The organism is Leucobacter salsicius M1-8 (assembly GCF_000350525.1).
Taxonomy (GTDB): Bacteria; Actinomycetota; Actinomycetes; order Actinomycetales; family Microbacteriaceae; genus Leucobacter; species Leucobacter salsicius.
In genome coordinates, this window is record NZ_AOCN01000011.1 from 1 (window position 1) to 57,671 (window position 57,671).

The 57,671-nt window shown below is 62.4% G+C and carries 40 protein-coding genes, 3 rRNA genes and 1 riboswitch (1 of these 44 running past the window's edge); of the genes, 13 read left to right on the top strand and 30 right to left on the bottom strand.

Features of this window, described 5'->3' with window-relative positions; genetic code table 11:
• Positions 1 to 29: 29 nt before the first annotated feature.
• The 7 genes from C795_RS0103770 to C795_RS0103800 all read right to left on the bottom strand — a co-directional run bounded on the left by C795_RS0103770 (position 30) and on the right by C795_RS0103800 (position 11,889).
• The gene (locus C795_RS0103770) at positions 30 to 1,220 is read right to left on the bottom strand and encodes an acetyl-CoA C-acyltransferase (protein ID WP_017792427.1); all 1,191 of its coding nucleotides are present in this window, start codon (positions 1,218 to 1,220) and stop codon (positions 30 to 32) included.
• Between the two features lie 214 nt (positions 1,221 to 1,434).
• Positions 1,435 to 2,502 (bottom strand): FUSC family protein, encoded by a 1,068-nt coding sequence (locus C795_RS0103775; RefSeq protein WP_017792428.1) that lies wholly within the window; start codon positions 2,500 to 2,502, stop codon positions 1,435 to 1,437.
• A gap of 131 nt (positions 2,503 to 2,633) precedes the next feature.
• Positions 2,634 to 3,464, bottom strand: a complete 831-nt coding sequence (locus C795_RS15100; protein WP_017792429.1) for a class C sortase — start codon at positions 3,462 to 3,464, stop codon at positions 2,634 to 2,636.
• A gap of 191 nt (positions 3,465 to 3,655) precedes the next feature.
• Positions 3,656 to 5,221, bottom strand: a complete 1,566-nt coding sequence (locus tag C795_RS0103785) for a SpaH/EbpB family LPXTG-anchored major pilin (RefSeq protein ID WP_017792430.1) — start codon at positions 5,219 to 5,221, stop codon at positions 3,656 to 3,658.
• A complete protein-coding gene (locus C795_RS15105) occupies positions 5,218 to 6,222 on the bottom strand; it encodes a class C sortase (RefSeq protein ID WP_017792431.1) in 1,005 nt (334 codons plus the stop codon). Before C795_RS15105 ends, C795_RS0103785 begins: the two co-directional genes overlap by 4 nt.
• Positions 6,223 to 6,312: 90 nt before the next feature.
• Positions 6,313 to 7,980 carry a SpaH/EbpB family LPXTG-anchored major pilin gene (locus tag C795_RS0103795; protein ID WP_017792432.1) on the bottom strand — a complete coding sequence of 556 codons (1,668 nt, stop codon included), beginning with the start codon at positions 7,978 to 7,980 and terminating at the stop codon, positions 6,313 to 6,315.
• Positions 7,981 to 8,037: 57 nt separating this feature from the next.
• Positions 8,038 to 11,889 (bottom strand): prealbumin-like fold domain-containing protein, encoded by a 3,852-nt coding sequence (locus C795_RS0103800; RefSeq protein WP_017792433.1) that lies wholly within the window; start codon positions 11,887 to 11,889, stop codon positions 8,038 to 8,040.
• Between the two features lie 575 nt (positions 11,890 to 12,464).
• Between C795_RS0103800 and C795_RS16490 the strand changes: the two genes are divergently transcribed.
• Both C795_RS16490 and C795_RS0103810 read left to right on the top strand, forming a co-directional pair.
• Positions 12,465 to 14,804, top strand: coding sequence for a helix-turn-helix transcriptional regulator (locus C795_RS16490; protein WP_017792434.1), 2,340 nt, complete (start codon positions 12,465 to 12,467; stop codon positions 14,802 to 14,804).
• A 337-nt stretch (positions 14,805 to 15,141) separates the two neighbouring features.
• Entirely contained in the window at positions 15,142 to 16,452 is a 1,311-nt protein-coding gene (locus C795_RS0103810; protein WP_017792435.1) for a D-alanyl-D-alanine carboxypeptidase family protein, read from the top strand.
• Positions 16,453 to 16,659: 207 nt separating this feature from the next.
• Here C795_RS0103810 and C795_RS0103815 read toward each other — a convergent pair whose 3' ends face one another.
• From C795_RS0103815 to C795_RS0103845, 6 genes are all read right to left on the bottom strand, one after another.
• The gene (locus C795_RS0103815) at positions 16,660 to 17,292 is read right to left on the bottom strand and encodes a mycothiol-dependent nitroreductase Rv2466c family protein (RefSeq protein WP_017792436.1); all 633 of its coding nucleotides are present in this window, start codon (positions 17,290 to 17,292) and stop codon (positions 16,660 to 16,662) included.
• 44 nt (positions 17,293 to 17,336) lie between these two features.
• The gene (gene mtr / locus C795_RS0103820) at positions 17,337 to 18,833 is read right to left on the bottom strand and encodes a mycothione reductase (RefSeq protein ID WP_083879124.1); all 1,497 of its coding nucleotides are present in this window, start codon (positions 18,831 to 18,833) and stop codon (positions 17,337 to 17,339) included.
• A gap of 237 nt (positions 18,834 to 19,070) precedes the next feature.
• A complete protein-coding gene (locus tag C795_RS0103830; RefSeq protein ID WP_017792438.1) occupies positions 19,071 to 20,330 on the bottom strand; it encodes a M20 family metallo-hydrolase in 1,260 nt (419 codons plus the stop codon).
• A 113-nt stretch (positions 20,331 to 20,443) separates the two neighbouring features.
• Positions 20,444 to 22,120 (bottom strand): amidohydrolase, encoded by a 1,677-nt coding sequence (locus C795_RS0103835; RefSeq protein ID WP_017792439.1) that lies wholly within the window; start codon positions 22,118 to 22,120, stop codon positions 20,444 to 20,446.
• Between the two features lie 3 nt (positions 22,121 to 22,123).
• On the bottom strand, positions 22,124 to 23,800 hold the full coding sequence (locus tag C795_RS0103840; RefSeq protein ID WP_017792440.1) for a thiamine pyrophosphate-dependent enzyme: 1,677 nt from the start codon (positions 23,798 to 23,800) through the stop codon (positions 22,124 to 22,126).
• Between the two features lie 83 nt (positions 23,801 to 23,883).
• A complete protein-coding gene (locus tag C795_RS0103845; RefSeq protein WP_017792441.1) occupies positions 23,884 to 25,215 on the bottom strand; it encodes an MFS transporter in 1,332 nt (443 codons plus the stop codon).
• Positions 25,216 to 25,380: 165 nt separating this feature from the next.
• On the opposite strand from C795_RS0103845, the gene C795_RS0103850 reads away from it, so the two are divergent.
• The 3 genes from C795_RS0103850 (at position 25,381) to C795_RS0103860 (ending at position 28,814) form a co-directional block, all read left to right on the top strand.
• On the top strand, positions 25,381 to 26,553 hold the full coding sequence (locus C795_RS0103850; RefSeq protein ID WP_051053751.1) for a helix-turn-helix domain-containing protein: 1,173 nt from the start codon (positions 25,381 to 25,383) through the stop codon (positions 26,551 to 26,553).
• A gap of 135 nt (positions 26,554 to 26,688) precedes the next feature.
• Entirely contained in the window at positions 26,689 to 28,371 is a 1,683-nt protein-coding gene (locus C795_RS0103855) for an amidase (RefSeq protein ID WP_017792443.1), read from the top strand.
• 65 nt (positions 28,372 to 28,436) lie between these two features.
• The gene (locus C795_RS0103860; protein ID WP_026139432.1) at positions 28,437 to 28,814 is read left to right on the top strand and encodes a TFIIB-type zinc ribbon-containing protein; all 378 of its coding nucleotides are present in this window, start codon (positions 28,437 to 28,439) and stop codon (positions 28,812 to 28,814) included.
• Positions 28,815 to 28,910: 96 nt separating this feature from the next.
• Here C795_RS0103860 and C795_RS0103865 read toward each other — a convergent pair whose 3' ends face one another.
• On the bottom strand, positions 28,911 to 30,272 hold the full coding sequence (locus C795_RS0103865; RefSeq protein WP_017792445.1) for a M20/M25/M40 family metallo-hydrolase: 1,362 nt from the start codon (positions 30,270 to 30,272) through the stop codon (positions 28,911 to 28,913).
• Between the two features lie 94 nt (positions 30,273 to 30,366).
• On the bottom strand, positions 30,367 to 31,044 hold the full coding sequence (locus tag C795_RS0103870) for a TetR/AcrR family transcriptional regulator (protein ID WP_017792446.1): 678 nt from the start codon (positions 31,042 to 31,044) through the stop codon (positions 30,367 to 30,369).
• Positions 31,045 to 31,240: 196 nt separating this feature from the next.
• Between C795_RS0103870 and C795_RS0103875 the strand changes: the two genes are divergently transcribed.
• The gene (locus C795_RS0103875) at positions 31,241 to 32,014 is read left to right on the top strand and encodes a Pr6Pr family membrane protein (protein ID WP_017792447.1); all 774 of its coding nucleotides are present in this window, start codon (positions 31,241 to 31,243) and stop codon (positions 32,012 to 32,014) included.
• An 82-nt stretch (positions 32,015 to 32,096) separates the two neighbouring features.
• Here C795_RS0103875 and C795_RS0103880 read toward each other — a convergent pair whose 3' ends face one another.
• On the bottom strand, positions 32,097 to 35,132 hold the full coding sequence (locus tag C795_RS0103880) for an aminotransferase class III-fold pyridoxal phosphate-dependent enzyme (RefSeq protein WP_017792448.1): 3,036 nt from the start codon (positions 35,130 to 35,132) through the stop codon (positions 32,097 to 32,099).
• 79 nt (positions 35,133 to 35,211) lie between these two features.
• On the opposite strand from C795_RS0103880, the gene C795_RS0103885 reads away from it, so the two are divergent.
• On the top strand, positions 35,212 to 35,688 hold the full coding sequence (locus C795_RS0103885) for an Lrp/AsnC family transcriptional regulator (RefSeq protein WP_017792449.1): 477 nt from the start codon (positions 35,212 to 35,214) through the stop codon (positions 35,686 to 35,688).
• A gap of 31 nt (positions 35,689 to 35,719) precedes the next feature.
• Here the strand turns inward: C795_RS0103885 and C795_RS15115 are convergent, their stop codons facing one another.
• From C795_RS15115 to C795_RS0103920, 7 genes are all read right to left on the bottom strand, one after another.
• On the bottom strand, positions 35,720 to 36,412 hold the full coding sequence (locus tag C795_RS15115) for an SOS response-associated peptidase (RefSeq protein WP_083879125.1): 693 nt from the start codon (positions 36,410 to 36,412) through the stop codon (positions 35,720 to 35,722).
• A gap of 60 nt (positions 36,413 to 36,472) precedes the next feature.
• Entirely contained in the window at positions 36,473 to 36,928 is a 456-nt protein-coding gene (locus C795_RS0103895; RefSeq protein ID WP_017792451.1) for a DUF3817 domain-containing protein, read from the bottom strand.
• A 164-nt stretch (positions 36,929 to 37,092) separates the two neighbouring features.
• Positions 37,093 to 37,209: ribosomal RNA gene (rrf, locus tag C795_RS0103900) — 5S ribosomal RNA — on the bottom strand.
• A 142-nt stretch (positions 37,210 to 37,351) separates the two neighbouring features.
• Positions 37,352 to 40,455, bottom strand: a 23S ribosomal RNA gene (locus C795_RS0103905).
• A gap of 417 nt (positions 40,456 to 40,872) precedes the next feature.
• Positions 40,873 to 42,398, bottom strand: a 16S ribosomal RNA gene (locus C795_RS15120).
• The 16S, 23S and 5S rRNA genes sit together here, the layout of an rRNA operon.
• Positions 42,399 to 42,922: 524 nt before the next feature.
• Positions 42,923 to 43,603: a response regulator gene (locus C795_RS0103915; RefSeq protein ID WP_017792452.1), complete on the bottom strand. Its 681-nt coding sequence runs from the start codon at positions 43,601 to 43,603 to the stop codon at positions 42,923 to 42,925.
• The gene (locus C795_RS0103920; RefSeq protein ID WP_017792453.1) at positions 43,600 to 44,982 is read right to left on the bottom strand and encodes a sensor histidine kinase; all 1,383 of its coding nucleotides are present in this window, start codon (positions 44,980 to 44,982) and stop codon (positions 43,600 to 43,602) included. The genes C795_RS0103915 and C795_RS0103920 overlap by 4 nt, the downstream gene beginning before the upstream one ends.
• A gap of 108 nt (positions 44,983 to 45,090) precedes the next feature.
• On the opposite strand from C795_RS0103920, the gene C795_RS15125 reads away from it, so the two are divergent.
• Entirely contained in the window at positions 45,091 to 45,648 is a 558-nt protein-coding gene (locus C795_RS15125; RefSeq protein ID WP_198008426.1) for a hypothetical protein, read from the top strand.
• Entirely contained in the window at positions 45,635 to 46,138 is a 504-nt protein-coding gene (locus C795_RS0103930) for a carboxymuconolactone decarboxylase family protein (RefSeq protein ID WP_232225427.1), read from the top strand. The genes C795_RS15125 and C795_RS0103930 overlap by 14 nt, the downstream gene beginning before the upstream one ends.
• Positions 46,139 to 46,198: 60 nt before the next feature.
• Here C795_RS0103930 and C795_RS0103935 read toward each other — a convergent pair whose 3' ends face one another.
• On the bottom strand, positions 46,199 to 47,611 hold the full coding sequence (locus C795_RS0103935) for a DUF2130 domain-containing protein (RefSeq protein ID WP_017792456.1): 1,413 nt from the start codon (positions 47,609 to 47,611) through the stop codon (positions 46,199 to 46,201).
• Positions 47,612 to 47,936: 325 nt separating this feature from the next.
• Between C795_RS0103935 and C795_RS16495 the strand changes: the two genes are divergently transcribed.
• A complete protein-coding gene (locus tag C795_RS16495) occupies positions 47,937 to 50,135 on the top strand; it encodes a putative Ig domain-containing protein (protein WP_083879126.1) in 2,199 nt (732 codons plus the stop codon).
• 63 nt (positions 50,136 to 50,198) lie between these two features.
• On the opposite strand, the gene C795_RS16820 is transcribed toward C795_RS16495, so the two are convergent.
• The 6 genes from C795_RS16820 to C795_RS17525 all read right to left on the bottom strand — a co-directional run bounded on the left by C795_RS16820 (position 50,199) and on the right by C795_RS17525 (position 54,164).
• Positions 50,199 to 50,732: a DUF1801 domain-containing protein gene (locus C795_RS16820; protein WP_017792458.1), complete on the bottom strand. Its 534-nt coding sequence runs from the start codon at positions 50,730 to 50,732 to the stop codon at positions 50,199 to 50,201.
• 51 nt (positions 50,733 to 50,783) lie between these two features.
• Positions 50,784 to 50,901, top strand: a riboswitch (SAM riboswitch).
• Positions 50,902 to 50,992: 91 nt separating this feature from the next.
• Entirely contained in the window at positions 50,993 to 51,361 is a 369-nt protein-coding gene (locus C795_RS0103950) for a rhodanese-like domain-containing protein (protein ID WP_026139434.1), read from the bottom strand.
• Positions 51,362 to 51,418: 57 nt separating this feature from the next.
• Entirely contained in the window at positions 51,419 to 51,946 is a 528-nt protein-coding gene (locus tag C795_RS0103955; protein ID WP_051053753.1) for a DUF4395 domain-containing protein, read from the bottom strand.
• A 7-nt stretch (positions 51,947 to 51,953) separates the two neighbouring features.
• The gene (locus tag C795_RS0103960) at positions 51,954 to 53,372 is read right to left on the bottom strand and encodes an MBL fold metallo-hydrolase (protein ID WP_017792461.1); all 1,419 of its coding nucleotides are present in this window, start codon (positions 53,370 to 53,372) and stop codon (positions 51,954 to 51,956) included.
• A gap of 195 nt (positions 53,373 to 53,567) precedes the next feature.
• Positions 53,568 to 53,942, bottom strand: a complete 375-nt coding sequence (gene trxA / locus C795_RS0103965) for a thioredoxin (RefSeq protein WP_017792462.1) — start codon at positions 53,940 to 53,942, stop codon at positions 53,568 to 53,570.
• A gap of 33 nt (positions 53,943 to 53,975) precedes the next feature.
• Positions 53,976 to 54,164, bottom strand: coding sequence for a hypothetical protein (locus C795_RS17525; RefSeq protein WP_017792463.1), 189 nt, complete (start codon positions 54,162 to 54,164; stop codon positions 53,976 to 53,978).
• Between the two features lie 318 nt (positions 54,165 to 54,482).
• Between C795_RS17525 and C795_RS0103975 the strand changes: the two genes are divergently transcribed.
• The 3 genes from C795_RS0103975 to C795_RS15140 form a co-directional block, all read left to right on the top strand.
• Positions 54,483 to 55,424: a class I SAM-dependent methyltransferase gene (locus C795_RS0103975; protein WP_157486950.1), complete on the top strand. Its 942-nt coding sequence runs from the start codon at positions 54,483 to 54,485 to the stop codon at positions 55,422 to 55,424.
• A gap of 90 nt (positions 55,425 to 55,514) precedes the next feature.
• Entirely contained in the window at positions 55,515 to 56,873 is a 1,359-nt protein-coding gene (locus C795_RS0103980) for a DUF262 domain-containing protein (RefSeq protein ID WP_017792465.1), read from the top strand.
• Positions 56,870 to 57,671, top strand: the 5' portion of a protein-coding gene (locus C795_RS15140; protein ID WP_017792466.1) for a DUF262 domain-containing protein. It continues 1,133 nt past the right edge of the window; 802 of the gene's 1,935 nt are visible here — the first part of the coding sequence; the start codon lies at positions 56,870 to 56,872; its stop codon lies off the right edge, out of view. The genes C795_RS0103980 and C795_RS15140 overlap by 4 nt, the downstream gene beginning before the upstream one ends.

The window sequence follows — 57,671 nt, forward strand, 5'->3', positions numbered from 1 at the left end:
GGGTGGGGGTGGGCACGACGCAGAAACGGCTAGACCGCGCGCAGGACGACCGCGGTGCCCTGACCGCCGCCGCCGCAGATGCCAATGGCACCGAGAGATCCGGCGCCCTTTTCGGCCAGCTGACGGGCCAGCGTGCCCACGATGCGTGCGCCCGAGGCTCCGATCGGGTGGCCGAGGGCGATCGCGCCGCCGTGCGGGTTGACGATCGCGGGGTCGATGCCGAGCTCGCGGGTCGACTGCACACCGACCGCGGCGAATGCCTCGTTGATCTCGACGACCGCAAGGTCGGCGGCCGAGGCACCGGGCAGCTTCGCGAGCGCCGCAGCGATCGCGCGCGCCGGCTGCGAGTGCAGGTGGGTGTCGGGGCCGGCGACCAGCGCGGTCGCCTCGACCGACGCGATCGGGGTGAGCCCGAGCCGCTCGGCGGCGGCGGGGCTCGCGAGCACAAGTGCCGCGGCCCCATCAGTAATCTGCGAGGCATTACCGGCGGTGATCGTGCCGTCCTTCGCAAACGCCGGGCGCAGGCCCGAAAGCGACTCGGCGGTCGTCGCTTCGCGCACACCATCATCGACCGAAACGACGGTGTCGCCGCGGCGCGAGGTCACCGTGAACGGCGCGATCTCGCCCGCGAAGAACCCCGACGACGTAGCGGCCGCCGCACGCTGGTGCGAGGCGGCGGCGAACTCATCTTGCTCAGCGCGCGTGAGCCCCAGCGGCGTGTTGCCCGTCTCGGTGAGCGCCCCCATCGCGACCTGATCGAACGCGTCAGAAAGCCCATCGCGGTCGACCGTGTCGACGAGCTGAGCGGTGCCGTACTTCGTGCCGACGCGCAGCTGCGTAACGTGCGGTGCGAGCGACATCGACTCCTGCCCCACGGCGACGACAATGTCAGCCTCGCCAGCACGAATCAGGCGGGCGGCCTGCGCGACGGCCTCGGTGCCCGACAGGCACACGGCGTTCAGCGTGATAGCCGGCACGTTCATACCGATGCCCGCTCCCACGGCGGTTTGACGGGCCGGGTTCTGGCCGGCACCCGCCTGCAGCACCTGGCCGGCGACGAGCATATCGACGTCATCGGGCGATACTCCGGCACGCTCAAGTGCAGCCTTCACGGCGTGCGCGCCCAGCACCGTCGCTGGCTGCGCGGCGAGCTGGCCGGTGAATTTGGTGAACGGGGTGCGGGCGTATCCCACGATGAGGGCCTGAGTGTGCGCGGTCATGAGCGACCTCCTTGTGCTTTAGAGCGTGCGGTGTAAATCAGTGCTGTGAGGGAATGCGAGCGCGGTCGGGCCGCGGCGCATGCCCCCAACGGCTATTCTGCCTGATCCGGATCGCGAATGCCCCGCCCATCTCACACAGTGAGGCGCACCGCCAGTGTGCGAGGTCGGCGACAGGCCAGATCCCGGCGGCGGCCAGAGCGGCCAGTCGCGACAGTTACTCAGGCAGTGATCTACGCGGTCGGTGAATCAGCACCGTCAGAATCGCGATTAGCGAGCCGACGACGGTGTCGATCACCCGCTCCCCCGCGCTCGCAAAATGATCGCCACCACCCATCGCGGCGCCCACGAGCAGCAACACCAGTGGCGTGATGAACACGAGCGCTAGCGCGTAGTTGCGCACCACCACGACCTCGATGATGAACTGCAGCACCGTAAACACGAGCACCAAAAGTATCGGGTGCTCTGAGAGAGGTGCGATCACCAAATAGACGACCGCGCCCAGCAGCGTGCCGGTCATGCGGTGCAGCCCGCGTGTGAGCGAATAGCTTCGCGCCGTACTTAAACCGACAACCGCCACCGAGGCCGCCACTGTCCAGTACGCACGGTGCGGGTCAAGCAGCAGCGCGGTCACCAGCGCACCCACTATAGAAGCGACCGCAATGCGGGCGATCAGCTCGATCTCCCCAGGCCCCACCCACGGGCCCGGCAGGAGTTCGCGCAGCGGCCGCACATCGCGGGCGCGTTCAGTGCGCCGCAGCAGCGGTGTGAGCGCCACAAGATAGGCGAAAAGCATGCCGGCCATGATCGCCACAAGAAAGGCCGTTGGCGAGTTCAGCCGTACGCCATCGACCTCGGTCGTGATGTTGCCCGCGAGCCCGTACACCAGCACGAAGAACACGGCGCCGGGCGGGCCGATTCGAAACGCGAACGCTAGCCCACTCGTCAGAATGGCGACCACAACGAGCCCCGTCACCAGTAGTGCGGGCCACGGCGCGAGCAGCACGCCCAGCCCCGCACAGAGCAGCAAAATCCCACCGACCACGGGGAGCACCTTGGCCCGCTCAGCGGCGCCCGCACTTGCCGCAAACAGCGCCACAAACGAGCCGGCCGCTGTCTGCAGCCCCAACGATTCATAGCCCAGCAGCGTGAGCAGCCCGAGCGGAGCACCCATCGATAGCGCCGCTCGGGTCGCGATCCAGTAGCGGGGATCCGGCCCCGGCGGTAGTTCGAAGAGGCTCCGCATCGCGCGCCGTAGTGCCGCGGCGATCCGTTCGAATTGCATGCCTCGCGGCCCCTCCCTGCAGCGCACCACTGATCGACCTGTGCCCAAGGGTCAGAGCGATCGACAAGCTCCTACCTATTAAAGGTATCAAGACCTTGACGCCACGCATCGGCAAGGGCGCAGGAGCGCTTTTACGTTGACTTGTCGATTGTGTGGCTCTTGCGTGGGCGCGTGCGTGGTTTTGAGAAGAGCAACCAGCCAACAGCGGCTGATCCACCGATGAACCATACCGCCCACCACGGGAATCCGAGTTCTACCCCATCACCCGCGATGACCTCGCGCCCGTCACTCTCGGGCCCTGAGATGCGCTCTGCGTGCACGAGCAGCCGATGGCTGTTGACTCCCGTCGGCGTGCAGGTGAAGAGTGTCACCCAATCCTCACCCTCGGTAATTTCGAATGAGTCAGTTTCATTTGGCAGCACGGTCTCGATTTCACGCACTTCGTAGTGGTGGTCTTCGCCGAGCACGGAGATCCAGAAGTTGTCACCAACCTTGGCGTCATGCAGCGGGGTGAAGAGCTTCGCCTGCGGCAGACCAGAATGCGCGGTGAGCACCGAACGTGTTGACGGACCGCCGACGGGCAGTGACGTCCCGTACATGTGGCCGACGCCTTTCGAAATCACAGCATTTTCGGTGCCGTGGTAGACGGGTAGCGCGACTTCAATTTCTGGGTAACTGAGGGTACCAATGGCGTCGCTGCCACTGACTCGCAGCATCTCTTCATATGCTGCATAGAGTTCACTGCGCATCACAGCGTCCTCATTCATCGAAATATAGGGGTCAGTGAGCGGGCCGGGCTCTAGGTAGTCGTTATAGGCGTAGGCAGCGTCGAGGATTCGCTGCCGCTCGGGCCCAGCGGTGCTCTCAACCCCGCGTATGTACCCCGATATTTCGGAGTTATGACCAATGGAATTAACCCAGTCGGCGCCCGCTGGGTACACGAGTAAGCCGATGCCAAGCATCGCAAAGCACTGGAGCGTGAGGTTTAATGCAAGTCGTCGCTTCTGTTTGCGGCTGCGCTTGGGTTTGCGCCCGTGCTGAGGAGCACGTTTGTGAAGAAGTGGCCCGGTGGCGGTACTTGGGGGGGGATCGCCACCAGGCCAACGCTCTGGCCGGGGGGAACCGGTAGTCAGAGCGCCACCCTCGAGTGTGTTCACTGGAGGGAGTCTAGGGAATCGTGGCCACTACGACGGCGTCGCAGGAAGAGGAGGGCACCAAGCCCGATGAGCGCAGCGGCGAGGACACCAATACCCGCGATTTGAGCGCCGGTGACTGGAAGTCCCTGTGGGTTCTCGGGCGTTGGCCGCGGATCAACACCAACGCTGGGCTCTACAGGCTTCGTCACTTGGAAAATCAGTGTCTGATACTCCACTTCGGAGTTCACCGAGCCAGAGAGCGGCCTATCGTCGATCCAGGTCCAGCCCGGTGGAATATGGGTGGGGGCCGCCCAGTAATACCGGTAGAGCGGATCGCCAGTCTCGCGGTCCAGCCCATTCACGAAGTCTGAAAATCGCAGACCATTGACGATCAGTCGTCCCTGCGCGTCGGTGGTCCACTCCTGAACCCCCTCGATGACGATGGGGTTGCGCTGTGCGAGTGCGTCTTCTGGTGTGAGGTAGACCTTAAAGCGGGCGCCAGGAATGAGATTCGACGGGTTGCCGTGCTCGTGGACGATGACCGAGAGCGGGCCCCATTTAGTGGTGGCGGTATCGTTCACACCCAGGCGCGCTTCGATCGCGGCTTGGCTCGGGTAAAGGATTGCCTCATTGACGTGAATGCCCTCAGCGAGCACAGTCGTGTCGTAGTCGACCTGCACCGTCGCGCCCGGGTAGTGCTGGGCTACCTGTTCGAGTTTGCGCAGGCCTGGTTCAAGGAAGTTGACTATGATGGTGCGCGTCGCATCGTTGTAGGTCACCGTGTAATCGGTGCCCGGCGCCAGTGCCGGGCAGTTGTCGCAGTTGATACGAACGGGCACATACTTAGCAAGGGTGGCGGGTGGTCCGATGAGCCGAAGCTTCGGAGTGATGACTTCTTCGATCATGTAGCCGTCGAGGGTGGGCTGCAGTGGAATCGTCGAGTGCGAGGTCCAGTGCACGGTGTCGCCGAGCTTCACCGCATCTTGATCGATGACATCGAGGGTGATGCCGGCCTTCGCGTTCTTCGGGTAAACATGCACGGTGTTCAACCATCCGTCACGTTCGACGGGGTTGGTGAGCGGCAGTGCAACAAGGAAGGGCGCCGCACCCACGTAGCCAGCGGGGATTGTTGTCTCTTGCACGTAGTAGAGACCAACACCGAGGGGCGCGAGTGTAGCGTTACCCGCCGTGTCAGTGACGTCGGTCGCGGCGACCGGCTGTCCTGCCACGCGAGCGGCAGCCTTCTCAGCGGTAAGTTTGGTCGCGGCCTTCTGGCCGGCGTTAGTGGTGAGGTCAAGACCCGGCACCAGTTTTGCGGTGAAGGTGACGCCCGCAACTGGAGTAAGCCCGGTTGTGTTCTTCGGTAGTCCGTCGGCTACCGCGCCAAGGCTGTCGGGCTGTTCAAACTTATGAATCTCGATCGCGGTGACCGCGTCGGGGTCAACGGTTGTCGCGGTCGCCGCCTGAGCGGGGAGCAGGGCGAAGAACATCGCGAAGAGCACTCCGAGCACCACCATGGTGCTGCGGCCCCGAAGGTGCGCTGCACCGCGGGCTCGGGCATGCGTGCGTGTCTGCATGCTCATGAGCGTGCCTCCCCTGTGGTGCCGGTCACCGGATGGCCCGATGCTTGGTGCGTGGTGTGGTCGTGCGAAGAATTTGGTGTTGCTGCCAACCGTCGTGGCGGCGCAAAGATCAAGTAGGCGGAGCCCGCCGATCCGGCAAGAAAAATGAGTGCCCACCACGGGAGGCCAGCCCTACGCGCGTCGCCCGCGACCGCATAGCCGCTTTCACCAGACGGTGTGGGGATGCGTTCGGCCTGCACCAGCAGGCGATGACTGTTCACACCAATTGGTGTGCAGGTGATGAGTGTCACCCAGTCTTCGCCATCGGTGATCCGCAGCGACTCGGTCTGTTCAGGTAGAACAGTTTCGAGACCGCGCACCTCGTAGTGGTGCTTTTCACCGAGAACTGTGACCGTGAACGTGTCACCGATCTCGGCTTTGGGCAATTCGGTAAACAGCGAGGCGTTGATGAGGCCCGAGTGACTCGTCATTACGGAGTGTGTGGACGGGCCACCAATGGGAAGCGAACTGCCGTAGAGGTGGCCGACGCCCCTGGAAAGCACTTCGTCACTGGTGCCGTGGTACACCGGCAGCGAAATACCCAGTTGTGGGTAGCTCACCTCTCCGATCACACCGTTGTCGCTGACGCGCAGCACATCAAGGTAGGCCTGGTACGCCGAATCGTCAGCGAGATCGGCATCGATTCCGGTGCTGGAGTAAGGGTCTCGCAGCACACCCATCGGCATGTGCTTGTTGTACTCTTGGGCGACACGGAGGCTGTCGAGGCGTGTCTCTTCAGGCAGCTGCGCTACCTCGTTCACATACCCTGAAACTTCTGAGTTGTGACCGAGCGCCGAGAACCAGTCTGCGGCACTCGAATACAGCAGCGCACCAATGCCGATCATTGCGAGCGTCTGCAGCAGGATCGGTGTGTATATACCGGTGCGCTTGAGGGAAGTATCGCCACCCCCACCAAAGGAGGCACCGGACTGCGCAGTCGGCTCAATAGTCATCTGGTTCATTTCGGTACCTCCCTTCGGTGTTGGTGCTGATCCACTCAGAAAGAGCGGGGGTGGGTGCGGGTTTGTTGGCCCGCGCACCCCCCGCGGTTGTTACTCCGCAATTACCTCGTTGCGGCGACGACGCGCTACTACAACCACAGCGGCGAGGATGCCCGCACCGAGGATGGTGAGGATCGCGGTGCCCATGCCACCCGTGAGCGGCAGCTCGAAGCCGGCGTTGTGCGGAGCATTCTCGATCTGCGTCACCGTTACGTCTGCGCCTGCAGCGTCGACAACAACCTCGACTGGCTCAGCAAGGAGCTCGAATCCGTTGGGTGAAGTGACCTCTACCAGCCAGTAAGTGCGGTAGCCATCATCAGACGGATCCAGTTCGACACCATCGGCCCAGCCTGAATAGCGCAGGCCCGAGATGCGCACCTCGCCCTGATCGTTCGTCGTGAAGGTCGTCGTACCGCCCGACCCGAAAGCTATCGGGTTATCGCCTAGTTCGGCTTCCTCTTTGCTCGTGAACACGCTGAACACAGCCCCCTCGAGGGGGTTGGAAATGTTGGAGGCATCTACCTTGCGAATGAGTACATCGCCCCACTTCGAGACAGGAACATCACTCGGGATACCTTCGACCGTGCTGTCATTCGGGAAGAGGAACGCCTGGTTTTGAACGACGCCTTCCTCTTCGCCATCAACTGCGGGGGCGCTCAACAGTGCGGCGACGTTGGTACCGACAAGCACCTGCACCTGAGCACCCGCGGTCGATCCCACAAGCCCAAGCTTCGCGCGGCCAGCCAGGGTGAAGTCGACGACTACGCTCTGCCCACGGTTGTCACCAATACCCGGGATTGGGTTGGGCGTTACTGTGTAGTCGCCCGCGACGAGCGCCGGAGCGCCGAGGGGATCGCCAGCTGAGTCAACCAGGGAGACCTCTACTGACGTAAGGGCGAGCCGGCCGTCAAGCTGATCCGTGATCGTGTAGCGGCTGGGGGCCAGAAACTCGAGATTCTCGAGGCTCGCTACTTCCTGTGCGTCAAACTCGGGGTTCGCGGTACGGGGGATGTCGCCACGGATCGTCCAGTTCACGGCGTCACCGATCTTGATGCCATCGGCATCCTGAACGGTCTTTGTGATGGCTGTGGTCGAGTTCTTCGGGTAGACATTGATGTCGTACAGCCAACTGTCAAGCTCGATTGGGTGCGTGAGCGGCACCGACATTACCCAGGGCGCCGACGGCGTCACGTTTGCTGGGTGGCCTGTCTCAGCAAAGTGGTAGAGGCCCACGGGAATGTCATCGAATACTGCCGCAGCATAGCTGCCAGCGGCGCCAGTGTTTCGCACGATGTCGGTACCGAAGACGGGAGTCGCTGCAGCACCCTCAAATGCCCAGGTGTCTGCCGCGGCGTTGTAGCTGAGCTTAGCTGCATTTTGCCAGCCGGTGTTCGTCGTGAGATTAAGCGAGTATGTCTCACCTGCTGCGTCGAAGCTCATCACCTGCTTCGCGGTGAACTCCACCTCCGCAATGGTCGGGGAGGTCACGTCCTGCTGCAGGCCGTTTGCTGCTGATCCGGCCGCGTCACCCTGCTCGTGCTTGTGCACGGTCACTGTGCCGGTGATTGGCTCGCCCGCCTCACCGGGGAGGATCAGGGGGCTGTCTGCCTGCCCGTCGACTGCTGCAGCTATGCTGGCACCGCTGAGCGCGAGTGCAAGCGCAGCACCTGCTGCGACCAGCCCGGCGAGCGCCTTGCGCCCTCGTTTTTTCATGGTCATGGTTTTCCTTTCAGAGTGGATCTGTGAACCGTAAAAACTAGAGAAAGAATGGTCGGGCTAGACCGCACGACTGCTTCGTGTCTGGTTGCGTCGTCGCATCACCCAAGCGGCACCGAGCGTGCCAGTGAGCAGCACGATTGCTCCGATCGAGAGGCCGGCTGCGAGGTTCATGCCTCCGGCTAGCGGGAGCGCAGCCATGCGCGGGTCCTGGATCACCATGAGCCAGCCCGTGGGGTTCACGCAGGCAGTGGCGTTGGGATTGGTCGAGGAGCATGCGCTGAGCGCGTTTCCTGAGGAGTCGTATGCCGTCAGTTTGCCTTCGCCTGCCGCATCGGCGACCGAAAACTTCACCGGCTCCGCGAGAAGCTGGTGGCCCACCGCCGCCTGTGTTTCGACGAGCCAGTAGGTACCCGTGGGCAAGTTCTGTGAGCGCCAGCGCCCCTCCTGTGACCCTGATTCAATGGGATAAAGGTAGGCACATTCTGCGGGAGCTCCCTGATATGACGCAGGATCAACGTTCCACGGCACCGCAGGGATCGTGCCGGTGTAACCTGACGAGCCCCAATCCTGTGCCGTGCACATTTGCGCCGATACACCGCTATTCATTTGACCTGCGTTGTCATCGCGCACTTCGAAGCGGTGGCCGGTGAGATTGGTCTCAACACCGCTCGCACTGACACCGTCTTTGCGGATCGTGAAGAAACCTGATTCGATGCGTTGAGTCACCTGGCACTCGTCGGCGTTGAAGGTCTCGTCGACACCAGTTATGCACTGCTGCGGATCCTGTGTCGTGCTGTCTGCCGTCGCTGAGTTTGTCAGGGAGGTGCCCCATTGAATCGGCCCTGGTGCCCAGGCCCCCGGGACCTCGGGTGCCTGGCCCGCGGTAACTGTGTACCAAACTTCGGCCCGCACAATGTTCGCTGGCATATTAAACTCACGCGTGGTGAGTGTCCATGTGCTGTCGAAGTAGGGAGCAGTTCCGCTACCGGCAGTTATGGTTGGTGCGGGCACACAGTCGACTCCGCCATCAGCTTCGCCCTGACAGAGCACCGTCGGCGCGCCCCCGGTTGCCGTTTCAAAGAGGTAGATACCAATCGAGCGTGCGCCCGAAGGCACGGTCACGCCCGGTGTCCAACCCGCCGACTTCATGACGTCAGTGAGGTCGTCGGTCACCGCGACCCCTTCGAGGTTCCAGTCACCGGCCCCACCGTTGAGCTTCGATACGGTGACGCGGTAGTTCACGTTTCCACCCGTGTGGATGAGCGCACCATCGGCGGGGAACGAACCCTTTGACACTGTCCACGCGGGGATCGGATGCTCCGCACAGGTCGCGAGCTCACCCTCAGCGGGCGCCTCGCAGCTGGCCGGCGGAGTCACCCCCCTCGGTGTTAGGTAGTTGCGCAGCCAATATCCTGCGAGCGGAGCGGCCACATTCTCGCGGCTCGCAGAGTTCTCTGTGTTCGCCTTTACCTTCACACGAAACGTGACGGTGCGCGTCTCAGTCGCAGGCACGTTGCCTGCGATATCGATTTGCTGGTTTGTGGAGTTCCAGTTAGCGCTCAGCCCGGGCGTTCCAGGTGTGGTGATCACCGGTGTGGTGACGACATTGCCGGCAGCGTCCACGAAGTCTGCATCGTCGAGCACGTCGCCAAGATGATCGATGTGGTCGACCGTGGCCGCAGCTGTTCCGGCAGTGTTCGCAAACGTGAGCGTGTAATCGACGATGGTGCCTGCTGTGACTGTCTCACCCGAGGCCGGATCAGAGGTTTTCTCGATCGTCAGGCTTGGTCTCAAGGTTTCATTGGTGAAGACGCATCGAATGTTTGAGCCTGGCACCAGTGTGCTGTGCGTCGTGCTACTGAGGGCAAATTCGAGGCTTCTCCCTGTTCCATCGAGGAACGGTGTTGTCGAGGAGCCGACGTAGCATGCCCAAGTCGTCGCGTAATTCGATCCGTTCGTCGCTACGGTCTCGCTGGCTCTGAATGTTCCGTCGAACACCATCGCGTAGGGCCCGATCTGCTGCGACTGGATACCCGACGAGGCCCCTGTCGTGGTCACCGAATCAAAAGTTGAGGTCGTGCCACCGGCAGTGCGCGATGCGTTCAGTTGGAACTGGTCTCCCGGGGCGAACCGGTCGCCAACGAGGTTCTTTTGCACGCTGATCGTCGTGGGTTCGGCGCAGCTCGCAAGGTCGACGAGGGTACCGACCCCGGTGAGCGACGTGCGGTTGCCGAAGATCTGCATCGTCGTCGGGTTCGCAAATGAGTTGATATTGCCTTGCTGAATGAGTGCGCGGCCACCCTGCGTGTAGGCCACGCCGTTTATTGCTTCTCGCTGCCCAGCCGGCAGTCGTCCACCGATTCCATTTCCAATGATCGTCGGCACCGTTTGGAGCACGTGTGAACCGGGTAGCGAGTGCAGTTCGTTACCCGAAACCGAGCCCGAGACCGTGTACCCACCCGCGGTATCAGACATGATGAACTGCAGGTTGTTCGCGCCGTCAAACGCGAAGTCACCGTTCATTGCGTTGGCGTTCGTTGTAAAGTTCACGGGGCGTTCGACATCGACGTGCGAGACTTCACCGGTGCGCTCCCCGTTGCCCGCCGAATACCTGTAAACGTGCATGCGAAGCGCCGACCGGCCGCTGATGTTGTTGGGGGAGCTCGAGAAGTAGGCGTAGTAGAACTCCTCGGCGCCGTCGTAGACCGTGGCATCACCGGCCACAAGGTAACCTGCGACAGGCGACAGCAGATCCATCGTCCACACCGGGTACGGTGCAGTGTCGACTTGAGGGTCAAAACGGTAGGTCGTAACCTGACGATTTGGGGCGATCTGCGAAGCGAAGTAAAATACGCCAGTCGGTGTGATGCCCAGGCCATTAGCAGTCGCTTCAGACGGAACTGTCACCGTGGAATCCGGCACCAGTGCCGTCGCGGCGGTGATCGACGTTTCTGCCTGGTTGTGCGTGACGCGTCGAATGCTCGTCGTGCGGCCAGTAGCACTGTTACGATTCAACGAATAATACGAGTTCGCCGGCTCTACCATGCAGTAATTGACGCTCGCGCGTGGCTCAACCTTTAGGTCGTTGAACTCCCAGGGCCCAGTTGCTGGCCACCCATCCGGGCTGTTGTCAGTTCCTGGTATCTCAATCCAATTCGCGGTTGAGATGGTCCAGTTGTAATCAATAATTGATCCGACTGGTTGGATACGGTAGCGGCTATTGGCAGTGATCGGCTGCTTGCTAACCCCGCCACCTGCGGGAAAGCTGTTCAGGTTGTCTACGGCAAAGTACCCGGGTCGTGGGTCCTGATCCATCGAGTTGGCGTGACACGGGTCACTCGTGCAATCGGTCACGTTGTATACGCTTCCCCAGTTAACGGTTCCCCACCAGTTAGTAGTTCGTGGCCCCTGCACGTTCACTGTCGCACCACCTACGTGGCTGTTCGCGGCGTCGGTGACTTCCCATGTCAGGTAGTTGCGCCCGGTCGGCATCGCGAAGGTTCCAATGCTCGGCGCGTCTAGACTCTCGAGCGCTTCGGCTTGCGGTGAGGGCTCCTTTGGGGCAGGTACCGCAGCATCACCCGAAGAGTCTGTTTCGCTGGCAACCGGGCCGGACGTTTCTTCAGGAGCAGCATCGCTCCCGTCGTCGTCTGAGCCCTCCTCCGAAGCAATCTCGCTGCCATCTTCGACAGGAGCTTCTTCTTCCGCCGGGGCAACCTCTTCCGCCGGAGCCTCCGCGCCCGAAGATCCGTCTGAATCTTCTACCGGCAGCTCAGCGGTAACGACCGATTCGTTGGCTTCACCGTTGCCCTCGGTCGCTGAGGCTGGGGTAGCTGGAACACCGGGCACAGTGTCGGCAACAAGCGCACCAAACCCGACCACCACACTCAAGCTGAGCGCAATGGCCACGCGTACACGTCGAGTAGACCGCACAAGAACCCCCGTCCTTCAATTCAAAGATCCGCACGTAAGTCATCGACTTCATGTCAGACCGGGTCAGCGCAAGTTTTGGGTAAAACATTGAACGCAGGCCAACAAACACATAGCGTACGAGAAATCGCACCGGGACGGTGCAACAGCTGCTGGATCTTCACCCTTATACTCACCCTTAGGGTTCGCTAGAATGTGAGCGGGGGGATCTTTATTTCTTAGAGATGCCGAGGGACACTATGCAGTCATGCAACAAAACACGTTTACTTGCCAAACTAAATGCGGCATCGCGAGGCCCATTTGGAGACCTCACCCCGATTCTGATCTGTGCACCCGCAGGCTTCGGGAAGACGAAACTCGTCTCGACGTGGCTTGCTGCTCAACCAGATGCGCTCGTCGTCAGAATGCGCTGCTTCCCCGATTCTGCCCACAACCTGTGGGCCGATATTGCCGCAGCGCTGTCCACAGTGATCACTGCCGGCCTTCCAGAACCTGAAGCATCTAGATCCGCGCTTCTACGTCAAGTCGCGGCACTCAAACAACCACTCACTCTCGTGATCGACGACTACCATTTTGCGACCACACCCGAGAACGATCTCTCGCTGCTCGATCTCACTAGCCCTCGCCTCAGACTCATCGTCATCGCTCGCCGTGTCTGTGTACTCAACGGCCCACTTGCTGCCCGCCGCGTGCCCATGCTGGCGGTCACTGCGGAGCACCTCGCGTTCACTCTCGAGGAGGCAAGGGAGCACGTAGTCGCGCGCTTCAGCGCACCAGACACCGCAGGCACAGCTGCTGCACTCGAGCTCGCGTGCGGGTGGCCTCTCGCGATACGCGCGGCCTTCGCCCCAGCCGCGGCGGAGGCAGGTTCATCTGCTACTCCCGCACCAGATCAGTCGGTCTTCCATCTCGAGCCGCTCGCCGCACTCACGCGTTTTGCTCAGCACCACCTCGAAGGCCTCAATGCCAATGCGAAGACGATCATGCTGGCAGCCACATTGACCGATGTCATCGACATCGATCAGGCGCAAGAAATCACCACCGGCGACGCCGCCGAGGTACGAAGCGCCATCGACGAACTCACAGAACTCGGGCTGCTCGTTCCCGCAGCAACCGGAGATACCGACGAGTTTAGGTGTCACCCTTCAGTCAAGCGAGGCATCGCATCACGCGTCGAGGGCTTCCTTACGCACTCGCAGCGGTCGCACGTCATACACAGCCGCGCGACAAGAATCGCTCATACGTCGCCGCTGACCGCTTTCCGCATGTACCTCAAAATTGCTGCATACGACGAGGCCGAACTTTTGCTGGTACAGCATTTTGCCACGATCACCGATGAACCAGGCGCGAACAACGGCGACCTGCGCGCGATCCCAAAGGCTTCGCTAGTGAAGCACCCGACGTTCATCGCTGCACAATTATTTCTGTCATTCGGTGATCCGAAAACACCAGACTCAGCACTCACCTATCTCACCGCCCTGTGGTACCAAAGCATCAAGCTGCAGAACGAAGGCACCCAGCCTTCTGGCGAGCTACGAGTCCCCCACCTCATGCAAGCCATGGTCGCGGCCCGGCTCGCCGGCGACGTGCACACCGCCCATCGACTTTCCCTCAGTCTTGAAGCACAGGTCGACTCCACCCACGTGTTCACTCCACTCCCCCAGCGTTTGGGGTATGGCGCACGGCGAGTTGTCGGTACCGGGTCGCTCCCGGTCTATTTGAGGGAGCTCGGGACGACAGCGTTTGTGGCTGGTGATCTCAATCGAGCACGAAGCACCTGGGAGCGCCTGCGAGTGCATGCCGAAACGCTTATCAGTTACCCATGGTCTGGCTTTCCACCTGCCTCCACACGCACCGTCACCGACGTCGAATCTGGCCACAGATGGCTGCTCGCAGCCCTCTACGAGCGAGCGCTCACCGAGGTCCTCGATGGCAATATTATTCTCGCCTCGCAACTCCTCGAGCACGCCGATAGCTTTGCAGAGCGCACCGGCTCACAGGCTGCCTATGTCACGTGGGTGAGCGGTGAGGTCGCGCGAGCAAATGTTTCCTACGAGCTAGGCGACGAACAATCACTGACACGCGCCATCGCCGCGGTCTCACCAATTGCGCGTCGAACTGAGCACCGGTCCCTACTATTAGTTGCCGAGACAGAGTCTATTCTTTCAACCCACGGCGCACACTGGGCTCTGTCTCACATGGAGACGGCGATCACGCGCTTAGCCGACGAGGATCCTCACCTCAGCCATAACTCGCCTCTGCTTCACTCGTACCACGCTCTAGTTGCAACGCTCTGCAGCCGGTTCGCGACGGCCGACGAAGTTCTCGCGGCGATGCCTCAAGACAGCTCCGTGATCATCATCGAACAGGCACGGCGAGCGCTGTTCGCTGCTGACGACGTACGCGCGATACTTACAGCAGAGCGGGTCGCTGATTCCAATTCGTCTCGGCGGCAGCAGACCCACCGGTCCATGATCATCGCGTGCGCTGCGTGGAGCGCCGGCCGCAAGGCCGAAGCCTTCAGCGCGTGGGAGCAGGGAGCTACGCTCATCGAGCGTTTTGGGCTGGTATCTGCGTTACGCACAGTCCCACATGACATCCTCACCCAGGTTGCAGAGGCCGCGCAGCGGGCCGGCATCGTTGATGCAGTGGCACTTGTCGAATCTGTGCCGGTAGCGGCCCGCGCGAAGCGTTACGAGCGACTCACCGGCATGGAGATTCGCACGTTGAATGCGGTCGCTCAGCATCGCACGGCCAAAGAGGCCTCGAGCGCGCTCTTCATCACTCCCGCGACCGTGAAGAAACACCTCAACGCTGTCTACCGCAAACTCGAAGCCAAGGGCCGCGATGAGGCTCTGTTGCGAGCCAGCCGCATGGGGCTACTCACCCACTGAATCATCGCCGTATCCGAGTTCTCGTCGTATCAGGCCAGCGTGTGTGCAGGAGCCAAATTGCGCCGAAGCCTCGGGTAACGTGACTCCCAGCACCTGGCACATCCGGTCAACTCGTTAAAGAGACAGCGCGATGTGCCTATTCCGCTAAGCATCACAACTCCCCCAACTTTGCGGCGAGCGTTTGCCCAGAACATTTACGATTTGCAAAACTGGTTCAGCGAGACCAGCACCGCGTACAGTGCGCTGGTAGCCCCTCCACAGCAACCGTGCAGCTGCAGCTGCTGGTGGAGCGCTGGTTCAGCGGCTGAACTACAGACCCATCGCTTAGGGTGAGTGGGTGACAGAAGCCGACGAACCCCACCCCGACTCAAGCCCCGAAAATGCACGCCGCGCGATGTCGCGCCGCCGCGCACGCAAAGTTACCGCGACCATCGCGGTGCTCATCGTTGCAGCAGTGGGCGGCTACACCGCAGCCGCGGCGACGGCCGCGCTCCCTGATGCAGAGCTGGTGCTTGCGGCCGAGCAAAAGCCGATCGTAGCCGATGCCGCCCCCGCGCAGGCCGCGGTCGATGCGCAGGCGCTGCCGACCGCGATCGGTTGGGCCGAGTCAGAGGACGTCTGGTCAAACGACGAGGCCGCCTACTCGCTCGCGAGCATCTCGAAACTCGTCACGGTGCTGGTGGCGCAGGAAGCGCGCCCGCTCGCGCCCGGCACAGACGGCGAAACGATCGTATGGTCAGACGCAGATGCCGCGCTGCAAGCCGGCTACATCGCCCGCGACGGGGTCGCCTACCCCATTCCCGTCGGCACCGAGGTGACAGAGCGGCAGATGCTCACCCTCATTTTCTTGCCCTCGGCAAACGATTTCGCGGCCGCCTACGCCCGCTCCGTGTTCGGTACCGACGAGGCCTTCCTTGCAGCTGTTGACGAGTGGAAGAAAGCGCAGGGGCTCGACTCGCTCAAGTTCGTCGAGCCGACCGGCATGGACGAGGGCAACCGGGCAAACGCGGCCGATCTCGTGCATATCGCCCGCCTCACGCTCAATAACCCCACGATCACCGAGTTCACCAACCTGCAATCGGCCGACATGCCCTGGGGTATCGGCACGATCGAGAACACGAACCCGCTTCTCGGCGAGCTGCCCGACATGGTGGGGCTCAAGACCGGCCGCTCGAGCTCTGCCGGGTTCAACCTGATCGCCGCGCAACGCGTCGACGCGCACGGCCGCGAGGTCACCAAAATTTCTGTCACACTCGGCCGCGGGTCGGTCGAAGAGCGCGCCCAATCGGGCCGCGACATGCTCGCCGCGATGGAGCCCCTCCCCCAGCTCGTACCCCTGCTTGACGCGGGCACTGAGATCGGCGAGGCCGTCTCGGTGACGGGGCAGCGTGAGCCGCTCGAAACGACGGCAGCGGCGAGCGCGGTGCTGTTACCCGGCGAAGCCGCTTCGTTCGAGGCTGTGTTGGGCGAGGCCGCGACCACTCACCCAGATCAGGCTGAAACCGCAACCATTGATCCGGATCAGGCCGGCAGCGTCGAGATCATGTCACCGACCGGCTCAGAACTCGTGCCAGTTGCACAGCGGGGCACGTTTACCGAGCCCGACCTGTGGTGGCGCGTCACGCACCCAGTCTCGCTCTGGGGTTAAGGCCTCGGCGAGACGTCGGGTTCATGCGCACTGGATCCTGCGATTCCTCCGTCGCGCAGGATGACGAGTGGGGGTGGTGCACGCAGGATGACGAGTGGGGACCAACTCCCCCGTCATCCTGCGCGAGGAACGAGTCGCACACACTCCCCCGTCTTCCTGCGCGAGGAACGAGTCGCAGGATCCACACGCTGTTTTGCTACGCCCGAGCTACACCTGCGGCATCTCGGTGCGCGAGCGCTTAATTTCGAAGAAGTACGGATACTGTGCCAGCCGCACGGCCGCGTCGAAGATCTCGCCGGCTTCTTCGCCCTTCGGTACTCGAGTGATGACCGGGCCGAAGAACGCGGTATCGCCAAACTTGATCACGGGGGTACCGACATCGTCGCCCACCGCGTCGATCGCTTCCTGGTGGTACGCACGCAGCTGCACGTCGACATCTTCGGTCGCGGCGACCGTGGCGAGCTTCGCGTCGAGCCCTGCCTCGGCGAGTGACTCAAGAATGAGGTCGTCGTAGGCGTTTGATCCGGTGCGGCCGCCCTGGCCGTTGGTGTGAAGGCGAGTACCAAGCGCGGTGTAGAAAGCATCAAGCTTCTCGGGTGCCTCAAGCTGGATCGCCGCGCTCACACGCGCCGGGCCCCAGGCGGTAGCCAAGAACGTTCGGTATTCCTCGGGCAGTTCGTCGTTGTTCTCGTTGAGCACGGCAAGTGACATGGGCTTGAACTCGATCTCGATGTCGCGAACCTGCTCCACTTCCTTGATCCAGCGAGATGTCTGCCACGCGAAGGGGCAGAGCGCGTCAAACCAGAACGATACTTTTTGCGTCAGTACTTTTTGCGACATTGAAACTCCTCAGGGTTGGTGTTGATTGCAGAGCAGCGTGGCTGCTACGACGAAAAGTCGAGCCCCAGCAGAGCGTTCTCGGTCACTTCGGGCAGTGCCGGGTGGATCCAGTACTGCTTCGTGGCGACCTCGCGCACGTCGAGACCAAACGCCATGACGGTGATCATTTGCTGAATAAGCGTCGAGGCCTGGGGGCCCATGTAATGTGCGCCGAGCAGCCTGCCCGTGTCTCGGTCGGCCACGAGCTTGGCGATACCGGTTATGTCTTCCATCGCCCACCCGTAGGCGACGTCACCGTAAGCCTGCACTTTGACGGTCACGTTGTGACCTGCCTCGCGGGCTTGCTCTTCAGTCATTCCCACGGTTGCGATCTGCGGGTGGGTGAACGTGGCAGAGGGCACGAAGTCATGCGGCATCTTTTGCAGCTCGTCGGGGTGCAACAGGTTGTGGCGCACCGCGCGCATCTCTGCGTTGGCGACGTGCTTGAGCATGTACGGCGACGAGATATCGCCGAGCGCCCACACGCCCGCAGCCGAGGTGGATCGGCCGAATTCGTCGACGCTAATGCGCCCATCAGTTTCGGCCACACCCCCCGCGTGCAGGTCAAGCTGGTCGCCATTGGGTACCCGGCCGGTGGCGACGAGCAGGATCTCACCGGTCGCCGTCGAGCCGTCATCGAGCCGCACGCTGACGCCGCCCTCGACATGCTCGGCGCTCGTAACCGTGCGCCCGGCGCGCAGATCGAACCGGTCGGCAGCAAGCTCGTTAAATCGCTGCCCCAAATCTGCGTCGAGGCTGCGTAGCAGCGGTGAACGGGTCACGATGGTGACGTCGGTGCCCAACGCATCAAAGACGTGAGCGAACTCCACCGCGATAAACCCGCCGCCCACGATCACGGTCGACTTTGGTTGGGTGGGCAGGCGCATAATGTCTTCGTTGGTGTGAAACGGCACCCCCGAGGCTTTAATCACATCGGGAATCAGCGGCCGCGATCCGGCCGCGATCACGATCTGATCACCCGAAATAGTGCGCTCTTTGCTGCCCTGACCGGTGCGCAGCGTGCGCTCCCCCACGAACACCGCGTGCTGATCGTAGACATCAATGTTGGGGGTTTCGCTGCCGCGTCGGTAGGCTTCGCCGCCCGCAGAGATGGGATCGATGCGCTGGTCGAACACACGGCTGACGATGCCAGGCCAGTCCACTGAGGTAACTTCGGCCTCGATGCCGAGCCGGGTCGCTGCGGCGGTCTCGAGGGCCACGTCTGCCGCGTACACATACATCTTGGTCGGAATGCAGCCGACGTTGAGGCAGGTTCCGCCGAACGCCCCCCGCTCAACGATCGCGATCGAGCGGTCGTCGAACTCGGGGCCGGGAATGGAGTTCCCCGATCCACTGCCGATAATGATCAAGTCATAGTGTGCGTCGACGGGAATATCTGCCGTCGCGGCTGGATGCGTCGCGGGGACGGCACACCCATCGGGGCCGCACACCTCGGCGCTGTCGCCGCCCAGGTTCACCAGTGGAATCAACGGTTGAGTCATGCATGTACCGCGCTTTCAGAGCAGGTCTTGGTCCAAAGAGTCATCGATGGTGTCAACCGACAAGTCGCTCGCCGTATTCCGCACTCTGATCGCACAGTTTGAGGTGTCCCTCGTCGTCGCATTGTAAACATGCGCGTCCTCTTCCATCTTTGGCTCGTTGAGAAGCGGAAAAGGACACGCATATTTACCAGGCCAGCATCGTTCCTGGGATTGAAACGGACTGGAACAGCCTCCCGGTTAGCTGGCCAGAGCGCCCTCAGCGAGTCGCTGCACAACCCCAGTGAGGTGGTGCAGGCCCGCGATCAGGTCTTCGTCGCGGGTGAACTCATTGAGATTATGGGAGATCCCGTCGACGCTCGGCACGAAGAGCATGACCGTTGGGGCGACGTCCTTCATGTTGGTGGAGTCGTGACCGGCAACCGTCATGACCCGATCGTGGGTAAGGTTCAGCTCTTCGGCCACAACTCTGGCGAGCTCGACCCCAACCTCGGGATACGGGTTCTGGGCCCAGCTGTGCTCAGCTACGATTTCGATCTCGACTCGGTCTTCGCGCTGCACTTTCTCCACCGTCCGCATGACTGAATCGTAGGCGTCACGCAGCACCTCGGAGCTCGGCGAGCGCAGGTCAAACAACAACTGCACTTCGCTCGCCACGACCACTGGCGAGTTCGGGTACACGTTGATCTCTCCACAGGCGGTATGGAGCAGCCCATCGTCGAACTCGTTGACAAGGTCGCGCGCGGCGACGACGAGTCGAGCGGCCCCCAACAGCGCATCACGGCGGTCGGCCATCAGTGTCGAGCCGCTATGCGCTTGCTCACCCGTGATCTTGAACTCAAATTTGTGGGCCGCCCAAGTGGCGTTGACCAGCCCAATTGTGATTCCATCATCTTCCATGCTGCGCCCCTGCTGAACGTGAATCTCGGCGTACGATGCCACGTCGAGCCCAGAGAAGTTTCCACGCTCGGTGATGTCGTCAAGCGCAGCGCGCACACTGATCCCGTGAGGGTCGGTCGTCGCGAGGGCTGTCTCGAGGTCGAGCTTCCCGGTGAACACCGAACTCCCCATCATCGAGGGCTTAAACCGCGACCCCTCTTCGTTAAACCAGTTGACGACCGCCAGGTTAAACCGCGCACGCTCGGGGTGTGCCCGCAGTTCTGCGGCCACACGGATGCACGCGTGGGCCGACGCCATCACACCGTATGCTCCGTCGAACCGGCCCGCAGTCGGCTGCGAATCCATGTGTGACCCCGTGAGCACATAGGGTGCGCCCGGCATCAATTCGAGCAGACCGAACTGATTGCCAATCGCATCACGGTGCACACTGAAGCCATTCGTCTCGAGCAGTTCGGCGAACCACTTGCGTTGTTCACCGTCTGCCTGGCTGGCTGCCTGCCGCTCCACGCCAATGCTGCCCTCGACTGCCCCAAACTTGGTGTGGTCCTCCCAGTCGGCTAGGAAACGCACGTCTCGGTCGCTGGTCGTCGGCTCCGTCATGGTGCGTCCTTTCGCAGATGTTTCAGTGTGCCGCGGCTGACCGCCCGGCGATTCATTGGTGTCGTCACAAATTTGCGGGGAAAGTTGCGCTTTTCAGATGTTCTACAGCAGAACTAGTCGCGCGTATTCTGCGCGCGGGCATCGTAGCTGAACCGCCCTCCCACGACGGTTGCCACGATATCGAGGGCCCCGATATTGTCGGCGTCGAGGGGTGAACCAGAGAACACGGTAAAGTCGGCGAATTTGCCACGCTCGAGCGTGCCCTTGTCGTCGATCTGACCGGTGCCGATAGCCGCCCACTCCGTGTGTGTGCGCAGCGCCTCCTCGCGGGTGATCCCTTCGTTCGCCCCCAGTAGCGTGCCGGCCTCCGTCACCCGGTCGACGGCGGACTGCATGCCTCGGCGCAGGTTGTTGTCGGCGACCGGCAGGTCAGAGGAGCCAGCCAGCACTATGCCCGCGTCGATGATGGAGCGGCCGCGATACAACCAGTCAGCACGCTCGGGCCCCACCTGGTCGGCCATCTGCTGACCAAACGCGTTAATGAACCCTGCCTGCGGCGTCACGGCGATGCCAAGGGCGCCGGCCCTTACAAGCTGGTCTGGGCGAGCGATGCCAAAGTGTTCGATGCGGCACGGCAGGTCATACCGCCCATAGCTGGTTTGCGCCTCGTCGATCAGGTCGAGCGCGAGGTCGATCGCTGCGTCTCCGATCGCGTGGAGCGCGAGCGGCCACCCCGCCCGGTACGCCCCGAGTACCCGCTCGCGGTAAATTTCGGGATCATCTAGCAGGTAGCCGCGATTGCCGTGGTTGTGGTGGCCACAGAAGTCCTCCGTGACTGCCGCAGTCGCGCCCAGTAACGAACCGTCCATGAATACCTTGACGTGACCGAAGCGCACCTGCTCTGTGCCAAACCCGAATCGAATGCCCAGGTCGATCCCTGTACCCGATCCGGTGCCCTGAAAGTCGGTGGCATTGGCCGTAATCGGATGCAGCGCATCAATCGTAGGCATCAGCTGCGCGCGCGCGTGCAGCCGGCCTCTCTCCGCAGCGGACTGGTACGCGGCGACCTCAATGGGGCTGTGTCCAATCCAACCACCAGCGACACCGGCCTCGGTAAAGCTAGTGATCCCCTGCTCTGCGTAGCGCGAGGTGGCTGCGTCGAGCGCCGCAACCAGGTGCTCGGTCGCATACGGCAGCAATAGCCTCTGCACGAGCCCCTGCGCTGACTCCTCGATGAGTCCCGTCGGGTAACCGCCAGCATCGCGCACGACGACGCCGCCCGTCGGGTTTGCGAAACCCTCGTCGAACGCTCCCACGAGACGCAGTGTGGCCGAGTTGGTGATGGCGGCGTGCCCCGAGGTATGGCGCAGGTAGAGCGGGCGTGAGCCCGTCAACTCGTCGAGGCGGTCAATGCTGGGAAACAGCCCGCCGTGATGCGCCTGGTTGAAGCCGGTCCCGTGCACCCAAGCGTCCGAGTCACCGAGAGCGTCCAACCGAGCCACTTCCTCGGCGATCGCGGCATAGAGCGCATCGAGCCCACGCACAACACTCAGGTCAACCGCGGTGAGCCCGAGGCCCCACCACGAGGTATGACAGTGCGCATCAATGAGGCCAGGTGTCACAGTCGCGCTGCCGAAGTCTTCGCTCCGGATCGCGGAAAGCCCGTCGAGCTCTTCGTCGAAGCCGACGATGCGGCCGTTCATCACGCCGACGCGCGTGGCCGCGGGCCGTGCAGGGTCGAGCGTGAGGATCTCACGCGAGGAAATAATGAGGTCCAGTTGCAGAGTCATGAGTTAACCCTCGTTCGAAGCGGGAGGCATCACCGACGAATCGATGACGACGTGGATGAGGGCCGGTCCATCGGCCTGCAGCGCACGCTCGAGGGCAGGCGCAAAGTCTTCCGTGTTCACCACGTGTTCGCCGTGCCCTCCAAAGGAGCGCATCCAATCGGCAAAGTTAGGGTTCACCATCTTGGTGCCCGAGGGGCGACCCGGGTAGTGGCGTTCCTGGTGCTGCACGATCGTGCCGTAGATGCCGTTGTCGACCACAATCACGAGGGGGGCCGCGCCATGCGCGAACGCTGTCGCAAGCTCCTGGCCATTCATCAGGAAGTCACCATCACCACACACTGCGACGGCCTTGCGCTCGGGCGAGATCAGAGCCGCTGCGACGGCAGCAGGCACCGCCAGCCCCATCGCGCCGTTACGGGCCCCTACCAAGCTGGCAGGGGCGTGATGGCGCACAAATCGGTGCGCCCAGATCGTGGCGTTGCCCGCGCCGAAGGTGAGAATCGCTTCGCCTGCCAGCTGGTCATCAAGCACACCAAACGCGATCCCGAGATCGACACCCGGGTTCTCGACGCCAGCAGGAACCCCCGAGGCACCAGCCACTCCGGGCACGGAGGAGTCTGGGCGGTGCGCTGCAAATCGTTGCTGCGCCTCGACCCGTCCGAGCATCCAGGTGTCCTCTCGGCTGCCGCGAGCCGCCGCCGGGCCATACTCGACAAGGGCCTCCGTCAGCGTGGCAGAGGTGGCAAGCAGGTGCTGGTCGATACGACCTGAGTGCGTTGCGGCGTTTGGATCCTGGATCACCAGCACCGTTTCAGCGTCGAACCCCTTTGTATAGCCGTCGCTCAGCACATCGGCACGCGTGCAACCAACGAATACCAGCAGATCTGCCTCGCCGTACCCCGCAGCTACGGCGTCGGCACGCCCGTACCCCAGCCATCCCGCGTAGCTTGCGGTGTCGTGAGGCACCGCATCGTAGGCACGCCAATCGCAGAACACGGGTACGCCCGCTTCCGCAGCGAAGTTCGCGAGCGTTCGGCCGTGCCCCTGCTCCCAACCGTCGCCGCCAAGCACAAACGCGGGGCGCTCTGCACTGGCGAGACGCGCACAGAGCTCAGCAACATCGACAGCGGCGGGCACGGGTCGCGGCGGCGCCACGGGTGTAGGCGTGGGCGCGGCGGTCTGCCGCATGAGCAAGTCCTCAGGAAGGCCCACAACGACGGGGCCGGGGCGGCCGCTGGCCGCGATCCGGAACGCCTCATCAGTGAGTTCCCCGGCACGATCCGGATCATCGATTGTCATGACCCGCTTGGCCGTCGAGCCGAACCATCCCGTGAGACTGAATTCCTGGAATGCATCGCGTTCGCGGTCATTGACAGGAACCAGGCCCACGAACAGCACGAGCGCCGTCGCGTCTTGCCACGCCGTGTGGATGGCGACCATCGCGTTAGCGGCACCCGGCCCGCGGGTCACCATTGCGACGCCGGGGCGCCCCGTGAGGCGCCCCTCGGCGAGCGCCATGTACCCAGCCCCGCCCTCGTGACGGCAGACAACCGTCTCAATCCCTGAGTCGTGAAGACCATCGAGCACGTCGAGGTAACTCTCTCCGGGAACGGCATACACTCGCTCCACACCGCGCGCTTCCAATGCGCGCACGATCAGATGGCCTGCTGACTGAGACATGAGCTCCTCGTTCTATTGACGGGTAACGGATAAAACTTGGGATCCGGCCGGCAGCGTGCCGGCCGGCCGGATCAGGTGGGCGCCTAGTGCTTGAAGCCGGGCAGCTTCACGCTGAGGCGGGGTGCAATCGAACCCGCGACTGCGGTGAACAATGACAGGAAGACGAGCATTGCGGCGGCGGGCCACCAGTGCCCGGCTGCCGCGGCAACGAAGCCAGTGGCAAGCAACGGAATAAAGCCTGACAACATTCCAGCGACGTTCTGCGCCATGCCCACACCGGTGTAACGCGTCTTCGCGGGGAACAGGCCGGTGAGCACCGTGCCCGAGGCCGCGTAGGGCAGCGACAGAGTTGCCACCGCGAGCGTCATCGCGATCACCACGAGCACCGGGTTGCCCGATGACAGCAGCATGAAGGCGGGTACGGCGACGAGCGCCGAAACGATACCGCCCCACAGGATCACGCGGCTGGCGCCGTACTTGGATCCCAGGCGCCCGCCCCAGATCAACACTGGAATCTCCACGGCAGCAGCGATCATGCTGCCCAGCAGCATTAGCGACGAACTGTATCCGAGCTCGTTGACGCCATACCAAACGCAGAAGGCGGTAACGAGGTAGAAACCACCTACGCCGAGCAGAGCCGCCGCCATGCCAACGATGACCTGCTTCCAGCTTTCACGGAAGGTCGTGAGCACTGGGCTCTTGACAAGTTCGCCCGATTCTTCGAGCTGACGGAACACGGGTGACTCTTCCAGCTTGCTCCGAATGTAGACGGCGACGAGCAGCAGCGGGAAGGCGAGCAAGAACGGGACACGCCAGCCCCACGCGTCAAAGCTCTGCTGGGAGAACAGCAGCGTCATCACGAAGAAGCCACCTGACGAAAGGATCGTGCCGATAGGTGAACCGATCTGTGGAATCGCCGCGTAACGAGCGCGCAGATGCAGCGGGGCATTCTCGACCACGATCGTCATGGCGCCCGACCACTCGCCGCCGACGAAGAGCCCCTGCGCCACACGCAGTAGCACGAGCAAGATGGGGGCGGCGATACCAATCGCGGCAAACGTCGGCAGCAAGCCGATGAGCCCGGTAATAATACCGATACCGACGATCGTGATCATCAGCACCTTACGGCGACCAATCCGGTCGCCCATTCGGCCAAAGATTATGCCACCGATAGGGCGAGCTGCAAGGCCCACACCAAACGTCGCGAAAGAGGCGAGCGCCGCAGCATTGGCGTCTGCGCTCGTGAAGTACTGCACGTTAAACACGAGCGCGGCAGCCGCACTAAAGAGGAAGAAGTCGTACCACTCAAGGGCTGTGCCGATCAGGGCACCCAAGGCAACCTTGTTCGCGTCCTTGATACTTAGTTCGTGTGTGGCGGCGTACTCAATCGACGTCGTATTGGATAGTTGACTCATGAACTCTCTCCATCGAGGGGTGGGTAGTGAGGTGCGCTGCGGCCAGCATCATCCATGATGCGCAACAGCATACCTACGAGCTTCTCAGGGAATGCGCCCCGTTTCATGGGGCAAAGTTGACCAGAATTCCACCCACCGTTGTGCACATGCACTTATGCTGGGCGCATGAGCAGAATTGCGACGGGCGCCCTCCAAGGCGTGCCCTTGCCCGGTGACGCGAAACGCTGGCACGAACTCCTCGACCAGCTCGATGCCACCGAGCTCACCGAAACCTTCGTGTCTCGGCTGGGGACTGTTCCCGGCTACGACCCTCTCCCCTTTCCCCGGTCCGAAGTGCGGCGCACCGGCCGACTCTCATTCGTAGCGCTCGTGCACGGGCTGCGAGACGGCGGGCTCACAGAGCCACTCTCGGTCGCCAACGACGTCGGAGTATCTCGCGCCCGCGCGGGGATTCCGCTCACTGCCCTCATGACCGCCATTCGTCTTGATTTCTCCGTGCTGTGGGAAGCGCTCACACGCGTCGCACATACGAGCGATGCAGAACTGGTGATTCGGCACACGGGAATCGTGCTACAGGCGGTCGATGATTACGCGGGCCAGACTCAGCAGGCCTACGCCGCCGAACGCCAACGCATGCTCGACGAGGCCAGCTCTGTGCGACAGGGCCTGATCGCCTCGTTATTCCAGGGCCCCCCGCCTCCCCCGGAGCGCATCGCCTCCATGGAACTTGAATTGGGCCTCACCCCGGGGGCTCCCCTCGTCACGGTTGCGGCCGTGGGCGATGACATCCCTGCACTCCGCGTATTCGTGTCTGATGCCTCCCGCGCAGGTGCACAGGTGTTCACCCATCACCTCGGTGACGCCCTCATTGCGTTTACTCGCCGCTTAACACTGCCTGGGACACGACTCGAAGTGCTACGTCGCACGCTGTTTGAGATGCGCGTGGGCGTGGCCTTCGCCGACCTCGGACTGCATGAGCTGCGCCAGGTCGGCGCCGATGCCCGCGAGCTGGCGCTCCTGTTGGCACCACACGAATCTGGAGCAATGACCTGGGATCGCGGATGGGCCCGGCTCGCGGCAAATCATCTTGCGGCTTCGGGGCATGGCATCCTCTCGGATGTACACCGAGCACTTGCCGAGTGCGGGGCAGCCGAGCGGGCCAGACTCGAGGAATCTGCCCGCAGCTACCTGCGCACCGGCAGCATCAGGGAGTCTGCTGCTGAATTGTTCTGCCACCGCAATACCCTCACCAACAGAATTCGCCGATTTGCTGAGCTCACTGGAGTCGACCCCATGGTGCCAGAGCAGGCAGCCCGGCTCGTCGTTGGATGGGCATAAGCACAACATTTGAGCAAATAACGGAGTAGATTGCCGCTGGATTCGGGGCATCTTGCCTGGAAGACTGAGCAGCAGGTGCCTTGACGCACACTGCATGCTCTCGACAGAGCCTTTCAACAAAGATTTGGAGTCCCGGTGGAGCACGGCGAACGATTTGACCCCGTCGAAGCTGACATCGAAGAGGTCTTGGCGGCCCTTCAGGCGGGCAAGACCACTTGCTCCCAGCTGATTGACGAATACCTCGCCCGTATCGATGAGTTTGATCGAGGCACCAATGGGTTGAACTCTGTCATCGTCATGAACCCGCACGTGCGCGCCGAAGCCGCAGCAGCTGATGCAAGATGGCGCGAGGGAACTGCTCGAAATCTTGAAGGCATCCCGTTCACTGTCAAAGATTCATACATGGCGAAGGGACTTACTGTTGCGGCAGGCTCCCCCGCGTTTGCGCAGCTCATTGCACAGTGGGACGCATTCTCAGTTGCGCGTCTACGCGAGGCTGGGGCGATCCTCATCGGCAAGACCAACATGCCGCCAATGGCGGACGGCGGCATGCAGCGGGGAATCTATGGCCGGGCAGAAAGCCCGTACAACCGCGACTTTCTTGCAGCGGCCTACGCGTCAGGCTCGTCCAATGGTTCTGGCGTTTCGACAGCCGCCAACTTCGCCATGTTTGGCATGGGCGAGGAGACGGTCTCCTCAGGCCGAAGCCCAGCCTCGAACAATGCCCTCTGCGCATACACCCCGTCCTGGGGGATTCTGTCTATCCGCGGCAATTGGCCGTTGTTCCCTGCGCGCGACGTGGTCGTTCCGCACACCCGATCTATGCCAGACATGCTTCGACTCCTTGATGTGCTGGTACAGGACGACCCGATTACTCGAGGCGATTTTTGGCGCAACCAGGATGTTGTTCCGCTGCCACTGCCGAGTGCACATCGCCCCGGTTCTTACCTGGATCTGCAGGATCCCGATGCGCTGCGAGGCAAACGGTTCGCGGTGCCCGCCATGTATCTCGGTCAGGATCCGAGCTACCCCTTGCCGGTACGGCCTTCGATCCTCCATCTCTGGGGTCAAGCTCGCGCAAGGTTGGAGCACCTGGGGGCAGAGGTAATCGTCACCGAATTTCCGTTGATGACAGCGTACGAAGGCGACCATCCGGGAAAAAAGTTCCTAGGCAAGCTAGGTGACCTCCCTCAGAACTGGTCTGACATCGAGTTCAATAACTTTCTCGCCTTCGGCTGGGATGACTTCTTGCTCGCCAACGGCGACCCGCAACTGTCGCGCCTGGGGGACGTCGACTCTGCCGAGATCTACCCGACACCCGTGGGCGCGCTCCCCGACCGCTACGAGCGCGTCGGTGACCACGAGGACCGGTTCAGGGGCGTGGTCGATCATGCGCGCTCGGGAGTCGCGGACCCTCGCGAGCACCCGGAATTCGCACGAGGGCTTCGAGCGCTGGTCGACCTGCGCGAATCACTCGTAGAGTCGTGGTTACAGGACCAGGGCTTCGACGCCATCGTTTTTCCCGCCAATGCTGACGTTGGCCCCGCGCGCGCCGACACTGACACCGAAGCGGCTGACCTCGCCTGGGCCAACGGAACATTCTTTTCTCACGGCAACTATGCGTTTCGCCACCTCGGTTTGCCCTCGATTACCGTCGCGATGGGCATCATGCACGACATCAATATGCCTGTTGGCCTCACGTTTGCGGGCGCGGCCTACAGTGACCCGGCACTCTTGGCATATGCGACGGCGTTCGAGACGGGGGCAGAGGGTTCTCTACGCCAACCGCCGCGCCACGGTCTCATTGCTCAACCCTGAGTCTCAGCCGCGAACGGTGCGCGATTGTCAGCGCTTCTCAGGCGGAGCACCTCTACAGTGAAAACATGAATTGTCCCAGCGACGGAACGACCCTGCTCATGAGCGAACGCCAGGGCATCGAGATTGACTATTGCCCGCAGTGCCGCGGGGTGTGGCTCGATCGCGGCGAGCTCGACAAGATTCTCGAGCGCGCCCAGGCTGAAGCCGAGGCGCTCTCCGCGCCAGCTGCCCCGGCCGCTCCTGCGGCGCCGGCGCCCCAGACGCCGCCGACCCAGTTCCAGGCCCCTCAGAAGGCCTACCCGCAGCAGGGTTACGGGCAACAGCCTCGCTACGACGACCGCCGGGACCCGCGCTACGACGACCGCCACGACAGCTACGACCCGCGCTACGGGTCGCGCAAGAAGAAGAAGCCGTTCGACTTCCTCGGCGAACTGTTCGACTAACCGTTCTTTACAAAATGCGCGGCTTCTTCCGTCTCTGACCCACCGAGAAACGAAAGAAGTCGCGCATTTTTGCGCGCGCTCGGTGCAGGGCCCGGGTTACAACACCCGATCGGCCACGATCCGGCGCAATGCCGCGAGCGTGAGCCCGATCGACCCGAGGTCGATGCGCTCGTTGTTACCGTGCACGCCCTCGCGGTACCGCTCGTAGCTCCATTCGGGGCCGAGCAACCCAAACCCGTAGGCGGGAATGCCCAGGCCGCGCAGCACGCGATTGTCCGACCCGCCCGCGGCCATGATCGGCACCACGGGCTCCCCGCTCACTTCGGTGACGGCCCGCGAGATCGCTTCGAACAAACCGGTGTCGGCCGGCGATGCGGTCGCGGGCCAGCCGCGCAAGTGTTCAATCTCAACGGTGTCGGCCAAGTCTCCCAGCATCGCACGTAACAGCTCGTCGACCTCGTCGTCGGTGGTGCCCGGGAGTGTGCGAATATCGAGGTCGAGTTCTCCGCGCGAGGGAATCACATTGTGCGTGTGACCCGAACGCAAAATGGTGGGGGAGATCGTGATGCGCGAGATGGCGTGCGCATAGCCAGCGATGCCGCCGAGCTTTGGCAACACCGCGTCGAGCCGCACGGGGTCGAGCATGCGCTCGGCAAGATCCGGATCATCGATGCGTGCCGCCACAAATGCCGACCACAATGGTCCGAGCTGCGCAATCGGGGTCACCGAGCTGAGGCGCTGCAGTACCTCGCCCATGCGGGTCGCGGCCCCCGCCGCGCCATACGGGATCGATGCATGGCCGGGGGTGCCGTGTACAACGAGGCGGCGGCCGGCCGAGCCTTTCTCGGCGACCTCGATGGCCACGTGCCGGCCCATGCGCATGCCGCCCGACTCCGAGATCGCCTCGGTGACCCGCACCGCATCGGGGTGCTCACGCAGCAGCCAGTGAATGCCGTGCTCACTCCCGGCTTCCTCGTCGGCGACGGCGAGCAACACGAGGTCCCCGCGCGGCGGCTCGTCAGCGAGCGCCAGGTCGCGCGTCACGCACGCGAATGCCGCCGTGAGATACAGCATGTCAACGGCCCCGCGCCCCCACACCTCGCCGTCGATGAGCTCGCCACCAAACGGGTTGCGGTTCCAGCCGTCGGGGTTCACGGGAACCACGTCGAGGTGTCCCACCAGGCCAAGCGCAGGCGCGGAGGGATCGGTGCCGCGCACGCGCGCGATCAGCGAGGAACGGCCCGGCGCAGACTCGAACACGTGGGTCTCGAGCCGTCCCGAACCCACCGCCTCCGAGAGAAAGCGCTGCAGCACGTTGACGTTGCGCACCTCTTGGCCCGACTCGATGCTGCCGTCGTTCACGCAGGCCTCGCGAATCATCGCCTGCAAGAGCGCGACGGTGTCTTCTAGGCCCGAGTCGTTCGGCCCCGCGTCCGTCAGTTCTGTCACGTCCGTCACCGCGGCACCCTCCTCTTCGAGCCAGATGCGTCCACTCTATGCCTCGGAGGCGCCGAGGAACGCGCGCAAGCCCGGGTGGCTCGCTGGTTGGAGGTTAAGCGATCCGGATCGAATCCTCGGCCGCGCGTTCGGTCGCGTCGAGGATTGCGGTAACGCCCGCACGGTACACGTCCATGCCGCTGATCGCGAGCAGCGCGTCGCGATGGGCGTAGACGTGGGGGTAGTCGGCGAGGTTCGTGGCTCCGTAGCTGCCGATCCACGGGATCGACCCGTCGCGGGCGACCCCCTCGCTCGACATCGCCTCCTGGGCGAGCGCGGCACCCTGTGAGAGCGAGAAGCCCGAGATCGCGGCATAGGCCTTGATCAGTGCGGCGCCCTCGAGCCCCCCCTCGGTCAGGAGCTCGAGAATGAGGTCGTCGGCCGAGATATCACCGGGGCCGGCTGCGTCGATGATTGCGCCCTCGCTCGCGATCGACGGGTGCTCCAGGCTCAGCTCGGCAAGCCTGAAGAGAAACACTTCGAGGCGCTCACGCCAGTTGCCAGGTGCATTGCGGCCGGCGTCTGCGGCGGCACCGATCAGCCGGTCCAGGGCCGCGCGCGTGAGCTCGTCCTTGTTGCGGAAGTGGCGGTACATGGCGGTTGCATCGACTCCGAGCGCCTCGCCCAGTCGCTTGAATGTGATGCGGCTAGAGGGATCCATGCGCGCAAGTTCGAGCACGCCCTCCACAATCACCTGTTGATCCAGGCGCACCCGCTTGTTTCCCGCCGCCATGCTGCCTCCGATTCGCTGGTTCGCACACTGCGCCCCCAACGATGAGCGGCGGCGCTGCTCAGCCCAGTGTAGTCCCGTGCGACCGCCAGGCCGCACGACAGTCACGAAACCTGTCACGTGTCGTGTCACTCCTCAACAGCCGAACGCTGGCCACGGAGCGAGCGCAGGTTACCCTCCACGTTCTACACTGTGGGCTATGTCTCACACGTCGCCCACCGCCGGGCCCGCGACCTCCCCTCCCGCTGGCGCGCACGCTTCGGCGGCCAACCGCTCAATGGCGATCCCGCTGCGTCCGATCGCGCTCATCTACCGCGTGATCGCGTTGGCACTCATCGTCACCGGAATCGTGCGCATCACGGGCCTGTTCTCTGGGGAGCCCGTGTGGAATTCCCTGCTGTTCTACACTGTGCAGAGCAACGTGCTGTGTCTCGTGTGGATGGCCGTGCTCGTCTGGGCCACGGTTCGTGACCTCGCGCAGCGGGGCGGGCGCGGGTTTTCGACGCCGTCACCGCGCGTGGGCGGGGCTGTCATGATGGCGATCACCGTCACCATGCTCGTCTACCTGATCGTGCTGGTGCCCGCGTCATTCGTGCAGAACAGCAACTACGAACCGTTCTCGCTCACCGACAACCTGATCCACATCATCACGCCATGCCTCATCGTGATCGACTGGGCATTGTTCACACCCAAGGGCAGCTTTCGCCGGTTCGACCCGCTCCTGTGGGCGCTCATCCCCTGTGCGTACCTGGTGTTCGCGCTGACTTACGGTGGCCTCGGCGGGGGGTTTGTACCCGGCCAAACTTATGCATACCCGTTCCTGGATGTCGCCAGCCATGGCTGGGGCGGCGTATTCGCGCGGGTTGCTGTGCTCGCGATCACACTGATCGGCGTGGGGTACGTCTTCTTCGCTCTCGACCGGCTGCTGGCGGGCCGGCGCGGGCCGGCCCTTCCAGGCAGCACGGGCCGTTAGGCACGGGGATTGATCCGGATCGCGATCCGGATCAATCCCCGTGCATGCAGGGCGCTCACTGAGCGAGCTGCGAGAGAGCGCGTTACCGCAGTTCGGCGGGCACCCGCGCGAGCACGCGGTCGAGCGCGTCGATGAAGTCGCCTGCCTCGTCGCGCGTGAGCGTCATGGGTGGCTTTACCTTGAGCACGTTCTGGCGCTCGCTCGCAGGCTGCACAATGATGCCCTCGTGCAGCATCTGCTCACACACCCACTCGGTAGCGTCGCGCGCTGGCTCGAGCGTCTTGCGGTCGGTCACAAGCTCGACCCCCTGGTAGAGGCCCGTGCCGTGCACTGTGCCGATGAGCGGGTGTCTCGTTGCGAGTTCTGCGAGCCGCTCCTGCAAGTACTCGCCCACTTCGAGGGCGTTGCGCTGCAAGCCCTCGTCCTCGATCACGTCGAGCACGGCGGTGGCTGCGATGGCACTCGCGGGGGCCCCACCCGCGGAGGAGAAGAACATCCCCTCGCGGGCGAGTGCGTCCACGACCGCGCGGCTAGTGATGACCGCGCCCACCGGGTACGCGTTACCCGCGGCCTTCGCGACGGCGATGATGTCGGCACGCGCGCCGAGCATCTCGTGCCCGAAGAAGGCGTGCCCGAGTCGGCCGTAGCCCACCTGCACCTCGTCGGCGATCGCGAGGCCGCCGTGAGCCCGGATCGCGTCGTAGGCGCCCGCAAGGTAGCCCGCGGGCGGAATCACGCCGCCCGCGTTACCGATCACGGGCTCGCACACGAACCCGGCAGCGGGCGTGCCCGCCGCGTCGAGCTCGGCGAGCTGCGCCTCAAGATCGGCGACGTACGCGGGGCCTGAGTCCGCGCCGCGGTGCGGGCCGCGGTACGCGTTGGGGGCGTCGGAAATATGCACCCAGTCGGGGCGCGAATCAAGCGCGTGCGGGTTATCAAACGCGCTCGTGCTGACCGCGTCGGACGCCATGGTCCAGCCGTGGTAGCCCTCGCGCGCCGCAACGATTCCCTCGCGCCCGGTCGCCACGCGCGCCATGCGAATCGCGAGATCGAGCGCCTCGGATCCACTGTTGACAGGGATCACGACGTCGAGCGTCGGGTCGGCCACACGCGACAGCAGCTTTTCGGTGAAGTCGGCGTACGCGCGGTACAGGAAGCGCGAGTTTGTGTTGAGCAGGTGCAGCTGGCGCGCCACGCGATCGGCGAGCACGGGGTGCGAGTGCCCGATCGCGGCCACGTTGTTCACCATGTCGAGGTAGGCGCGACCGCGGGTCTCGACGAGCAGGCTGCGCCACCCACGCTCGATGCGCGGAGGGTCAACATAGAACCGCTCAGCAGCCCCACCCATCGCGTGGTTGCGGCGCTGCTGCTCATGCAGCCGCTCCAGCTCCGGATCCGCCGCGCGCTCCACCCCGAGGCCCAGGAGCGGGCTCGGGTCGAGCGCGCCCTCGGTCTCGTACTCGCTGTGAAAGGCTGCGAACGCCGATTCGGGCTGCGCCCACGCGACGCGACGCGTGATCCGGATCGATGCGTCGCCCACCACGGCGAGCAGCTCGCCCTGGGCCACCGGGCCCGAAGCGGAGGCGACCCGGGCCCCCGTGATGCGCAGCACAACGCCCGCGTGCTCGAGCTCGATGCTCTCGGTCGGCTCGGTCGGCTCGGCGGTTTCGGTGGTCTCTGCCGAGACCGCCGGGACAGTGCGCACCGTGCCGGCGAAGGGGGCGCGGATCTCGGTACCGGGGGCCGCCCACAGCTCCACGCAGCGGGCGCGCGGTGCGGCCTGCTCGCTGACGCGAGCGGGCACGCGGGTGAGCCGCGCCTCGCCGAAGCGGGCGGCGACGATCTGCGCGCCCTGGGCAGCGAGCGCACCGGGCGCCGCGAGGGCTTCGACAGCGAGGCGCGACTCGGTGTCGGCGTCGAGCCACGCACCGCGGTCGAGCAGCTCACTCTCGACGCCGAGGTCGATCACCGTGACAGCACCGGCCAGGAGCGGGGAGTAGTTCAACCCCGGCTCGTGGGGCAGGCCGGCGGCCAGCCGCAACTGCGCCGTCGCGTCGGCCTCGTCGATCGCACTGGCGCGGGCGAACACCTGCCACTCGTGCTCCATCCGCTCGCGGGCGTAATCGTTGTCGGGATCGATGTCGAGCTGGCTCCAACCGCTCACCGCGAGCGTCGTGCCGCGCAGCACGATGAGCGGCCAAATGGCCTGGCACTCGGCATCGGTGAGTGGCGCCCCCGCCGCTCGTACGGCGTCGGCGAAGCCGCGCACGGTCCGGGCGACCGCGGCAATACTGCCGGTGCGGCCGAGCACGTCGGCGGCCGTGACGGCGAGCTCGGCGACGCGCCAGGAGGTTCCGGCGTCGCCCAAGTCGATGACCCACAGCACGCCGTCGGCGTCGCGCATGACGTTGTCGGTGGTGAGGTCGCCGTGGATCACCTGGCTCGGGAGCTCCTGCGCGAGCGCGCGCACCGCGGCGTCGGCCGCACGGGCGGCGTCGAGGCAGACGGAACGCTGCGCCTCGGGGAGAAAGTGGACGAGCCCCTCGGTCACCGCGAGCGCGTTGCCGAGTTCCCACTGGCTGGGGGCGGAGACGGCGGCGGCCGCCTGCGCGGCGTCGACGAGCGGTGTGCCGGCGGCGGCCAGTGCGATTGCGGTGCGGCCGGCAAGCACGCCCAGCTGCTCGGCGCGAGCGCCGCTCGTCGCGGGCTCTGCCTCGAGCGCTGCACCGTCGACCCAGCCGAAGCCGCGCACGGCGACCGTCTGGCCATCGGCGGTGGTCGCCGTGAGCGGTTCGGCATCAGCGACCTGGCCGGCATCGTTCGCTTCGCGATTGCCTGACCCCGTGGGGGGCGCAAGCTGGGGCGTGGGAACGCCAGCAGACACGAGTGCGTCAATAACGAGCTGCTGCAGCGAGCGGCCTTCTGCGGGGGCGTCGGGGTGGCCAAACTTGAGCAACAGGCGGCCGTTGTCGCCTGAGATCCGGTAGTTGCGATCTTGCTGGCTCCCGAGTTCGGTCGCCTCTCCTGCGACGCCGAACTGCCGCGCAGCGATGTCTGTCGCGACCTGCGCATCGATCTGCGGACGCGCGAGGAGCCATTGGTTGTGCTGCTCAGTCATGTTTCCCTTTCGACCCGTTTATGAGTAACGGTACATGACATCTTGAAAACATGTGGTGACGTTTCGTTACTATAGGTAGATGCATAAGGACGCGAGCGACTCACCCACCGTTGAATTGGATACCGTCGACCGGGCTCTGATCGCAGCCCTGCAAGAGGACGGTCGACTGAGCTATGCCGACCTCGCCGAGCTGGTTGAGCTCACGCCTGGCGGCGTGCGCAAGCGCGTCATGCGCCTCGAGGATCAAGGCGTCGTGCAGGTGGTGGGGGTCACCGACCCGCTGCGGCTGGGATATCGCAGCATGGCGATGCTCGGGGTTGTCGTGCAGGGAGACGTCGAGCTCGTCGCCGACGCCGTGAGCGAGCTCCCCGGGGTCATCTACGTCGTCTTCACTGCGGGCCAATTCGACCTCATGGTCGAGGTCATCGCCGAGGATCAGGACGCGCTGTTTCGAGTAATCAATCGTGACGTGCGCAGTATCGACGGCGTGGCGCGCATCGAGTCCTTTCCCTACTTCTCGATTCGCACGCACCGATTTGGCTGGGGTACCCGCTAACTCACACGGCGCCGAGCCGGCACAACAATAGCTACGCCGGCGCCAGCAACTCAGGCCCATCGCCGCGTAGCGGCCTCACGGCATGGATGCGCAGACCCTCAGCGATCGTGGTGGCGCGCTCAACCGCGGCATTGATAAGGCGCTGGTCGCCGTTCGGGAGCGGATCCAGCCACTCGGCCGTGAGCTCGGGGGCAAGGAACACCGGCATACGGTCGTGAATCTCGGCCATCTTGCCCGTTGACGGGCTGGTCAGGATTGTGGCCGTCAAATGCCACTCCCCATTTGGCCCGCTCTCGGGGGCCCGCCACCAGCTGTAGAGCCCTGCGAGCGTCAGCACCGGATCCGGCCCATGAATCGCGTGAGGCACGCGGGCACCCTGGGGGCCGCTCCACTCGTAAAACCCGGTGACGGGAATGGCGCAGCGACCGTGCTGCACCGCGGCCTTGAAGCTGGGCTTGGTCGCCGCTGTCTCTGCCCTGGCGTTAAACGTCGGAAACTTGGGCTTCAGTTCCTTCGCCCACGGTGGCAGCAACGACCAGTACGCCGTTTGGAAGTGCTTGTCGCCCGTCAGCGGGTCGGTTGCCGCGATCGGGATCTGCTGGGTGGGTGCGATGTTCCAGCTGGAGTGTGCTCCCGTGGGAGCGCTCTTGATCCAGCTGGCGAGCGCGGAGCCACCCGCGACGCTCATGATTTCTTCATAGTCCACGAACACTCTGCCGCACATGCCCAAAGACTACGCCCCGCCCCCGACAACAGTCGGGGGCGGGGCGAGAAGACTTGTGGGCTAGCCGCGAGGCACGGGCGGGCCGAGGATCAGGAGCACGGTGAACACGAGGCTCACGAGCGCAACCAGGATGATGACCGAGAGCAGCAGGTGGCGCAGGATCCATGCCTGCACGTGTTCAACGAAGCCCTGCGGCGCGTCACCGCCCGGCGCCAGTCGCCAGCCGCCGTCGAGCAGCCCCTTGCGGTCCGTGACGATCTCGAAGGGGAGCGTCGCGAAGGGAATGATCGCGAGGACGAGGCCGAGAGTGCCGTGGCCAAATCGCCACTTCTGGTTAACCCACACGAAGACGGTGGAGACGCAGTAGCTCAGGAAGACGAAGCCGTGCAGACCGCCGGCGATGGGCATGAGCGCGTCCGTCACGCCAACGCCGCGCAGAATAATGGCGGTGATCAGACCGGCCCAGGTAAAGACCTCTGCGATAGCGAATGTGCGGAAGAGAATGCGCGGTGTCATGGGTTCAAGGCTATCTGGGCAACCTTAGAAACCCGAGGTCAGAGCCCTCATCCTTTTGGTTGATCTTACGCCCCGGGATGATCGCATCGGCCTTCGGCTCAACGCGTTTTGGGCATAAAAAAGGGGGCTGGTTCACAATTGTGAACCAACCCCCACTAAAAGGTGTCCGGCGGTGACCTACTCTCCCACACCCTCCCGAGTGCAGTACCATCGGCGCAGTCAGTCTTAGCTTCCGGGTTCGGAATGTGACCGGGCGTTTCCCTGACGCTATAACCACCGTAACTCTATCAACATCACCAGCCACCCCAACTCCCCGTACAGGAGTCTTCTGGGTGTGGCCGTCCGTTGGGAACCACAAAGTAGACGCGAACATCGTTACATACAGAATCTATAACTTACATCCCCCAACCCAAAGGTGGGGGTGAAATCAAACCATCGGCTTATTAGTACCAGTCAGCTCCACACGTTACCATGCTTCCACATCTGGCCTATCAACCCAGTAATCTACTGGGAGCCTCACACACTCGAAAGTGTACGGAAATCTCATCTTGAGGCCGGCTTCCCGCTTAGATGCTTTCAGCGGTTATCCATCCCAAACGTAGCCAACCAGCCATGCCCTTGGCAGAACAACTGGCACACCAGAGGTCTGTCCAACCCGGTCCTCTCGTACTAGGGTCAGATCCTCTCAAATTTCCAACGCGCGCAGAGGATAGGGACCGAACTGTCTCACGACGTTCTAAACCCAGCTCGCGTACCGCTTTAATGGGCGAACAGCCCAACCCTTGGGACCAACTCCAGCCCCAGGATGCGACGAGCCGACATCGAGGTGCCAAACCATGCCGTCGATATGGACTCTTGGGCAAGATCAGCCTGTTATCCCCGAGGTACCTTTATCCGTTGAGCGACAGCGCTTCCACAAGCCACTGCCGGATCACTAGTCCCGACTTTCGTCCCTGCTCGACCTGTCAGTCTCACAGTCAAGCTCCCTTGTGCACTTACACTCGCCACCTGATTGCCAACCAGGTTGAGGGAACCTTTGGGCGCCTCCGTTACATTTTAGGAGGCAACCGCCCCAGTTAAACTACCCACCAGGCACTGTCCCAGAACCCGATCAGGGTCCATAGTTAGATATCCAATATGACCAGAGTGGTATTTCAACAACGACTCCACCATAACTAGCGTCACAGCTTCACAGTCTCCCACCTATCCTACACAAGCCACACCGAACACCAATACCAAGCTGTAGTAAAGGTCACGGGGTCTTTCCGTCCTTCTGCGCGTAACGAGCATCTTTACTCGTATTGCAATTTCGCCGAGTTCACGGTGGAGACAGCTGGGGAATCGTTACGCCATTCGTGCAGGTCGGAACTTACCCGACAAGGAATTTCGCTACCTTAGGATGGTTATAGTTACCACCGCCGTTTACTGGGGCTTAAATTCAAAGCTTCGACCGAAGTCTAACCTCTCCTCTTAACCTTCCAGCACCGGGCAGGCGTCAGTCCGTATACGTCCACTTGCGTGTTAGCACGGACCTGTGTTTTTAGTAAACAGTCGTTCCCCACTGGTCTCTGCGGCCACCACACCCTTTCGGAGCAAGTCCTAATAAGTGGATGGCCCCCCTTCTCCCGAAGTTACGGGGGCATTTTGCCGAGTTCCTTCACCATGATTATCTCGATCTCCTGAGTATTCTCTACCTGACCACCTGAGTCGGTTTGGGGTACGGGCAACAGTAAACCTCGCGTCGATGCTTTTCTTGGCAGCATAGGATCACCTGCTTCCCCAAACGGGTCCGCATCGTGTCTCAACCTATATGAGTGACGGATTTGCCTATCACTCGGCCTACACACTTACACCGGGACAACCATCGCCCGGCACAGGCTACCTTCCTGCGTCACACCTCACGCTCACCACCCGAGTCTGGGTTCGCAGCCGCCACCCACACATCACCCGAAGGATCCACGTGAATCTTGGTTTGCTTAGCACTACTCGTTAGGCCTTTGACGGTTTACCGCCGGTACGGGAATATCAACCCGTTGTCCATCGACTACGCCTGTCGGCCTCGCCTTAGGTCCCGACTTACCCAGGGAAGATTAGCTTGACCCTGGAACCCTTGGTCTTCCGGAGGACGGGTTTCTCACCCGTCTTTCGCTACTCATGCCTGCATTCTCACTCGTGTAGCATCCACGGCTGGATCACTCCGCCGCTTCACTCGCCACACGACGCTCTCCTACCCATCCAACGGACTGAACCACGAAGGCTTGTCTATACGTTAAATGCCACAACTTCGGTGGCGTGCTTGAGCCCCGTTACATTGTCGGCGCGGAATCACTTGACCAGTGAGCTATTACGCACTCTTTCAAGGGTGGCTGCTTCTAAGCCAACCTCCTGGTTGTCACAGCAACTCCACATCCTTTTCCACTTAGCACGCGCTTTGGGACCTTAGATGGTGATCTGGGTTGTTTCCCTCTCGACTATGAAGCTTATCCCCCACAGTCTCACTGCTGCGCTCTCACTTACCGGCATTCGGAGTTTAGCTGACGTCAGTAACCTTGTAGGGCCCATCGGCCATCCAGTAGCTCTACCTCCGGTAAGAAACACGCAACGCTGCACCTAAATGCATTTCGGAGAGAACCAGCTATCACGAAGTTTGATTGGCCTTTCACCCCTATCCACAGCTCATCCCCTCAGTTTTCAACCTAAGTGGGTTCGGTCCTCCACGCGCTCTTACACGCGCTTCAACCTGGCCATGGATAGATCACTTCGCTTCGGGTCTAGGACATGCGACTGAATCGCCCTATTCAGACTCGCTTTCGCTACGGCTACCCCACACGGGTTAACCTCGCCACATATCGCTAACTCGCAGGCTCATTCTTCAAAAGGCACGCCATCACCCCTACAAGGAGGCTCTGACGGATTGTAAGCAAACGGTTTCAGGTACTATTTCACTCCCCTCCCGGGGTACTTTTCACCTTTCCCTCACGGTACTAGTCCGCTATCGGTCATCTGGAAGTATTTAGGCTTATCAGGTGGTCCTGACAGATTCACACGGGATTTCTCGGGCCCCGTGCTACTTGGGATACACACCACGCGGTAAAACCATTTCGGATACGGGACTCTCACCCACTCCGGTCCGCCGTTCCAAGCGGTTCTCCTATAGCTTCACTCTCACGTCGAAGACACGGCAGTATCTTCAGGCATGTCCCACAACCCGACCATGCAACCCCTGCCGGGTATCACACATGACCGGTTTAGCCTCTTCCGGGTTCGCTCGCCACTACTACCGGAATCACTATTGTTTTCTCTTCCTGGGGGTACTGAGATGTTTCACTTCCCCCCGTTCCCTCTACCCGCCCTATATATTCAGGCGGGAGTCACCAGGTACGCACGCGCCCTGGCGGGGTTTCCCCATTCGGAAATCCTCGGATCACAGCCCGTTTATCGGCTCCTCGAGGCTTATCGCAGATTACTACGTCCTTCTTCGGCTCCAGATGCCAAGGCATCCACCGTTTGCTCTTAAAGATTTGAAATCACATAAGTATCAGAAAATCACACCAGCAAGCTGATGCGACCAATGAAAATAAATAAAGTATCAACAACAACCACAAGAGCTGTTGTTAGATGCTCGCGTCCACTGTGTAGTTCTCAACGTACGGTCGATCCCACCCCCACAACCAACACGTGCTGTGAGCGCAGGCCCGAAAACTCAGTCACCCACACACTCGAAAGCATGTAGCCGGCTGGGCCTTCAGGACCCAATAGTATGCACCATCTCAAACACTGCCATCAACCCCCACGCTTTCCGACCATCCCAAAGGACAATGTACTCACACAGAAACCAACACCAGCACTCCACTGTCAAATGTTCCACCCATGAGCACCCAGTAAGAAACATTCGTTCTTAATCTGGGCAATCTGCGCGACCATAGGTCACGAGTGCTCCTTAGAAAGGAGGTGATCCAGCCGCACCTTCCGGTACGGCTACCTTGTTACGACTTAGTCCTAATCACCAGTCCCACCTTCGACAGCTCCCTCCCTTACGGGTTAGGCCACCGGCTTCGGGTGTTACCGACTTTCATGACTTGACGGGCGGTGTGTACAAGGCCCGGGAACGTATTCACCGCAGCGTTGCTGATCTGCGATTACTAGCGACTCCGACTTCATGGGGTCGAGTTGCAGACCCCAATCCGAACTGAGACCGGCTTTTTGGGATTCGCTCCACCTCGCGGTATCGCAGCCCATTGTACCGGCCATTGTAGCATGCGTGAAGCCCAAGACATAAGGGGCATGATGATTTGACGTCATCCCCACCTTCCTCCGTGTTGACCACGGCAGTATCCCATGAGTTCCCACCATAACGTGCTGGCAACATAGGACGAGGGTTGCGCTCGTTGCCGGACTTAACCGAACATCTCACGACACGAGCTGACGACAACCATGCACCACCTGTATAGAAGTGTCCAAAGAGTTGACGATCTCTCGCCCGTTCTTCTATATGTCAAGCCTTGGTAAGGTTCTTCGCGTTGCATCGAATTAATCCGCATGCTCCGCCGCTTGTGCGGGCCCCCGTCAATTCCTTTGAGTTTTAGCCTTGCGGCCGTACTCCCCAGGCGGGGAACTTAATGCGTTAGCTACGACACAGAACCCGTGGAACAGGCCCTACATCTAGTTCCCAACGTTTACGGCATGGACTACCAGGGTATCTAATCCTGTTCGCTCCCCATGCTTTCGCTCCTCAGCGTCAGTAGCGGCCCAGAGATCTGCCTTCGCCATCGGTGTTCCTCCTGATATCTGCGCATTCCACCGCTACACCAGGAATTCCAATCTCCCCTACCGCACTCTAGCCTGCCCGTACCCACTGCAAGCCCGAGGTTGAGCCTCGGGTTTTCACAGCAGACGCGACAAGCCGCCTACGAGCTCTTTACGCCCAATAATTCCGGACAACGCTTGCACCCTACGTATTACCGCGGCTGCTGGCACGTAGTTAGCCGGTGCTTTTTCTGCAGGTACCGTCACTTGCGCTTCTTCCCTACTAAAAGAGGTTTACAACCCGAAGGCCGTCATCCCTCACGCGGCGTTGCTGCATCAGGCTTGCGCCCATTGTGCAATATTCCCCACTGCTGCCTCCCGTAGGAGTCTGGGCCGTGTCTCAGTCCCAGTGTGGCCGGTCACCCTCTCAGGCCGGCTACCCGTCGTCGCCTTGGTGAGCCATTACCTCACCAACAAGCTGATAGGCCGCGAGTCCATCCACCACCGATAAATCTTTCCCACAACAGGCCATGCGGCCATTGTGCATATCCAGTATTAGACACCGTTTCCAGTGCTTATCCCAGAGTGATGGGCAGGTTACTCACGTGTTACTCACCCGTTCGCCACTCATCCACCCCAGCAAGCTGGGGCTTCAGCGTTCGACTTGCATGTGTTAAGCACGCCGCCAGCGTTCGTCCTGAGCCAGGATCAAACTCTCCGTAAAAAATTACATGCACAACCCATCACCGGAATAAGGCAACGAGCGTGCGAGTTCAACCTGACAAAAACGAACATCATTACTGACGTTCATATATATTTGTCCAAAAGGAATCGCCATCAACCAGACCACAAGGATCCAGCGACGGGATATAAAATTGGCATTTGACATTTCAAGTGCACACTATTGAGTTCTCAAGGACCAGACATCCCCCGTACCAGCCAAAGCCTTCCGAAAGACAACTTGTCTAATCTACCACACTTTCGAGTGGTGTTTACCGCAAGCTAATGTAGCCGGCCCGCCCTGCGGCCCGGCTTCGTTGCGGCGACAAGAGATAACATTACGCAGTTGTCGGGGCGAGGGCAAACCCGGGCGGTATCCGTGGCGTGTCGCGCAGGTAAACGGCATGATTACGCCAATTCCCTCAAATGGTCCTTGCCAGAAGGTTCTCGCCCCCAGCCCCAGCGGCCCGAGGTGTACCCCCGAAACCTCCTGCCCAGATCTCCAGACACCAGCCCGATGCTGATGCTTCAGAGCATGGAGGCAAGGCCCGCGAGCTGCACCCGCGAAGCTACCCCGCTCTTGGCGTAGAGCGACCCAACGTGCGTCTTCACGGTTGTCACGCTCACACCCAGCACATCTGCGATTGCCTGATTGCTTAATCCCTGTGCCAGGAGGGTCAGCACCTCGCGTTCTCGGGAGGTGAGGGAGTCGGCAGCGGCGAACGCGCTCGCTGCGCTGGCCGCCGCGGCGCCAGTAGCCCTCGCCGCCGGAGCGGGCCGGTTCGTGGTCAACGCACGTTCGATGAGGCCGCTGGCAATTGCAGGATCGATCACGCGCCGGTCTGCCATGACGTGGCGGATACTCTGCAGCATCTCGGTGCCGCTCACACTCTTGAGGAGATACCCGTGAGCGCCGGCAGCGAGTGCTTGCATCACGAGTTCGTCGGAGTCGAAGGTGGTGAGCACAATGACTCGGGTGCTGGTCTCAGCCGTGATGCGTTCGGTGGCCCAGATTCCATCAGTGCCCGGCATGCGGAGGTCGATGAACGCAATATCGGGGCGGTGCTCGTGGCATGCGACGACCGCCGCGAAGCCGTTCTCGGCTTCAGCAACAACCTCAATGCAGGGATCGGCGCCGAGTATGGCGGTGACTCCGCTTCTCACGGCTTCGTGGTCGTCAGCGACGAGGATGCGAATCGGGTCGGTCATGCGTGTCCCCCTGCGTTCGCGGTGCTGCTGTGGATCTCGAAGCCTGGGTTGGTTTCGCTCGTCTGGCCGGGCAGGGTCATGGTGGCGACCCAGGTGTTCTGGTGCGCGGCGTCACCACTCGCTGAAGGCCCACTCTCGAGTTGGCCGCCCGCCAGGCTCAGCATCATGCCCGCGCTGCGCAAGCCCAACTGGGTGCCCTGCGCGATGGGGCCGCCGGACTCGGTGTTGTTGCTGATCGCGAAGCGCGCGCCGGCGGGCGCTTCGGTGATGCTGAACTCGATATCGCCCACACCGTGCTTTGCCGCGTTGGCGACGAGTTCGCGGAGCACCCGCAGCGCTGAGGTCTGGGTGGCGGCAGAGCTGGCTGCGAGCCGGGACGTGGCCCGTTCGAATGATCCGGCGCACCAACGGAGCTCGCGCCCCTCGGGGAGTAAGCTGCCGAGCGACTCGAGGTCGGCCGCGATTTCTTGGGAGACCGCGGGCGGCCGCATGCCGCCGTCGCCAAAACGGCTCCGACCGGCATCGCTCCCGTGTTCGAGCGCATCACGGCCGGCTTTGTCGAGATCAATGGTCGCTGTGAGCACCTCGATGAGTGCCCGCAGTTCCCGGTGCGCGGCGTCCGTGCCCTGCTTGGCACGCTCCAAGCTCGCCACGATGGCAGCGCCCTGAGCAGTGTCTTGAGCAGCGCCTTGCCCAGCGGGGCGATCGGGATCCGGATCCGCGTTCCCTCGCGCGACCCGCAGCTTCGCAGCCTCGACGTGCAGCCCGGCAACCGCGATGTGGTTCGCGACCAGGTCGTGGAGATCGTGGGCGATGCGTTCGCGCATCTCGCTCGTCTGCTGGGCGTGCGCCTGCATCAGCGCGACGCGGGTGCGCGACCGCTCGCTGCGCACCGCCCAACCCCAGGCCGCCGACACGAAGATGATGAGCGCAAACTGCACGGCGACCGTCGGCACCGTGGCGCTGTGCGGCGAAACCACGAGGAGGGCGATGGCGAGGAGGCCTGCGGCGGCGAGCGCGGCCCACAGGGCGATGCGCAGCCCGCGGTCGCTGCCGTATTTCACCGCGGCGTAGACAAGGTCGGAGAGCACCAGCACGACGCCGAGGCTGCCGCCGAACGCGAGATCGACCGCAGCGATCGAGGCGCCCAGCCCGAGCGCGAGGAACGGGCGGGTTGAGCGCAGGAGGGCGACGGCGGAGATCGCGAACAGTGCGATCAGGTACACGGTGCCGTCGGTGCGAAACAGGGCGAAGTCGTTCCACAGACGTATGCCCGTGAGTTGCAGGGCCGCGAGGCCGACCAGCAGCCAGACGCCCGCGACCACCGCGTCACGGGTGCGCGGGTGCGCGTTCAGCTGCTCCCATTTGCCCGCGACCATGGCTCTCATCCTGGCAGATGCGGCACCCCGACGCCCTCATCCGTTCGGAGGAGACCGGCTGGCCCGACGCACGATGTGCGCGGCGCGCTCCCCGTGCAGGCTGGGCCCATGAGCATCATTGTTTTCGGCATCATCGCGTGCGAGATTGGGTTCTGGGTCGTGTTGTTCGCAGGCCTCGCGGCACGCTACCTGCTGCAGCTGCGGCGCCTGTCGAGTGTGCTGCTCCTGTCGGTACCCGTGCTGGACGTGCTGCTACTCGCCCTCATCTCGTGGGATCTGCTCGCGAACGGCGCCACGGCCGAGTTCGCGCACGGGCTCGGCGCGGTCTACCTCGGGTTCACCGTCGCGTTCGGCCACCAGATCATCACGCGCATCGACGCGCACTTCGCGCACCGCTTCGCCGGCGCGCCCGCGCCTGCCTCGGTCCCCAAGACCGGGCCGGTACGAGTGCGCTACGAGTGGAGTCAGTTTGTACGCGTGCTCGTGGCCGCGGCGATCGCGTGCGCGGTGCTCGGCGGCATCATGCTGCTCGTCAACGACCCAGCTCGCACCGAGGAGCTGGCGAAGTGGTTTGGCCGGGTGGGACTCATTGCGGCGATCTGGTTCGTGACGGGGCCGGTGTGGGCCGCGGGTGAGCTACTCACGAAGCCTCGTGAGCGCGTGTAGCCGCAAGGCAATGATCCGGATCGCGCTGCCCTCGATCGCAATGCACCATACCGGCGAGATCGCGGCCCTGCTAGCGTCGGATGGACCCCAAATCGCCAAGGTACGTGAGAAGGACATCGTGAGTTTCAACAGGGACAAGGGCAACAAGTTCGTCGAGGCGACGCAGTCTCCCGAGGGCGCTGCGGCATGGAAACATCAGCTCGATCAGTATGCGCCAGGCGCCTCCGATTGGGTCGTGGGAGCCGTGTTTGGCGGCACCTACCAGCGCGAGGGCCTCGAGCTGCGGGACCGCCAGATGCTCAACATGGCGGCGCTTGCTGCGATGGGCGGCACCGAACCGCAGCTCACGGGGCACATCAAGACCGCGGTAGACGTCGCGGGTATGACCCGCGAGGAAGTCGCGGAGTGCTTCGTGCACCTCATGCCGTACATCGGTATTCCGAAGGTACTCGCGGCGATGCGGTGCATGGAAGCCGCGTTCGGCGAGTAATGCAGTGGGAGTAGCCGGCTGAGGGCGGGCCCGGATCGTTGATCCGGGCCCGCCCTCCGCTTATTCGCTCAGTTCCCCTGCGGAGTCTGCCGCAATCTCGGCGAACTTCGCGGTCATCGTCGGGTTGCCGCGCGTGAGTTTCTTGATCGTGAGATCGTCGGCCTTGTCGTTTGCGAGCCGCAGGTTGTTGGCCGACTTGTGGAGCGCCTGCTTGACCTTCTCGAGGTCCTTGATGGACTCGTCGATTCGTTTGACGGCCTCCTCGAACCCTTCGGAGGCCAGCCGCCAGTTACGACCGAACGCGCTCTTAAACGCCTCGAGGTTGTCCTCGAAGTCGGTGATGTCGATGTTCTGCGCCTTCACCTGCGCCAGCTCCGTCTTGTACTGCAGCGCGCTCATGGCGGCATTGCGCAGCAGCATGATCATCTGAATGAAGAACTGCGGCCGCACGACGAACATTTTCGGGTAGCGGTGCGAGACGTCGACGATGCCGGTGTTGTAGAGCTCATTCTCGGGCTCCAGCAGCGACACCAAGATCGCGTACTCGCAGCCCTTCTCATTGCGGTCCTTGTCGAGCTCCTTGAAGAAGTCCTCGTTCTTCTTCTTGGTGGCTGTCGTATCGTTCTCGTTCTTCATCTCGAACATGATCGAGACGATCTCGGTGCCCGCGGCGTCGAGATCGCGGAAAATGTAGTCGCCCTTGCTGCCGGTGCTGGCGTCGTTGTCTTTCTCGAAGTAGGCGAGCGGAAACGCGGTGGCCCGCAGCCTGTTGAACTCGATCTCGCAGTGCTGTTCGAGCGTCTCGCCCACCATCTTGGTGGACAGCTTCGCCTTCATGTCGCGCAGTCGCTCGATCGCGTCGTCGCGGTCTTTGAGCTGTGTCTCGTACTTGTCTTTCAGGGACGTCTCGGCGAGCTCCTTCTCGAGCGCGGCCCGTTCGAGGCTGTTTTTGAGCTCGTCGCGCTGCTTTTCGACCGCGCCGACGGCCTTCGTCAGTTCAACCTGCTGGGCCAGTTCGATCGATGCGAGCTGCGCTTTGAGAGATTGTGTCTCTGCCGCGCTTGCCGCCTTGACCTTCTGCAGCTCGGCCTCGAGCTTGGACTCGGCGAGCTCGGTGGCGGTCTGCTGCGCTTGCTTCGCAGTGGCTATCTCGTTGAGCAGCGCATCGCGCTCCTTTTCGAGTGCGCCGAGCGCCTCGGCGACCGCCAGCTTTTGGTCTGTTGCGCCGGCCTCGAGCTTGGCCTGTAGCGCCTGGTTCTCGGCGTCTTTCGCGGCGAGCTGCTGCTGCATCTCGTTGGCCGCCTGGGCTGCCGCGAGCTCGAGCGCGTTGCGCTTGTCTTGGGCGGCGAGCTCGAGCCGCTCGTGCAGCTGCTGCTCAAACTCGCTGTCGCGCACCTGCTTCACGATGTCGGCGTAGCCGGCCTCGTCGACGGTGAACGTTTTGCCGCAGTGCGGGCATTTGATCTCGTTCATGGTGAAACCTCTCTCATACTCACTAGCGACCCGGCACTCCGCGTCACGGAAACTCTGCCAACGTGCGACCGCCCATTCGTGACTTCGCCACTGTTGCCCGACCTAGTCAGCGTAGCGAGGCACGAGACACATCTGTTAGCGCCTTTCGGCCCGTCTAGCTGCAGCCATACCTGACCGTGCGGGAGGAAGTTAGTCACTAATGACCACGTCGACACCCACGAGATCAGTAGACTTTGACTAAAATAACACTGAGACCATCAGGCGACCTCGGATTCGCCCCGCGCGCATTCATGCAGCGCGGAGACCAGATGGCACAAGACAGGCATTGGTACAACAAGTGGGCTCAAAGAGCATTCGCAAACGCGGCTTAATACTTCTGGGCAGCGGCTTACTTGCCGCAACGCTCGCGTTCGCCCCCGGCGCTGCGGGCGCTGGCACGGCAGCCTGGGCGGCTCCCCAGTCGACAGCACCCCCCGAGTATGTGGCACTCGGCGATTCCTATGCGGTCGGGCTCGACTTAGGCACAGTCGTGGGCACGATCCCAGGTTGCGGGCAGACTGCCGCGAGCTACCCCCGTCAGCTTGCGCTCGCGCTCGGCCTGGACCTCACCGACGTAACCTGCAGCGGGGCCACGACCGCGAACATCCTTACCGTCCCTCAAGTGACAACTAATGGCACAAACCCGATTCAGTTGGATGCCCTGAGCGCCAGCACTGACATTGTCACCGTCACGATCGGCGGCAATGACCTTGGTTTCGCCGGCATCATTCAGAAATGCCTAGCCGGCAGCGAAACCGGCCCACTGTTGTTTACACCCACGTTAGACAACTGCAAATCGCACTACACCCAGGGCGGAAGTGACTCGCTCGCCGCGGCAGTCGCGGGCCCCGTGACGTCGTCACTGGTCGATACTCTTGCAAAGATTCGACTACTCGCACCCAACGCAAAAGTCTTTGTCGTGGGCTACCCCGCCCTAATGCCAGGCCTCACGCACGTCCCACCAACCGGGTGCTTCACCCCCTTCGCTAGCGCCCCCTATACGTTCCCCTTCACTGGCATTGACGTCGCCTACTTGCACGGCATTCAGGTGCAGCTCGATACCGCAATGTCAACAACGGCGGATGCCGCCGGTGCCACCTTCGTGCCAACGCTCGCGCCCACCCTCGCAAATTCACCGTGCGCAAACAACGTGCATACGGTCGTTAACGGCGTCTCACTTACTCCTGGGGCCATGCACCCAAATACGAGTGGGGCCCGACTCATGTCAGACCAGACGACCACTGCGATTCAGGCAGTACTCGCCGCGCCCACCATCAGCCCCACAGCGACAAGCTTCAGCTTGCGCGCTGGCACCCCCGCGTCACTTAGCTTCACGGCAGAAGGATTTCCTCAACCCAAGCTGACCACCACCGGGCAACTGCCTGCAGGCTTGAGCTTTGACAGCACGACCGGCATCCTCAGCGGAACCCCCACCGCTCCAGGCACCTCGACGTTCTCACTCACTGCAACGAATGGCGTCGGCTCGGTAACTGAGCCATACACTGTGCTGGTAGATCAGACCCCGGTGATCACTTCGGCCGCTCCTCCCGGAGCCGCCACCGTTGGCACGTCGTACTCGTTCACCGTGACCGCATCTGGCTTCCCCACCCCCACCATGGCGGTTACCGGCAAGCTACCCGACGGGCTACAGTTTGACCCTGCGACCGGCAAGATCAGCGGCACCCCCACGGCCGCAGGCAGCTTCAGCTTTGGCGTCTCCGCCACAAATAGTGCCGGGACTGCGACCTCCCCTGCATACTCAATTCAGGTCGCTCCCAAGAGCGTCGCCCCGGTGATCACCTCAGGCAACCCGCCCGCGGCGACGCTCGGCAGCAAATACTCATTCACAGTGAAGGCCACCGGTTACCCGACCCCCACGTTGGCCCTCACCGGCAAGCTACCCGACGGGCTGCAGTTTGACCCTGCGACCGGCAAGATCAGCGGCACCCCCACGGCCGCAGGGACCTTCAGCTTTGGCGTGACCGCCACGAACTCGGCGGGCTCTGCTACCTCCCCCTCCTATTCAATCGAGGTTAAGCCGGCCGACATCGCCCCCGTAATCACCTCTGCGAACCCGCCCGCGGCGACGCTCGGGAGCAAGTACTCATTCACGGTCAAGGCCACCGGCACCCCGGCCCCCACCTTCGCGGTTAGCTCAGGTACCCTACCCAAGGGACTCACGCTCGACCCCGCGACCGGCAAGATCAGCGGCACACCAACTGCGGCCGGTCAGTTCAAGTTCACCATCGCGGCAAGCAACAACGTCGGCCCCGCCGCGACCGTCCAGTTCACGATCACAGTCGCAAATTCCGCTGTCGAACCGCCCACCCCGGCCAAGCCCGAAAAGGTCACCCCGGGCACCTCACCCAAGCCAAACCTCGCAACAACGGGCGCAGGCTCGCTGCTCCCGCTAGGCATCGGTGGTGGCATCGCGCTGCTGGCTGGGGCGGGTCTGCTCCTAACCCGGCGCACCGCAAAGCGCTAAGCGCTAAGTAGGCACGCTCATCACTGAGGGCGGTGCTGCGGCAGAAATGCCGCAGCACCGCCCTCAGCTGTTTTCGCGCCCCTCGAGATCCTCGAGAAATCTCGCGCCGCTCGCACGCATGATCCGGATCGCCTTCGGCCCGACCCCGTGCAGCGCAAGCAATTCTCGTTCTGAATGGGTGCCCAGCTCACTCATGCGGGTGACGCCGATCGCGCCGAGGGCGGTGCGCGCAGGGCGCCCGATCTGCGGGAGCTCGTCAGCGACGGTGTCGACACGATGTGAAATCACGCGCGCGATGAGATCGGTCGGCAGCGGTTCAGCGAGCGGCAGCTGCACCGACCCCTTGCCCTGCGCATAGCGGGCAAACTCTGGGGCGAACGCCTCGTGACCGACCGGCGTGGCGTAGAGGCCAATGTGTTTCTGAAATCCACCGAAGTAGATGAGCGGGTGGCCGTTGAGCTTGTACCCGATGAGGCCGTAGTTCATTGCCTCGACCGCCCCGGGGCACCGCTCGCGCACAAGGCGTTGCAACAGTTCGAGACGCCGCTTTGTCTCGTCTGGGAACTGGTCGAGATACGCCTGCACTTCTTCGGACATGTGGGCAGCTTAGTCCGCTCGCCAAAAATTGTCTGCTACAGCCATCCTCACGTTCAAGAGTCGTGACCGTAGGCACCTGGCCGCTGACGCGACAACCCGAATCCATCGATTCCCGGGTGTCCCCGGGAAAGAACGGGCTTCATGAAACCTCATGCAGCAAGCATCGAGGGGGGCTTCGCCCCCACAAGGACGCGCTTGGCGCGAAGGCGTTCAATCCATTGGACGTACGCCACTAAGAGATAGGTCCGCGACGGGGGCAGCTACCGAACGACCTCGATGCCGGTTGCAGCAGCTGCCTGCTCCAGCGAACCAAGGTTCGTCACTTTCGTAAAGCCGGCCTGCTCCATGAGCTTGATGGCTTGCCCCGCTCGGTTACCCGATCGGCAGTACACAACATACTCAGCCTCAGGATCGAGCGTCGGGATCGCGGCCGCAACTTCGCCTGCATTGAAATCGAGCAGCTCTGCACCCTCAAGGTGCCCGCCAGCGTACTCGTCTGCCGTGCGCACATCGAGCACGATGGTGTCGGCGGCCACTTCGACACTGCTCGCGGCCGGGCCCGTGGTGCAGGCAGAGAGAGTGAGTGCGACCGCGACCGCAGAGAGGCCGGCGAGAATCATTCGACGCATGAGTGTTATTCCTTCGTATTGTGGTGAAGCTCGGGCGCAGTGCGCCCGGTCCTAGTTCTAATGTTCGTGTGGAAGCTCGCAGGTGCCGCCCGGGCAGTAGCGAGGTGCGGTGCGTCCAAACCGGGCCTGGAGCGCACAGCCGACGCAGATGCCAAATGCGGTCTCGAGAAACAAGAAGCTCAGGCAGATGCTGCAGAGCGCAAGCGTCAGCCAGAGCGGGGCCGCGAACAGCCCCATCGTCGAGCATGAGACGACTGCCAACCCGAACCCCAGCCACCAAGCAAACGCCTTCTGCTCGGACCCCACCCACTCTGGCCGCTGCCGCCGCACAGCGAGGCGCCCGAGTGCAAGGGTGGGTGACCACCGGTCACCCACCAGCACCCGAATAAGCATGTCCATCATGAAGAACAGGCCGAACGGCTGCATCGGTTGGGTGGATCCGGCAGCTACCGCCGCTGCCATCGCGGCACCGCCCGCAAGAAACAGGATTCCCGCCGCGGCGCGCACCGCGCGCTCGTTGATGACGGGCACCTCATACCCGGGCACGTACTGCCCAATCTGTGGGCGCTCGTCAGTTTGAGTCACAGGGCGACTAGCCGCGAACAGGCACGCTGCCGGGCAGTGCGGCCCATGCCAGGTAGCTGCCGTCGAGTTCTGTGACATCGTAACCCTCTCGACGCAGCGCGCTAGCTGCGACCGAGTTACGCACGCCGCTCTGGCAGTAGGTAACGATCGTGCCGGCAGACGGGGCTGGAAGCTGGTCGAGGCTCCAGAGCACGCGGCCGCCCGAGAGCTGCTCGGCGCCGGGCAGGTGCCCGCCAGCGTACTCAGTCTTATTGCGCACATCGAGCAGCAGCACGCGCTCGACACTCTCGAGCGCGGCCGGATCCACGAGCGCCGGGCGCACGAGCTCAAGTCCGTCCAGCGACGTGATGTAACCACGCACCGTGTCGATGCCGACACGCACGAGGTGGTCGCGCATTGCTTGTGCTTCGTCAAGAGACTCCGCAAGCAACACGATTGGGCGCTGCTCAACTTCGGGATTCACGACCCAGGCGCCGTAGCTCGCCGCCTTCGCGACACCCGGAATGTTCAGCGAGCGAGACACCGTGCCCTCGTGCACCTGAGAGTTATGCCTGGTGTCGACCAGGATCACGCTGTCGTCGGCCAGCAGCGGGCGCAACTCATCAGCGGTGAACTCTGTGAGCGCCGCGTTCTCACCGAGCAGGGCCGGGCCGACCTTGTTCTGCAGTTTCATGCGACCGAAGTAGGCGTGCGCATCGGGCTGCCCGTTCAGCAGCTCATCCACGAACCCCTGCATATCGTCGTTCTTCAGGTACTTGCCCCACCACGAGAAGTTGCGCTCGTAGCCCACGGTCGTTGCCGCAATCGCTCCGAGTGCCTTGCCGCACGCCGAGCCCGAGCCGTGTGCGGGGTGCACCTGCACGTAGTCGGGCAGAGTGAGAAACTGGTCGCGCAGGCTTGCGAAGAGTTGTTCGGCCCCAGCAAAGCGCGTGTCGACAAAGCCAGCCGCCTCGTCGAGCAGGTCTGGGCGACCCAAGTCACCGACAAACACGAAGTCACCCGTGAGCATGAAGCCCGGCTCGGCCGACTGAGCGCCATCGGTCACAAGGAATGACATGTGCTCAGGGGTGTGACCAGGGGTGTGGATTGCTTCGATCGAAATGTTGCCGAGCGTGATCGTGTGGCCGTGCTTCATGCGCACCGCGTCGTCAAAGTCGGCGCCGTAGGTCCAGTCGGGCCCGCCCTCATCTGACACGTACATGGTGGCGCCGGTCGCGGCCGCGAGCTCTCGGGTGCCCGAGAGATAGTCGGCGTGGATGTGGGTCTCGGTCACGGCGACGATCCGCATGCCCTGTTTAGCCGCGAGACTCAGGTACACGTCGATGTCGCGACGCGGGTCGACAACAATGGCTTCGCCCTTTGCCTGGCAGCCAATGAAATAGCTCGCCTGCGCAAGGTCTTCGTCATAGATTCGTTCAAGCAGCACTGTTACTCCTAGGGTGCTTCGATGCCAGCGGGCGTGGGCTAGTTGCAGCTGCAGCGATCGGCTACAGCTACGCCTTCGAGTGCTTCTTCAATGTGACCGCCGCAGCCAGCCCAGGTTGGCTTGCCGCAGTTGGAGCAGGTAATTCGTGCGCACATGGTGGTTCTTCTTTCAGTAAAAGTGGATCAGTGATTCGAGTTAGTTGGTCTTTGCGGCCGCTTTGTCGGCGACCTGTGTGCGCACGTCGTCCATGTCGAGGTCGCGCGCGCCCTGGATGAGCTGGTCGAGCTGTGGGGCCGCGAGTGCGCCCGGCTGCGAATAGACGAGGATGCCATCACGAAAGACCATGAGCGTGGGGATCGAGGTGATCTGGAAGCCAGCCGCGAGCTGCTGCTCGGCTTCGGTGTCGACCTTGCCAAACACGATGTCGGGGTGCGCCTCTGAGGCCCGCTCGAAAACCGGCGCAAAGTTGCGGCACGGCCCGCACCAGGCGGCCCAGAAATCGACAAAGACGATGCCGTCTGACTTCGCGACGCTTTCGAAGGTGTCGAGGGTGAGATCAGTAGTAGCCATGTGTTTTCCTTGCCTTTGTGTGTCTCGGGGTGCTTACCGGCCGAAGAGCCGCGCGAAGAATCCCCCGCCGCGGTTCTCTTTCGCTGCGGCGATTTCTGACGGTGAGTGTTTGCCGTTGCACCAGTCTGAAGCGGGCACGCTCATCTTCACCATGGCCACGTGCTGGCCGCAGCCAGCCCACGTGGTTTTGTTGCACGTACGGCACTTGGTCGCTCTGCACATCGTGTGGTTCCTTTCCTCGCGACCCATAGGCCGATACCCCAGGGGGTATATTTTCGTTATCGGCAACTATACCCCATGGGGTATCCGTTTCGTCAAGTCCCTCACGGAAAGAGGTTTACGCAATGGGCCTGTTGTACCCAAAGCCACACGGTCAAGAACGAGGATTTGTCACGGTAGCTTCGGCCGAAGGGAGCGTGGCCGTGGCTCGCCTGGGCGAGTCGTTCGACGCTGTGCCGCTGACCCATGGGCGAAGTTCGTTTGTCGGTGGCTCCCGGCATCATGTCCATCGACTGATCTCATATTCGGAACCGGAGATGAATGAATATGAATGCTTTGAGGACGCCCACCGTCGCGCTCGGTGACGTTGCGCCAATAACTGACGTTGATCTGAACTGGTGGATCGACAAGATCCACACGCTCGATTGGGTGTTCGCGGTTACATACGCTGACGGCGCTCCACACGAGTACGTCTGCGACCGCACGGAGGGCATGGACATTGATGACTTCGAGCGAGCATCGCGCGTTATCCAGACATTCGGAGAACCTCAAAGATTCTACAAACGCACACGAACTTACCTCGTCCACGACGGATGGAAATACTGGACCATGGACGACGACCATAGAAAAGTCACGCTTGTTAATCGTGGCCGCTCACACCACAACTATGGGGTTCAGAACGCCCCCAAAACTCGATCGGCTGCCACTACAGCGTACGATCCGATTGCAACCTATTGGGATGAGTGCTTCAGCCTGAGCAATGAAGAGAGCAAGGGCTTCACCGCGCTTGTTGACAGCGCAACCGGCGGCTTCCGAAAGTGCCGCACTTTGGATTTGGGGGCAGGCACTGGAACTGCGCTCGACCTTGGCCTCACAGATTCGTTCCGCTTGACCGCAATCGACCCCTCGGGTCCGATGCTCAACGTGCTAGTAGCAAAGCATCCTCTCGTTGCTCGCGTCGAAGCCATGACATTCCGAACCGCCCGCGAACATCGCGTCCTTGGCGGCACCAAATTTGACTTGGTTCTCGCTCTCGGCGGGGCTGGCTCCTACCTGAGCAAGACGGAATGGGACGAGCTTCCAAAGCATGCCAAAGGTCGATACGTCATGTCAGTTTTTGCCGAGGGCGAGGCTCCCGTCACCCAGGATCTGAGCACCGACGATCTTCTTCAGGCACGCTCCAACGTAAGGTCTTTTGCCTCGGAGCATAACGGACTCATCCACCGCGTCGGGCGATTCGAAGTCCTTGTGGCCCATGGGTGAACCTTCGCCCAGAGTTGATCGCCTACAGAGATCTGACTGCGCTCACCTAACATTAGATTCGGTACAGCTTGTCAATCGGAAAGAAGACGCATGACTATTAAGGTCGATGACCTCAAACCGGTCACAGTGGGTGAGCTTCTCGCCCAAGACCTTCGTATCCCGCTGTATCAGCGTCCTTACCGTTGGCGACTGGAAACAGCTCAGGCGCTTCTGAACGATATCTGGGGCGCATGGCGGCAGGATCGAGCCAGTCAATATGCGCTTGGGTCAGTGATCCTCTACACGGCTCCCAACGGTGAACGTCATGTCGTAGATGGCCAGCAGCGGCTACTCAGCCTACAACTCCTGGTGAAGCGCCTCCGCGGAGACCGCAGCAGCCTCGATGACGTGACTATTGACGAGCAGACTCCTCAAATCGTTCGCGTGCATCACCACATGCGCGCATGGGTGAATACGGCTATTCCGGCAGGCGATCGAGCTGACCTGCTGAGCTTCATTCAAGAAAACTGCGCACTAGTGCAGGTCGTCACTGATGATGAGGACGAGGCCTTCCGGTTTTTTGATTCTCAAAACTTCCGCGGAAAACCACTGAAGCCGCACGACTTGCTCAAAGCCCACCATTTGCGCGCATTGGGCCGGGTCCGACCCGTTGTTCGAACGACAATAGTGCAGGAATGGGAATCAGTTGATGACTATGAATTGGAGCACCTTTTCAGCCGCTATCTCTACAGAATCGCCAAGTGGAGCCGTGGTCGTCCAGCCTCACGCGACTTCGGCATCGAAGAACTCGGGCTTTTCAAAGGAATCGACGCCGGATCGGGCTCCACGACTTCGACGCCGGCACAGGGTTATCACCTCTCGGTGCAGCGATCCGGCGCTGCGGCACTTGGGAGCGCTGCGTTCGTGCCTTCGGTTCGGGCTTTGCTTGATCCTGCAGCCCTGCGAGCACGTTTCCAAGTAGACGCGCCAATTATCGCGGGCAGCGACTTCTTCGCGCGAGTAGGTTTCCTCATGGAGGAGCAACGGACCCTACAGAAGCTCTTGAATGAACAAGAGTCACGCTCACAGTTCACTCGCGGGGCACGCCATCGGTACGTCACGGAGCTGTTCCTCGCCGCCATGCTGTACTGGACGAACAAGTTCTATCGCGGCGACCTCGCCACAGCTGACCCCGAATCCGACCCCGATCTGAAACCCGCTTGGGATCGTCTCTTCATTTGGGCGTACGGGTTGCGGCTCGAGCGCCTCCGGGTTACCTGGCAGTCGGTGAATCTGCATGCCACCCGTGATTCGCTCGGTGACGGCAAAGAAGGCCTCTTCGCCACTCTCCATGAGAGCCTCTCCGGGGATGAACTCAATAGGCTATTGATTTCTTTACCCCCTATTCCAGTGGACCGAGACAAGGAGTTGTCGCAACTACTGCGCAAGATCGAAGGAAGTGCAGCATGACACACGGTGGAGTCCAGGCAACAGCCCAGACGGTTCGGCAGCTGCTCACCGCGAGTCATTATGAGGTACCGGTGTACCAACGAAACTATGCGTGGGGTGAAGAGGAGATCCGCCAACTCATCGATGACCTCATCGATGCTGCGACTGATGACGAAATCAGTGAGTACTTCCTCGGCAACATCGTTGTCTCAACGGTGGCACACAATGGCAGTTCAAAATACTTCCTAATCGACGGCCAACAGAGGCTCACAACACTTCACATCCTGTTCACCTATTTGATCGCCAAAGGCACCCACCCTGACCTCCAAATCAACCGGCTCCTATTCGAATCGAGACCGCGCGCGGAAGAGGCGCTTGCAACGCTCGCCAACGGTGGTTCGGCTGAAGTTGGGGACCCCGGCATTCTTAACGGATACCGGATTATTGAGCAGTACCCCGAGAGCACCACACTTCTGAACCACCTCGATTTCATACTCGACAACGTTCTCGTCGCGCGACTTGAGCTTCCCGAGAGCACTGACCTCAACAGGTACTTCGAGGTCATTAACACTCGAGGTGAACAGCTGCAACAGCAGGACATCGTCAAAGCTCGTATGATGGCCGCACTCGGTTCCGACACCAAGCGCACCACTTTTGCCTGGGTGTGGGACGCGTGTGCATTGATGGACACGTACGTGCAGATCGCGCTTGCTCCCGGAAACACCTCTCTTCGGGCCGAGCTCTTCGGTGAGAACTGGCACACACTCAACGTCAAGTCGTTCGAGTCGCTCACCCCGTTTTGCCCATCGTTGAGTGACG

Excerpts from the sequence above, each read along its gene's own strand:
- C795_RS0103770 (WP_017792427.1), bottom strand. The coding sequence starts at position 1,220 with ATGACCGCGCACACTCAGGCCCTCATCGTGGGATACGCCCGCACCCCG.
- C795_RS0103775 (WP_017792428.1), bottom strand. The coding sequence starts at position 2,502 with ATGCAATTCGAACGGATCGCCGCGGCACTACGGCGCGCGATGCGGAGC.
- C795_RS15100 (WP_017792429.1), bottom strand. The coding sequence starts at position 3,464 with ATGCTTGGCATCGGCTTACTCGTGTACCCAGCGGGCGCCGACTGGGTT.
- C795_RS0103785 (WP_017792430.1), bottom strand. The coding sequence starts at position 5,221 with ATGAGCATGCAGACACGCACGCATGCCCGAGCCCGCGGTGCAGCGCAC.
- C795_RS15105 (WP_017792431.1), bottom strand. The coding sequence starts at position 6,222 with ATGAACCAGATGACTATTGAGCCGACTGCGCAGTCCGGTGCCTCCTTT.
- C795_RS0103795 (WP_017792432.1), bottom strand. The coding sequence starts at position 7,980 with ATGACCATGAAAAAACGAGGGCGCAAGGCGCTCGCCGGGCTGGTCGCA.
- C795_RS0103815 (WP_017792436.1), bottom strand. The coding sequence starts at position 17,292 with ATGTCGCAAAAAGTACTGACGCAAAAAGTATCGTTCTGGTTTGACGCG.
- mtr (WP_083879124.1), bottom strand. The coding sequence starts at position 18,833 with ATGACTCAACCGTTGATTCCACTGGTGAACCTGGGCGGCGACAGCGCC.
- C795_RS0103830 (WP_017792438.1), bottom strand. The coding sequence starts at position 20,330 with ATGACGGAGCCGACGACCAGCGACCGAGACGTGCGTTTCCTAGCCGAC.
- C795_RS0103835 (WP_017792439.1), bottom strand. The coding sequence starts at position 22,120 with ATGACTCTGCAACTGGACCTCATTATTTCCTCGCGTGAGATCCTCACG.
- C795_RS0103840 (WP_017792440.1), bottom strand. The coding sequence starts at position 23,800 with ATGTCTCAGTCAGCAGGCCATCTGATCGTGCGCGCATTGGAAGCGCGC.
- C795_RS0103845 (WP_017792441.1), bottom strand. The coding sequence starts at position 25,215 with ATGAGTCAACTATCCAATACGACGTCGATTGAGTACGCCGCCACACAC.
- C795_RS0103850 (WP_051053751.1), top strand. The coding sequence starts at position 25,381 with ATGAGCAGAATTGCGACGGGCGCCCTCCAAGGCGTGCCCTTGCCCGGT.
- C795_RS0103860 (WP_026139432.1), top strand. The coding sequence starts at position 28,437 with ATGAATTGTCCCAGCGACGGAACGACCCTGCTCATGAGCGAACGCCAG.
- C795_RS0103870 (WP_017792446.1), bottom strand. The coding sequence starts at position 31,044 with ATGGCGGCGGGAAACAAGCGGGTGCGCCTGGATCAACAGGTGATTGTG.
- C795_RS0103875 (WP_017792447.1), top strand. The coding sequence starts at position 31,241 with ATGTCTCACACGTCGCCCACCGCCGGGCCCGCGACCTCCCCTCCCGCT.
- C795_RS0103880 (WP_017792448.1), bottom strand. The coding sequence starts at position 35,132 with ATGACTGAGCAGCACAACCAATGGCTCCTCGCGCGTCCGCAGATCGAT.
- C795_RS0103885 (WP_017792449.1), top strand. The coding sequence starts at position 35,212 with ATGCATAAGGACGCGAGCGACTCACCCACCGTTGAATTGGATACCGTC.
- C795_RS15115 (WP_083879125.1), bottom strand. The coding sequence starts at position 36,412 with ATGTGCGGCAGAGTGTTCGTGGACTATGAAGAAATCATGAGCGTCGCG.
- C795_RS0103895 (WP_017792451.1), bottom strand. The coding sequence starts at position 36,928 with ATGACACCGCGCATTCTCTTCCGCACATTCGCTATCGCAGAGGTCTTT.
- C795_RS0103915 (WP_017792452.1), bottom strand. The coding sequence starts at position 43,603 with ATGACCGACCCGATTCGCATCCTCGTCGCTGACGACCACGAAGCCGTG.
- C795_RS0103920 (WP_017792453.1), bottom strand. The coding sequence starts at position 44,982 with ATGGTCGCGGGCAAATGGGAGCAGCTGAACGCGCACCCGCGCACCCGT.
- C795_RS15125 (WP_198008426.1), top strand. The coding sequence starts at position 45,091 with ATGAGCATCATTGTTTTCGGCATCATCGCGTGCGAGATTGGGTTCTGG.
- C795_RS0103935 (WP_017792456.1), bottom strand. The coding sequence starts at position 47,611 with ATGAACGAGATCAAATGCCCGCACTGCGGCAAAACGTTCACCGTCGAC.
- C795_RS16820 (WP_017792458.1), bottom strand. The coding sequence starts at position 50,732 with ATGTCCGAAGAAGTGCAGGCGTATCTCGACCAGTTCCCAGACGAGACA.
- C795_RS0103950 (WP_026139434.1), bottom strand. The coding sequence starts at position 51,361 with ATGCGTCGAATGATTCTCGCCGGCCTCTCTGCGGTCGCGGTCGCACTC.
- trxA (WP_017792462.1), bottom strand. The coding sequence starts at position 53,942 with ATGGCTACTACTGATCTCACCCTCGACACCTTCGAAAGCGTCGCGAAG.
- C795_RS17525 (WP_017792463.1), bottom strand. The coding sequence starts at position 54,164 with ATGTGCAGAGCGACCAAGTGCCGTACGTGCAACAAAACCACGTGGGCT.
- C795_RS0103975 (WP_157486950.1), top strand. The coding sequence starts at position 54,483 with ATGAATATGAATGCTTTGAGGACGCCCACCGTCGCGCTCGGTGACGTT.
- C795_RS0103980 (WP_017792465.1), top strand. The coding sequence starts at position 55,515 with ATGACTATTAAGGTCGATGACCTCAAACCGGTCACAGTGGGTGAGCTT.